Origin of the sequence: Nocardia sp. NPDC057227 (genome assembly GCF_042669725.1) — a bacterium.
GTDB lineage: Bacteria > Actinomycetota > Actinomycetes > Mycobacteriales > Mycobacteriaceae > Nocardia > Nocardia asteroides_A.
The window spans coordinates 112064-168559 of sequence record NZ_JBHUXA010000009.1 but is presented as its reverse complement, the minus strand read 5'-3'; the positions used below and the strand labels follow the sequence as shown (position 1 = coordinate 168559).

Genomic DNA, 56496 nt, shown 5'->3' with positions numbered 1-56496 from the left:
GCGCACCGCCACCGGCTACCTGCCCGACGCGTCCGTCGTGCGCGCGAACGCCACCGGCGAAGCACCGGACGGCCGTGCCCGCGGCGTCCCCCTGACCATCGACGAACTCGTCGCGCTCGTGACCGACCCCGCCCTGCGCGTCAGCACGCCGGTTCCGCCGGGAACGGCGAACCCGCCCGAGTCCTGCATGCGCTACTTGCCACTCGAACCGGTGATCGATCAGGCGCAGGCTCGTCGATGGGATGCGGTGCTGGCGCGGATTCCGCTCGACGGTGTCACCCTGGACCGGCCACTGGGGGCGCTGCTGCCGGGAGAGCGGGGCGGCGTGTGCCAGACGGTTCGCGTGACCACGCCCGGCCTGCAATCGCGATTGATCGTCGAGATCAGCATCGGGAAACCCCTGCCGCAGGAGGCCGATGCGTCCCCGTACGACCGCGCGACACGGCGATTGCCGGACGGGGCGGTGGTCGAGTCCACGGCGGAGCGAACCGCGCCGTTCCGCACCGTCACCGTCACCCGCCCGTCCGGCGTGCAGGTCCGGGTCAGCTCCGCCGACGCCTCCGATGAGCCGCTGCCGTTCGCGATGCTGGAGGAGATCGCCCTCGATCCGGAATTCGAGGTGTCGCGCTGAGGACGATCCCGGGTTACGCGGGCTCGTAATCACGGGCGCCGAATAGCAGAACCCACCGACCGCCGAATACGGCACCGACCGAGCCGTCTTGTCCGGCGGTCCCGGACGAGCAGCGCGGGAAATCCCGGCGCGCCGCCCGGCATTGCTCCCACCATGACCACCACCACCCGCCGCCGAGCTCCGCGACGCCCGGACTGCCGCGGAGAAGCGCTACACCTTGCTGGCGGAGACAAGGGCGATGGTCCCGAAGCCCTGCCGCAGGATCGGCCACTGAAGGCTCGCGCCGACCAGATTGCGATGGGCCTCCGGTGCACGCCAACCCGCCGCGGTGATGAACCGGGACGGGCCCCGGAAGATGCGGGCCGCGCGGTGTAAGCGACGGGCGGAGCGGAGCGCGTGTTCGCGGATATCGCGGATGGAAATGTTCTGGAACCCGACGGATTCGGCCGCGGTATCGAATTCGTCGAATGTATCGAGATCCGGAAATGCCCAGGCGTCGGCCCATTCCATGATCAGGCCTTCCGCATCCTCGGGTAAGTCACGGGAAGTACGGAAGCCGTCCTCGACGGCAATCCGGCCACCGGGTCGCAGAAGTCGGTGAGATTCGCGCAGGAAATCCGCCTTGTTCCGGGCGTAGCAGACGCTTTCCTGGGCCCATACGAAGTCGAACGAATCGGGGGCGAAGCCGGTATCGCAGAAGTCGGAGACCTCGAAGGTGAGCAGATCCGACAGTCCCCGCTCTGCCGCGTATCGGCGAGCCTTGTCTACCTGGAAGGAGCAGAGCGTAATGCCAACCACCTGTGCGCCGAAGGTCTCGGCCAACCAAATAGAAGATCCACCGACACCACATCCGGCGTCGAGAATGCGTGCGCCCTCGGTAATTTGCGCGTGCGCCGCCAATTCCTGATTCATCCGCAGCAGCGAATCGCTGTGGTCGCGGGTTCGCGCATCCCAGAATCCGTAGTGCATCGCGCGGTTTCGCTTATCCATCCAGACGCCGCGATAGTCGTACCAGGACTTCTCGTAGTACTTGACAATGCGATCGTGCTCGAATCTCGTGGTGGTCATGGAATCTCGGCCTCCATTGCTGTTGTCAGCCGTCGGGGTGAGCGACGGCCGGGGAAGAGTTGGGTATCAGTCGGCGGCGACAGCGGCGAGGATGTCGACGCGGGTCGCGCGTATTGCCGGGGGCACCGCGCCCAGCAGGCACAGTGCGATGGCGACGATCGTCGACCACACAGTGGCCGGGGCGAATCGGTAGGTCACATCGATGCCGGTCAGTACCCGCAGCACGGCATCGCCCAGCAGGTGCGCGGCTTCGCCGGCGGCGACGCCGGCCGCACCTCCCACGGCCCCGATCGCGACCGCCTCGACCGCCACCGAGCGGAAGATGAGGCGTCGGGTCGCCCCCATGGCGCGCAGGACACCGATTTCGTTGTACCGCTGCGCGACTGCCAGGACGAGTGTGTTCATGACGGCGAATGCCGCCAGCAGAGCCACGATCCATTGCAGGCCGAGGGCGAACACGCTCGCCTGGGCGATATTCACGACGGCCTTGTCGTAAGCGGCGGGGCCTCGGAACAGACTCGCCTCCGCGCCGAGGTTGTCGCGCAGGCGCTGCCGCAGCGCGTCGGGGTCCGCATCGCTGGCGACATCGACCGTCAGGTACGTCGCGCCGGAACGGTCGAACCGCGCGCGCATAGTGTCGAGATTCATCACGAGAATCCCGGCGTCCGTCGAGAGATAGCCGATGTCGTCGACGATGCGGGCGCGGTAGATGCCGGTGGGCGTGCCGACCGCGATCTCGTCGCCGCGGGCGAGCCCCAGTCGGTCGGCGAGCAGCCGGGAGATCACCACGCCGCGCCCGTCGAGTACGGCGGCCCGGGTATCCGCCGTCAGTAGTGGGGCGACGTTGGCGTTATTGCCCGATTCGATTCCCGCGACTTGGACGCGCAGGCCATCGATGGTCACATAGGCCCACTGTCCTGCGGCGACGCTCGCAACTCCGGGTGTGGCGCGTACCCGTTCGGTCCAGTCCGATGGCAGTGTCACAGCGGGGAATCCGTCGGATCCACTGGCTGTGACGAGCAGGTCCGTATCACGGAGGGGGCGCAGCGTCTCGCCTGCGGAGCGCGTCATATCGCCGAGTGCGCCATGGATCGCGACACCGACCGCGACCGCGACCATCACCGTCATAGCGATAGCCCAGGTTCGGCGCGGTGAGCGCGGTACGGCCGCGGCGGCCAGTCGACCCGCCGAGCCGAACCCGCGGCACAGCCACGCGGCGGCGGCCACCATCGACCGGGCCAGCGCGAGTCCGAGCAGCAGCACGCCGCACAGCAGGACTCCCGCGGCGGCCACCACGAGCGTGCCGTGCACGCGCGCGACGAGATACGGCGCCGCCGCCAGCGTGATGACCGCCAAGGCGGCCGCAGTGACGGCCGAACGTCGTCCGAGCGGTTCGCCCGGGGTCAGCACGGCGGATCGCAGCGCCTCGGTCGGCTGGATCCGATATGCCTGGTGGGCGGCCACGGCGGCGGCCGTGACCGAGATGGCCACGCACAGCCCTACGGCGGCCGGACAGGTGAAGGCCGGTACGTGGAATTCCAGTCGGGCAGAGACGATTCGGAGCAAGAATGGCGGTGTGCGCGCTACCACCCAGCGGCCGGCCAAGAGGCCGAGGGGTATGCCGAGGGTGGCGGCCACTGCGCCGGTCAGGGCGGCCTCGGCCAGCAGATCGCCGACGACCGACCTCCGCCGAGCACCGAGTGCTCGAAGTATGGCGAGTACCGGCCGCCGTTTCGCCACCGCCATACTCGTGGCATTGAACATCAGAAAGGCCGCGATCACGAAGGCCGCCGCGGCCACGAGTGCGGTAATACTGCGTGTCAGCAGCAACGCATTCCGCACCTGCTCGGCCCGGAGCCGGCCGTTCGCCACCACAGCTCGGTGATCCACGGCGTCCGTGATCCGTGCGCGCAGGCCGGCGAGATCGGTGTCGGGTTCCGCGACGACCATGATGGTGTCGATCCGGTCGGCACGGTCGGCCAGCCGCTGCGCCAACGGAAGCGGCGCGGCCAGAAAGTATCCGCCGTTGACCTGTTCGGCGAGATCCGCCGGTGCGACCGCGGCGACAGTGAGGGGCCGCCCCGCGAATTCAACCGTCTGCCCGCGGCTGTACCCCAATTGCGCTCCGGCGATTACCTCGTCGGATCCCGCGAGGAGGCCCGGGTTGTCGCGCAGCTGAGCCAGAAGGGCATCCCGGAGCGGCGAATCCAATTGCAGCACAGATGTATCGACGCCCAGCAGGGTGACCTGCTCAGGCGCTGCGCGAGTGTACTCGAGCATTGGGACGGCGGCACGTACCCCGGGGACGCCGGCCACGACCCCGGTCAGCGACTGGTCGAAACCGGTGTCGGTGAAACCGAGTACCGACAGTTCGGCACTGCCGGTGAGACCGTGCGCGAGTCGGTCGGCCGATCCGGTGAGCGAGCCGTACACCGTGATGACGGTGACCAGCAGTGCGGCGGCGATGGCGAGCATGCCGAGGAGCGCGATGCTGCGCGCGGCGTTGGCGGTGGTGTCGCGCCATCCGAGTACGCGCAGTCGACCGAGCGTCGCGCCGATCATGACCCCGCCGACCTCATGTCCCGGCCCGCGACGTCGCCGACGGGCCCTGCGGCCTCAGGTGACGGTGCCACAGGTTCGGGCGCCCGCGCCGAGGACCGTGTGGTGGGTTCGAGGGAGTCGACGAATTCGCACAGAACATCGACAAGCAGTTCTGGATGGGAGTACGGGGCCCAGTGCCCGGTCGCGATCACCCGCATGGACAGCCGAGGGGCGATGCGACCCACATCCTCGAGCGCTGCCCGGCGAATGAGCAGATCTCGGCGCGGGATGATCAGCCGCACGGGTACCGCGGTGGGTCGACGGCGGGCCCGGAACAGCCGCACTGGGAGGGCATTCGCGCGATAGAGCCGGATCCCGTTGGCTGCGTCCATGCCGAAGTCCGGCGCGAGCGTGACCCGATCGGTGGCAATCCCGTCGGACACCCGTAGCAGCAGCCGATACAGCGGGGCACTGACACCCAGCCGACCCAACTGTCGCACCAGCCATGGAATACCTGGGAGCGCGAAGACAGGTTGGTAGGCGAAGCAGAGCATCTGAGCCAGCACCTGGACCAGACCGGTGGGTGTCGGGCGGACCAGCCGCGCGCGCACCCACAGCGCCAACTGGTCGATATTGAATCCCGACATGGGCAGGAAGGCGGTGATGCGCTGCTGGGCCTGCGGATCGCACACCACGTCCCAGGCGGTCAGCGCACCCCAGTCGTGGGCCATGAGGTGAACCGGCTTGTCCGGGCTGACGGCATCGATGACCGCGAGCAGGTCGGCGGCATAGTCGGCGACCCGATACGCGCCGTACGCGGTCGGTTTCGAGCTGCCACCGTGACCGCGGCAGTCGTAGGTCACCACATGGAAGCGGATGGCGAGCCGCTCGGCCACGGCATCCCACAGCTGATGGGCGTCGGGCCAGCCGTGCACCAGCACCACGGTGTCGCGGTTCGAGGTCCCGGACTCGTACACCGCGAGATCGACAGCGCCGTTGCGCACCATTCGTTCGACGGGGGCGGCCTGGTCGGCGGTCAAGATCGTCCCTCCGTCGCGGCGGAGAACTCCGCCGGTTGCCTGCACCCGTACTGTCGGGAGGCTGCCGAGTACAGTCCGCGCAGCTGTGGGCTCACCCGGCCGCCGCCGTGGTACCGATGCCCGAATCGCTGCCGATATTGTTCGAACCAAATCGGGTCTTCGTGCAGAAAAAGAAGGTCGTGCAACGCCATCGGCCGGACGGCGAATAGTGGATAAGGCGCCCGGTTCACCGGGAACAGCGCATTGTGGACGGCGGGTTCGGTGCACGCCGGATGGAATTGCCCGAGCATGTAGCCGCGCGCCGCCACTCTGGTTTTGGCGCGACGGTGTCCGTCGTCGATCAGCCACCACGCCGACCCCGGTAGTCCGATGACAGGAACCACCAGGGTGTGCAGATCGCCGGGGCGCGCATCGGGCACGCTCGCGTGGAAGTGGTCGAGAATGGCGTCGATCAGCCCGGCCATACGGGAGATGTCCGGTTGTCCCCGCCAACGGTGCTGTCGCACCGACAGCGAGCCTGCCTTGAGGGCCGGGATGACGAAGGGGCACACCGGCCCATCGCGGCCGAGCAGCGGATGGGGTCGACCCACATAGTCGACAAGCCAGTGTGAAACCGTGTCGGCGACAACGGAATCGGGATCAGACAGTAAGTAGGTCATCCGGCCGCCACGGACTCGATGAGGCAGCTGCCGCCGAATCGGGTCACGGCGATGACCGCCAATCCCGCTGTCGCGTGCAATTTCTCGTATTCGGCGATCGTGCGTTCACGCCCGGAGGTGACGGTCGCCATATACAGGCCCATAATTGCGGCCATGCGGTCGTCGTCCGACACCGGTGGCTGCTCACCGCGATAGTGTTCGACGACGGCCAATCGCGCGCCGGTTGTCATGGCGGACCGGCAATTCGACAGTATGCGCACACATACCTCGTCACTCCAGTCGTGACAGATGTGCCGCATGATCATAAGGTCGTCGGCGCGAGGCTCGAGGTCTAGTGCGGTCGTGAAATCGCCGACTGCGCAGACGCATCGACCGGACAGGCCAGCCGCACTCATCCGGGCGCGGGCTCGTCCGACCGCGACAGGACGGTCGATGACGACACCGGTGTGCCGGGGTAGCAGGGTCAGCAACTCGGCCACCAGATAGCCATCACCGCCGCCGATATCCACAATGCGCCCGCAGTCCCGGCTTCGGACAACCGCGGTGATCGCTGCCAGATCCAGATCCAGCCCGCGTGCCTGCGAGTCGTCGAAGATAGCCCGCATACTCGGATTTCGATCGATCTCGTCGAAGAACGAGCGTCCATCGGCGCTGTCGAAGGCGGGTGCTCCGGTGCGCAGCGTCGATTCCAGACCGTCCCACGCGTGGCCGACCACGCCGCGCACAAGTAGCGCGGTGGGCAGTGCCGAGCCGGGCCGGTCGGCGCGTAGATACTCGCCCCGCTCGGTGAGCCGCACCGTTCCGTCATCGACGGTGCGAACCAGCCCGAAGGCGGCGAGCAGTCGCAGCAGATCATCGAGGCGATCCGGGACGGTGCCGGTTTGTTCGCTCAGTGCACCTGCCGTGCATCCGGAATCGCCGATCAGTTCCGGGCAGCCCAAATCGGCGAAGGTGCAGATCGCTTCGGAGACCAGCCGCCCGTAGATGAGGAACCGGACGGCCGTCGCATCGTCGAAATCGGAAACCATAGGCTCGCCTCACTATTCATGGCACGGGGTGAACCGCACCGGCAGACCGCCCGCGATCATCGGCGCCAGCCCCGGGGTCTCGGTCGGCATCCAGCCCGGCGGCAGCTCGAGTCGATAGCGGCGGGTGATCACAGACAAGAGATATTGCGCCTGCAGATAGGCCAATTGGGTGCCCAGACACCGGTGTGGACCGGATCCGAAGGTCAGATAGGCCAGCATGGGCCGCTCGCCCCGCGGCGCGGGTTCGTAGAAGCGAAGGGGTTGAAAGTCCTCGGGATCCGGCCACCAGCGCGGGTCGCGATGGATGGTCGACAGCGGGAAGGCCAGCGGGGTGCCCCTCGGTATGTCGAATCCGGCGGTGGTCGAGTCGGCCGCGGCGATTCGCAGCAGCGGGGGCGAGCTCTGTAGGCGCAGGGACTCCTCGAAACACGCTCTGGCCCAGCGTAATCGGCGAACAGATTCGACTGCGTGGTCGCCTGTGTCGCAGTCGACGATTTCCGCACGGAGCCGGTCCAGGGCCGCCGGATGCATTAGTACCCGAGCGAAGGTTTGTGACAGTGCGGCCGTCATCGATCCGTACGAGGCGGAGAGCAGCATGACCAGTTCATTGGTGATGGCCGCATCGTCGAGACCCTGGTCCGCGCGTGATCGGACCGCCAGGAGCGCGCCGAGCACATCGTCGCGGGGCTCGGTGCGGGCGCGGCGGGCCTGTACCCGCGCGCCGATCACTCGGTACAACTGCACCAGTGCGGTCGCGGGCAACCGGTTCGGGCCGCGCAGGATATTCGGCGGACCGGCCATGAGCCGGAGGAAGCCGAATGCGCCGGTGCCCAGTCGAACTCCCTGATCGACGGTTCTAACCTCGGCTGGGGTAAGCGGTTCGGTGAATACCGCCCCGATCATTCCCAGGAGCAGCAGCCGGTGCAGGACCCGCTGGAGATCGACGGTGCCGTCGACCCCACGAGCCTGGTCGATCTCGGTATCCAGCCGGGTGTCGTAGACCTCGGCGACAGCGGCGAATGTGCGCGCGAGTCTTCCCCCGCCGAACATCGAGACCAGGGCCGAGCGTTTCTCTCGAAATGCCTCACCCTCCTGAAAAGACAAGCCGCCGAGACGGTTCCGAAACGGGACCTGGTAGCCGAGCTTCTGGTACCGGCCGTCGGTGTCGTTGAGATACCGGGCCGCGTCGTCGGGGTGTCCGAATACCACCACATCGCGGAGGGGGAACCGCAGGCGACAGACATCGCCGTGTGTGCGGATCGTCTCTCGTACAAAGGTTTCGCGATCTCGGCTGAAGGCGCGCAGCGTGCCCAGCGGGCCGTGTTCCGACGGACCCGGGATATGGTCGAGCCGCCTCATCTGACCGAGTCCTGCTTGGTGCGAGTATCCAATCGCAGCGCGTCGGCGATCGCGATGAGTGCCATGCCGACCAGCACGACCGTTACGTTCGCGGCGGTGCAGTCCAGCAGCAGTATCAGCGAGGCCAGGAATCCCGCGGATACCAGCATGTCGGTGCGCAGCACATTGTTTCCCGCCGTCATGGTGTCGGCGCGGATCAGCCGGATGCCCTGCCAGATCACGATCGGCAGCCACAGCAGTGTGAACAGCGCGCGGGGCGGAAATGCCTCGAGTGCCACCGGTACGGCAATGCCCGCGTAGGCGATGATCGAGGCCACCGCCGCGGTGCGCGCGGCGCGGTCGCGCGATCCGGTGACCGTCGCCGAGGTGGACAGCCGGGCGCCGGCATCACCCTCGAAGTCGGGCACGTTCTTCACCAGACCCTTGGCGCAGAACCACAGCAGCAGGTAGAGGCTGGCGAACAGCAGCGCCGAATCCAGCGCCCGGACGCCGATATCGGGTGCCAGCGCGGCAATGCCGGCGAATGGGTAGGCGATGACGGTGGCGAACATCAGGATTCCCAGGACGGGACGCTCCTTGAGTCGCAATGGCCGACACGAGTACTGGTGGGCGCCGATGAGCGCGACGATCGAGGTGAGCAGGAAGGCGGGGCTGACGCAGGCGGCTGCGGCCACCACGAGCGCGCACAGCACGTAGGTGTCGCGCAGCAGCCGTTTCCGGCCGTACCGGCTCAGGTGGAAGACCCGCGCCGGCATATTGGCGCTGTCCTCTTCGATATCGGTATAGATATTGAACAGGTTCGCGATCGCGCCGACGACGAAGAAGACTGCCAATCCGATCGCGGTACGCCAGGTTTGCTCGATCCCCGTGAACTCCGCCCCGAGTTGAAAGGCGAAGATCATGGGAACGCAGGTGCGCGGGCGGGAGAACGCGACATAGAGCCGAGCTCGCAGCGGCCACGACAGCCGTTGCTCACCCGTCGACTCGCGAACCAGCGTAACTCGTTGTGCGACCGGCATGGCCAGAAAGTCGGCGAAGGTGGTCATAGCAATTCCTCCGACGTACAGCTTGTGCGATGCTCGAGTGCGTGCGATATCGCGGCCACATCCGATGCGCTGGTGGCGGTGATGCGGATGCCATCGGCGGGAAACTCGCGTACCGCGATGCCGTGTGCGGCGAGGGTGGTGACCAAGCGGTGTGGCGACGGCGTGGGTAGCCAGACAAAATTGCCGTATGAGGCCGGTACCGGGTAACCGTGTTGGCGCCCCAGGGTAATGAGTGCGTAGCGCGCCCGCTGAACGTCGGCAACGCGCCGGCTCAGCTGTTCGGGTAGCCGCAGTGATGTGATCGCCGCCGTAGCGGCCAGCCTGCCGACCTCGTACGGGAGTGCGGTGGCGTGCAGCCGGCCGATGAGCGCCCGATCGCCCACCGCATAGCCGACCCGCAGTCCAGCGAGCCCGTGCGCCTTCGAAAATGTCCGGGTCACCACCAGATTGGGATATCCGGCGAGCAGTGCCAGGGTGTCGGCGTCGCGATGATATTCGTCGAAATCGATATACGCCTCGTCCAGCACCACCAGGATGGTGGCCGGAATGCGATCGATGAAATCGGCCACGGCGGCGGCGCGCACCGTCTCACCGCTCGGATTGTGGGGTGAGGTCAGCAGTACCGCACAGGTATCCGGCCCGACCGCGGTGGCCAGGGTGTCGAGCGGCTGCCACGCGCCGGAATGGCCCGGTACCGGTCGCGGCGACGCACCGGCCGCCCGGACCAGAACCTGGTACCCGGTGAAACCAGGTGCCGCGTACACCACGTGAGACCAGGGCCGGGCGACGAGACGCAGGATGGCCTCCAGGACGGCTGAGCTCCCGTGACCGGCGAATACCCGATCCGTTGAGATGTCGAGTCGTGCGGCAATTTCCGCGCACAGCCGCTCCGCCATGGGGTCCGGATAGCGGGCGATTCGATCAAGTTCGGCGACGACCGCGTCGCGTACCCCGGGCAGTGGGCCGTGGGACAGTTCGTTATTGGCGAGATCCAGGGTTCGGAGTTCGCTGGTGGTGTCCATGTGAGCCTTCGGATTCGGTTGTCGCTCAGCCGACGTCACGCAGGACGGGGTCGACCACCGCACCCGATATCGGGTCGGGACCGTCGCTGTACCCACGCAGCGTGTCGCGTCCGTAGGCTGCGCGAACGGCCAGCCGGCGAATCGGTGCGTGGTCGAGCGCTCTCACCACCAGGCCGATCCGCGGTGGATTACCAATGGCGCGAAAAGCATTGCGCGCTAACCCGTACTGCAGGCCCCAGCGGCGGCGTAGCGCGCGCTGATACGCCGACAGATCGTGCGGGCCGCCCGCGATCAATGCCGCGACAGCACAATCACCCGCCTCCAGTCCGGATTGCACGGCTTTCGAGATGCCCGCCCCATTGGTTGGTTTGATCGCGCCCATGGCATCACCGGCGAGTAGCAATCCCGGACGCCACGGCGGCCAGGCGTTGAAGCCCATCGGCAGTCGCCATGCCTGTACGGCGCGAGCCTTGCGCAATTCGGCGACCTCCGGCAGCTGCCATTCCGGCGGGAGGCTCTTCATGAAGTCCGCGAGCATCCCGACCAGATTGATGTCGCGCCACTGACGGAAGGTCGTGAGGTAGCCCGCACCGACATTGATCCGCCCGTCCCCGAGCGGGAATACCCAGCCGTAGCCGGGTATGTAACGCTTGCCGAAACGCAGCGGCATATGGATCTCGAAGGACGGGTCGTGTGGGCGCATCGACGACATTTCCGCACGCACCGCGACGCCGACCGGACCAGAGATTCGGCTTTCCAGTCCCATCGCCTTCTTCATAGGTGAGTACGCACCGTCGGCCACGATGACAATATCGGCCCGGATGCGCTCAGTGGACGACCGCGCGGTGCGGACCTCGACGCCGGTTACGAGATCGCCGGTGCGGATCGGCGCGATGGCCTCGCAGGACTGCCGCACCTCGGCGCCGACATTCGCCGCGTGGGTGAGCAGCAGCTCATCGAGTTCGAGCCGACGGGCCACCCGCCCGAAATTCGGTAGACCTGGGCGATCCGGCCAGCGCACCTGCCAACTGCTGTGCCCGCGAATCTTGAGATATTCGACGGTCGGGAACCGCTCCAGCTCCGCGCCAAGGCCCATACCCTCCAGCACGCTCAGCGCGCGCGGTGTCAGACCGTCGCCACAGGGTTTGTCGCGGGGGAAACGTGCCTTGTCCACACAGAGCACCGAGGCTCCCGCGGCGGCCGCCTGCCAGGCCGCCGCCGAACCGGCGGGGCCGCCGCCGACCACGACGATGTCGTACTTCTTCATCTGTTCACCATTTTCGAGCAATAATCTCTTGATCCGCTACCTGACCATCAGTTGCTTACGGTTGGCGGCGGCATGAACGCGTGATAATTCCGCGCCCAGTTCCTCAGGCTGAAGAGTCCGAGGCGTCGCTGGTTTCAGTAGAAGCAGGGCCCATCGGGCAATCGGTGTAGACGCCGATGGCTATCCATAATGACGACACCCGCCTCGGCCGAGGCGACGGCGGTGCCTGCGGTCAGCTGCGGCCGTGACCGCTCCGAGCTGGACATAGCGACGCATAGGTGAACCTCCGCGGCATCGACGTGCGGCACAATCGGGTGACCGCGCACACGCCTGTCAGTTGCCTTGAAAGTTAGTAGTCCGTCGAATTTCCGCAAAGACCCTAATGTCGTTGGCAACACGACGTGGCCGAGGGCAGCCTGACATCTTCAGCTGAGTTTTCGTGGGTCGAAGGTCGCGCTCGGCCTGGTCATTTGTGAACCCAACCTGCAGTGCGCTGACCACCTTCATCAGGGTGAACCAAGTCGGGTAGGTCGTCCGAGGTCAGGCGGACAGCGCAATCGAGACGGGCGGCCGGGCCGGATGTGCTGCGAACAGACTCAGGGGGTAGCCACACCGGGTGCGCGGCACGGGAAGGCGCGGGCTGCCCCCCGGCGTTGCTCCCACCATGACCACCAGCCGCCGCGCCGAACTCCGCGACTTCCTGCGCAGCCGCCGTGCCCGGCTCACCCCCGCCGACGTCGACCTGCCCGCGGTGGGGCGGCGGCGCACCCCCGGATTGCGCCGCGAGGAGGTCGCCGCGCTGGCCGGCGTCGGGGTCTCCTGGTACACCTGGCTCGAGCAGGGCCGCCCGGTCAACGCCTCCCCCGCCGTGCTGGACGCGATCGGCACGGCGCTGCGGCTCGACGCCCCGGAGCGCGCACACCTGTACCTGCTGTCCGGCGCCAATCCCCCGGTGCCCGCGCCGGTCACCCCCGAGGTGCGCCCCGAACTCCGCCGCCTGGTCGAGGGCTGGTCACCGCGCCCGGCCATCCTGCGCGACCGCTACTGGAATCTGCTCGCCGTGAACGACGCCGGCCACGCCGCCTTCGGCTACGACGAGAGCGCCCGCAACTGCCTGCTCGCCTTCTTCACCCACGCCCGCTACCGGCTGGCGCACGAGGCATGGGCGAGCGCCGCGCCCGGCGTGGTCGCGGCGTTCCGGGCCGATGCCGCGCACGCGGCCGACGATCCCGGATTCCACACCGTCATCACCGAACTCGGCGCCCGCAGCGCGGAGTTCGCCGAGCTCTGGGCACGGCACGATGTGGCGGCGCCGGTGCAGGCGGTGAAGGAGGTTCGCCATCCGGAGCTGGGCGCGCTCACCTTCGACACCACCACCCTTGCCGTCGTCGACCGGCCCGGCCAGTTCCTCGAGCTCTACGATCCGCGGCCGGGCACCCCGACCGCACAGCGCATGGCGATCCTGACCGCCGGTCACAGCGTGGTGGTGGCGGACCCATGATCAGTGCGCTCTGGCACCGACGCCGCGCACCGGCCAGCCTGGATCCCATGACGCACAACGCCTCTCGATTCCCCGGATCCGTCGCGCTGGTGACCGGCGGCACCAGCGGCATCGGCTTCGCCATCGCCCGCCGCCTGCTCGACGAGGGCGCGCGGGTGGTGATCACCGGCCGCGACGAGCACCGGCTCGCCGCCGCCGCGGCCGAGCTCGGCGAGCGCGCACTCCCCGTGCGCGCCGACGTCGCCGAGCTCGGCGACCTGAACGCGCTCACCGAGCGGATCCAAGCCCGCTTCGGGCGGCTCGACGTCCTGGTGGCCAATGCCGGAATCGCCGCCTTCCGGCCGGTCACCGAGGTCACCCCCACCGAGTTCGACACCTTCGTCGCCACCAACCTGCGCGGCGTGTACTTCACCGTGCAGCAGACGATCCCGCTGCTCGCGGCGGGCGGCGCGGTGGTCGTCAACGCCTCATGGACGCGGCTGCGCGGGCTGGCGGGCGGCTCACTGTACAGCGCGACGAAGGCGGCGGCGCACAACCTGGTGCAGACGCTCGGGGCCGAGCTGGCACCGCGCGGCATCCGGGTGAACGCGGTCAGCCCCGGTTACATCGCGACGCCGATGTACCACGCCAACGTCACCCCGGCGGCGGCCGCCGTCGTCGCAGCGGAGGTCCCGCTCGGGCGCCCCGGCACGGCTGATGAGGTCGCTGCGGCGGTCGCCTTCCTCGCCTCCTCCGACGCCGCCTACATCACCGGCCAGGACCTCGTGATCGACGGTGGCCTGGTCGCAGCCGCACCCCGTGCGCTCGGCTGAGCGCTACCCCGCCTTCCATGAGCTGCGAGAACCATTTCCGCCATGGTGCCGCAACAGGGCGTGCCGAACCGGCGGAAGGGCGACGAACGACATATCCGAGCCGCTTTCGCCGGCATCGAGAAATCGATTCACCGGTGCGCCGTGCCCAACCGAGGTCATCCGATCAGCCGACAGCGCAGGGCCGAGCGCGCTGCGATGCTTACCGAGCCGGATGTCATTCCGCCCGAAAACAATGGTCCGAGTTCGGCATGCGATGTAGAGCCACCGACGAAAGGGAAACTCGATGAAGTCGTTCCTCCGCGCAATCTTCGCAGCAACCGCACTTCTTTTTCTGTTGACGTTGACCAGTCCGGGCGTTGCCAGCGCGAACACCTACAGCGAGAAGAACTCGGGTAGCGACTACATCACGACATCGACCACACTGAAATTCGGAAACCCGCACGGCAACTTCCGGCTCCGCGTGTGGGTGTCGAAGAACGCGGGCACCGCGAACGGGACCATCAACGACAAATACTCCATCAAGCTGTACGACAACAGCAACCGCTTGCTCTGGAGCGCCGGGAACCAGGGAGACCGGACCTACGATATCGGAGGCAATGTGACGAGGATCGAACTCGTCCGCAACGCCGCGCAGGGGGCGAGCACCAACTGGCAACGCCAGTAGTCGATCGTCGCTCGGGCGAATATCGCCGACTCGCACGATCCCGATGGGCCGAGGTGCGCTGGGGACCGGCTACCCCGAGTTCCGCAGCGCCGTCGCCAGTCCGTTCATCGTGAGCAGGATCCCGCGCTTGACCAGTTCCTGATCGTCCCCCGCACGCAACCGGCGCAGCAGCTCGACCTGCATCTGGTTCAGCGGCTCCAGGTACGGGAAGCGGTTGTGGATGGACTCCGCCAGCGAGGCGTTGTCGTCCAGCAGGAAATCGTTGCCGGTGACGGCGGCGTGCATGCGGATGGTGCGGGCGTGCTCGTCCCGGATCATGCCGAAGATACGGTCGCGTAGTGCCGCATCCTCGACCAGCTCCGCGTACCGCTCGGCGATGGCGAGATCGCTCTTGGCGAGCACCTGGGCGAGGTTGGAGAGCACGGTGCGGAAGAACGGCCAGCGGCGGTAGAGGTCGGTCAACACCGCGAGCCGGTCCGGGTCACCGGCCACCCACTCCTCGAGCGCGGTGCCGGTGCCGTACCAGCCGGGCAGCATGACCCTGGCCTGGCTCCAGGCCATCACCCACGGGATGGCGCGCAGGTCGGAGACCGAGCTGGTGGGTTTGCGCGAGGCCGGGCGGCTGCCGATGTTCAGGTCGCCGACCTCGGCGACGGGGGTGGACTGCCGGAAGTACTCCACGAACCCGGGCTCGTCGTGTACCAGCGCGGCGTAGGCGGCGCGGGCGCGGGCGGCCAGCTCGTCCATGAGCTCGTAGGAGGGTTCGGCGGCGGGGCCGAGGCCCTCGACGTCGAGCAGCGTCGACTCCAGCGTGCCCGCGATGAGCGACTCCAGATTGCGGTGCGCGGCACTCGGTTCCGCGTACTTGGCGGCGATCACCTCGCCCTGCTCGGTGAGGCGGAGCGCGCCGCGCACGGCGCCCGCGGGCTGGGCGAGGATGGCGTCGTAGCTGCGGCCGCCGCCGCGGCCCACGGTGCCGCCGCGGCCGTGGAAGAGCCGCAGCTTGATCCCGGTTTTGCGGGCCACCTCGACCAGTTCCAGCTCGGCCCGGTAGAGCGCCCAGTTGGCGGCGAGGTAGCCGCCGTCCTTGTTGGAGTCGGAGTAGCCGAGCATGACCTCCTGGCGCAGCCCGGCGCTCGCCACCAGCTCCCGGTACACGGGGACCTCCAGTGCCGCGGCCAGGGTCGTGGCGCCCGCGGCCAGGTCCTCGATGGTCTCGAAGAGCGGAACGATGCCGACCGGCGAGGATGCCGGGCTGCCCGGATCGAGGATGCCGGCCTCCTTGAGCAGCAGCGCCGTCTCCAGCATGTCGCTGACCGAGGTGCACATGCTGATGACGTAGTTCGGCACCGCCTCCGCGCCGAAGGTGGCGATCACCTCGGCGGCCGCGCACACGATGCCGAGCTCCTGGGTGGTCTTCTCGCTCAGCGCCGCGTGCGGTCCGAGCAAGGGCCTGCGGGTGCGGAGTTCGGCGGCGAGCAGCGCGACCCGCTCGTCCTCCGGCAGGCTCGCGTAGTCGGCGTGCACGCCTGCCCAGGCCAGGATCTCGGCCACCACCTGCTCGTGCACCTCGGAGTTCTGCCGCATGTCCAGGCTCTGCAGGTGGAAGCCGAAGGTCTCCAGGGCGAAGCGGAGCGCGGCGAGCCGGTCGTCGGCGAGCAGGCCGTCGCCGGCGGCGCGCATGGATTCATCGACCGCGTCGAGATCGTCCAGCGCCTGCTGCGGGGTGTCGTACGGCTCGGCGCCCGCATCCGAGCCGTGCACCGGCGCGGCGCCGAGCGCGCGCACCGCGGTGGCGGTCAGCCGGTTCCGGATGGCGTGCAGCGCACGGCGGTACGGCTCGTCGGCGTGCGTCTCCTGCTCCGGGTAGCCTGCCGCGGCCAGCCCGGCCACCCGCTCGGAGACCGGGACCAGCCGGGCCGACTGGGCCAGTACTTTCTCCAGCTCGGCCAGCTCGCGCAGGTACCGCTCGAAGGCGACGCTCGCGGCCTGCCCGGCCGCGGTGCGCACCACGTCGGCGGTGACGAACGGATTGCCGTCGCGGTCGCCGCCGATCCAGGAGCCGGGGCGCAGGATCGGCCGCGGGAGCAGCTCGACGCCGGGCCACCGGGTCCGCAGCGCGGCCCTGACCTCGGCATTGATCGCCGGGATGACGTCGAAGAGGGTGAGTTCGTAGTAGCGCAGCCCGACCGCGATCTCGTCCTGGATCCGCAGCCGCGCCAGCCGGATCAGCGCGGTGCGCCACAGCGCGAGCACCTGCCGCCGGATATCGAGTTCCAGCGCGGCGCGCTCCCGCTCGCCCTCGGCGAAGCGGCCGCGCTGCCGCATCAGCTCGGTGATCCTGGCCTGGCCGTCGAAGACGGTGCGCCGCCTGGTCTCGGTCGGGTGCGCGGTGATCACCGGGGCGACGAGGGCGTCGGCGAGCAGGTCGGCGACGGTCCGGCCGTCCAGCGCGGCGGCGTCCAGCTTGCGATAGGTGGCCGCCAGCGAGGAGTCCTGCGGCGGCTCGCCCGCGCCGATGTGCACGGCGCGGCGGCGGTCGCGCTGCAGATCCTCGGCCAGGTTGGCGAGCAGCACGAAGTAGCTGAAGGCGCGGATCAGCGGGATCGCCACCGCCACGTCGACCCCGCGCAGCATCTCCGCGACGGCGCTGCGGTCCACCTCCTCGCGGCGGATCCGGAACGCCTCCTTGCGCACCCGCTCGATGAGGTCGAAGACCTCCGGCCCCTCGTGGTCCCGGATCGTGTCGCCGAGCACCTCGCCGAGGAAGCGGATGTCGTCGCGCAGCGGCCGGATGGCCTCGGGTTCGGTCTCGATCCTCGGGTCGCTCATACGCCGAGACTATTGCGGCGACGGCCGCCCCGATATGCGACGCGGCGCACATCGGGGGGAATTCACACGCTGGTCACGCCGATCAGCGCATGGGCCAGGCCCACGGTGGCTCATCCAGCAAACCCTGGCCCGCCAGGTAGGTGCGGCCGTCGTCCTTGCGCAGCTCCAGCACCGAGGCCCGCTCCTCCCGCGCGAAGGCGGTGAGCAGCGCGGGGGCGTGCGTCACCACGATCACCTGGGTGTGCGCCGACGCGGTGACGATGAGATCGGCGAGCGCGCTCATGAGCTCGGGGTGCAGGCTGGTCTCCGGCTCGTCCAGCACCAGCAGCTCCGGCGGGCGCGGGGTGAGCAGCGCGGCCACCACCAGCAGGTAGCGCAGGGTGCCGTCGGAGAGCTCGGCGGCCTCCAGCGGGCGGCGCAGCCCGGCCTGGTGCAGCCGCACGGTGAACCGGCCCGCGTGCGCGGCCACCTCGACCCGGCTGCCGGGGAATGCCTTGTCGACGGCGGCGTCCAGCTCGACCGCGTCGCCGATCTCCCTGATGGTCTGCAGCGCGGCGGCCAGGTCGGCGCCGTCGTGGCCGAGCCGGACCGTGCGGGTGCCGATCTGCGGGGCCCGCGCGGGGGCGCCCGCGTCGGTGCGCAGCCGGTCGTAGAAGCGCCAGCCGCGCACCCGGTCGCGGACGCTGAGCAGGTCGGGGGCGCGGCTCGGGTCGGAGAGCTCGCCGAGCATGCTGTCGAAGGAGCGCAGTGTGTGCGGCACGGTGTTCCAGCGCCTGCCCGTGCGGACCCGGACCACCGGGCCTGCCCGCTCGGTGAGCACCGTGGCCGGGCGCAGCATCGGCCCCGACCACACCGCCTCCGCCTTGATCTCCGGGTCGCGGTCGAACAGGGAGTCGGCGGGCGCCGGGATGCCGAGGTCGGCGGCGTAGCCGAAGTCGTCCGCGGCGAAGCCGACGCGCAGCGCCACCGGGGTGCCGTCCGCGGGGCGCCCCGGCCCGGCCCACAGCGTGGAGTCCAGCCCGCCCTCCCTGGCCAGCGCCGCCACCGCGCCGTTGCTGGCGAACTCGGCGAGCAGCCGCAGCACCCGGTACAGGCTCGATTTGCCGCTGCCGTTCGCCCCGGTGACCGCGGTGAGCGGGGTCAGCGGCACGATGAGGTGACGCAGGGACCGGTAGTTCTCGACGGCGAGGACGGTGAGCACGTCGGCCACCGTAGCCCGATCCACGGCGGCAGCGGCGCGTAAGTCCCGGCGACACGCCCAGCGGTTCGGAGCGCCGAAAGACTGGAGACCGGGCGGTTTTTCGTGTTCGCGGGGTTCGCCATCGCCGGTTCCCGCCGCGCGGGGCTCCCGGGCTCAGCCTTCGCTTTCTCCGGCAGCGCCGAGAATCGCGAGTACCGGCTCGGACAGAAAGAACGGCTCCAGCCGCTCGCGGATGAGCCCGGCGAGCACCCCGTCCGCCTTGGCCCGCTCGATCACCGCGGGGCCGTAGCGCAGGATCTCGGTGCGCAGGTCGTCGCCGGTGAGCCCGAGCTCGGGCAGCAGCGCGGCGAGCGTGAACTCGCCGTACTTGCCGAGGAAGACGTCGACGCACTCGTCCAGCAGCAGCCCGAAGTACGGCTTCTCCCTTGTGGTCACCGCGATCTCGTAGCTGAGCAGCACCAGGTCGCGCAGGTCCTGCTCGGTCAGGTACTCGCGCAGCCCGTTGACCGGCTCCCCGGCGTGCAGGTCCCAGAACTCCATGGCGGCGCTGTGCACCGGGGCGTCGCGCAGCACCTCGCGGATGGCGTTGTTGGTGCGCTCCAGGGCGAAGCGCGCGCCCTTGTCCGCCATGTCGCTGAGGAAGGCGTTGTCGGCGGCGGCCTTCCGCGCCCGGTTGGCGGCCGACTGGCCGAGCGAGACCAGCGAGCCGACGCCGGGGATCTTCTCCGCGCGCTGCCGGTTGGCCTGCATGAAGTCGTCGATCAGCTTGTCCACGAACTTCGAGGCGACGGTGGCGACCAGCGGGCTCTCGGTGAGCCTGCTCAGGATCCGCTCCTGCGCCTGGTGCATGCCGAGGATCTTCTCCAGCAGCGCCTCGACCGGCTGCCGCTCGACCACCTCGCCGAGCGTGTATTCGTCGTTCTCCGCGATGTGGGTGTAGATCGAGTCGGCGAAGACGCCGGACATGTCGGCGAAGACGGGGCTGCCGCCGATCAGGTCGACCACGGTCGCGACGGTCTGCTTGGCCTGCTCCGGGGCGACGACATCGCGGACCAGGATGGTCTCGGCGACGCCGAGCACGGACCCGACATCGCGGGCGACGACCTCGGCGAAGCGGTCGCCGGTCACCTCCGCGAGCAGGAAGTCGACCTGGGCGTCGAGGAGTCGTTCGGCGATCTCGCGCGGCTCGGGCATGTTCTCCACTCTCGTGTCGCCGAGCCGGCGGATGTCACGGCCCGGTGGATTCGTCGCGCATCGACTTCCGGATCTTGTCGAGGCGGTCGCGGGCCGCATCCTCGCGCGCCTGCCACTGTTCTTCGACGCTGCGCCCGGCGATGGTCTCGCGTTCGAGCTCCTCCCGGCCCTGGGCGGTGCCGAAGCGCTGCTCGACCTTATCGCGAACGGAGTCGAATGTCGGCACGCCGGAGGCGGTATAGCCGCCGGTCGGCGGCGTACCGGACATACCCTGCGGCGGTACCGGTACCGGCGGTACCGCAAACCCGCCGCCGACCTGCTGCGATCCGGGCGCCTGCTGCGGGACGGTACCGGTACCCGGGTGCGGGGTGTCCGGAATCACAACCGCGTCGAGCGGCGCGCCGGAGGTGGCCTGCTCGGCGAGCGCGGCGTGCACCCGCGCGAAGGTCGGCCGCTGCGCGGTGGCGGCACGGAGCACGGCGAGCAGTTCGTCGTCCGGGAGCGCGGCGAGCAGCGCACCGATTCCGGCTGAGTCGGTCATGCCACCAGGCTACGGAGTCCGGCCGAGACCGCACTCCGCGCGCGCCCACTCGGCGATCAGCCCGACCCAGCGGCGGCCCGCGCCCATGATCAGGTCGTTGTGGCCGCAGCCGGGGAAGATCTCCAGGCGCTTGGGGTCGGGGGCGGCGGTGTAGAGCCTGCGGGAGTGCTCGACGGGGAGCAGTTCGTCCCGGTCGCCGTGCATGAGCAGCAGCGGGACGCGTAGGTCGCCGATGCGGCGCAGGGTCGGGTAGGCGTCCGGCACCAGCGGGGCGGGGATGACCGGGAAGACCGAGCGGGCCGCGTCGCGCAGCCCGGTGAAGGTGGACATGAGCACCGCCCCGGCGGGCGGGTGCGCCGCCGCGAGCTCGGTGACCACCGCCCCGCCGAGCGATTTCCCCAGGTAGATGACGCGCTCCGGATCGACCTCCGGCCGGGCGAGCAGCGCCGCGCGGGCGGCGCGGGCGTCCAGGTAGGTGCCGCGCTCACTGGGCCGCCCGGTGCTGCGGCCGTACCCGCGGTAGTCGAAGGAGAGCACGTCGAACCCGGCCGCGGTGAGCAGCGCGAAGATCGGCAGCCGATCACCGATGTTGCCCGCGTTGCCGTGCGCGAAGAGGATGTGCCCGATCGGCTCGCGGGCAGGCAGCCACCAGGCGTGCAGCGTCTCCCCGTCCGCGGTGCGCGGCGCGAGCTCGGCGAAGTCGAGCCCGAGCAGGTCGGGGGTCCAGGCGATCTCCCTGGTCGGGTGGTAGGTGAGCGCGTGCATCACCGCGTTCGCCGGGTGCCGCGCCGCGCGCACCGCGAGCGTCATCCGGTGATCTCGACGCCGCGCCAGAAGGCCACCCGGTCCCTGATCTCCTCGGCCTTCGGCTTCGGGTCCGGGTAGTACCAGGCGGCGTCGGGGTTGCGCGCGCCGTCGACGGTCACCGTGTAGTACGACGCGGTGCCCTTCCACGGGCAGACGCTGTGCTTGTCGCTGTCGCCGAAGTAGGCCCGGTTCAGCGACGACGCCGGGAAGTAGTGGTTGCCCTCCACCACGACGGTGTCGTCGCTCTCGGCCAGGACCGCGCCGTTCCATTCCGCTCGCATGATGCGCCTTTCGCCGGGGACTCCCCCGACGTTACCCGCGCAGTTCCGCGCCGACGGCGCTCGCCGCGGCGGCCACCGCGGCATCGCGGGCGGCACTCGCCTCGTCCTCGGTGAGGGTGCGGTCCGGCGCGCGGAAGCGGAGCGCGTAGGTGAGCGAGCGGCGGTCGGCGCCTGCCTGCGCGCCCTCGTAGACGTCGAAGAGCGCGATCTCCTCCAGCAGCGTGCCGCCGCCGTCGCGCAGCGCCGCCTCGACGGTGGCGGCCGGTACCGAGCGGGCGACCGTCACCGACACGTCCTGCAGCACCGCGGGGAAGGGCGAGACCACGGGCACCGGGCGGGTGTCGCGCAGCGGGATGGCGTCCAGGTCGAGCTCCAGCGCGCAGGTGCGGGCGGGCAGCCCGGCCCGCTCCAGCACCGCGGGGTGCAGCTCGCCCGCGTACCCGACGACGGCGCCGTCGACGACCAGCTCGGCGCAGCGCCCCGGGTGCCAGGGCAGCTGCGCGGCCGGGCGCCGCTCGATCCGGACCCCGGCGGCGTCGCCGACCGCGTCGGCCAGCGCGAAGGCGTCGGCGGCCTCGGCCTGTCGGCCCGGCCCCCACGGCCCGCGCGGCTCACGACGGCCGCTGAGCACCGCGCCGACGTGCACCGGCTGCGCGGGCAGCGAGTCGAGCAGCTCGGCGATCTGCTCGGACGAGGGCCTGCGGTCCACCGGAAGCGCCGCGACCGGACGGACGTTCGGCCCGGGCAGCACCACCTGGGCGATGCCGTAGAGCGCGAGGTCCCGCGCGCCGCGGGAGATATTGCGCGCGGCCACCTCGAGCAGCCCGGGCAGCAGCGTGGTGGCGAGTTCGGGGCGCTCGGCGTCGAGCGGGTTCAGCACCCGGGTGGTGGTACGCCGCGGGTCGTCGTCGTCCAGCCCCCACACGTCGAAGACCCCGGCGGGCAGGAAGACCGGCGGCGGCACCTCGACGCAGCCGGTGAAGGCGAGCGCCCGGCTCACCGCGCGGCGGCGGCGCTGCGCGGGGGTCAGCCCGCGCCCGGCCGGTGCGGTCGGCACGACCGACGGGATCTGCTCGAGCCCCTCCAGGCGCAGCACCTCCTCGACCAGGTCGGCGGGCTGGGCCAGGTCCGGCCGCCAGCTCGGCGGGGTGACCAGCAGCTGGCCGTGCCCGACCGCGCTCACCGCGACCTCGACGGTGCAGCCGATCTGCGCCAGCCTGCGCGCGGCGGTGCCGGTCGGGTAGGTGACGCCAGCGACGCGATCGGGCAGGTCGATGTCCATGGCGATGGCGGGCGCTGGCTCGACCGGCACCCGGATGTCGCTGAGCACGTCCCCGACGGCGCCGCCCGCGATCTCGGCGAGCAGCGCGGCGGCGCGGTCCAGCGCGACCACGTTGAGCTCCGGGTCGACCACCCGCTCGTACCGCTTGCCCGCCTCGGAGACCAGCTTGTGCCTGCGCGCGGTCCGGTAGATGAGCAGCGGGTTCCAGGTGGCGGCCTCCAGCAGCACGTCGGTGGTGCCGTCGTTCACCTCGGTGCTCGCGCCGCCCATGACGCCGGCCAGCGAGACCACGCCGGACTCGTCGGCGATCACCACGTCCTCCGGGTCGAGGGTGCGCTCGACGCCGTCCAGGGTGCGCAGCCGCTCCCCCGGCCGCGCCTGCCGCACCACCAGCTCGCCGCTGACCGCGGCGGCGTCGAAGGCGTGCAGCGGCTGGCCGAGCTCGAGCATGACGTAGTTGGTGACGTCCACCGCGGGCGAGATCGGCCGCACGCCGGAGAGCAGCAGCCTGCGCTGCAGCCACCACGGCGACACGGCCTTCGGGTCGATCCCGGTGACTCGGCGGGCCGCGAAGCGGGTGCACTTCGACTCCGGCTCCAGCGTGATCGGCCACGCGGGCGCGGCCGAATCCGGCAGCGTGCGCACGGCCGGGTCGGCGTACTCCAGGTCGAAGCCGCAGGCCAGCTCGCGGGAGAGGCCGCGCACCGAGAAGCAGTAGCCGCGGTCGGGGGTGATGTTCAGCTCGATGACGGTGTCGTCCAGCCCGAGCAGTTCGTTGGCGTCGGTGCCAGGGGAGGCGGTGCCGGGCTCCAGCACCAGGATGCCGGAGTGGTCCTTGCCGATGCCGAGTTCGGCGACCGAGCAGATCATGCCGTGCGAGGTGTGGCCGTAGGTCTTGCGCGAGCTGATCCGGAACCCGCCGGGCAGCACCGCGCCGGGGAGCACCACGACCACCAGGTCGCCGACGGCGAAATTCCGCGCGCCGCAGATGATCTCCTGCGGCTCCGGGTTGCCGACGTCGACCTTGCAGAACCGGATCGGCTTCTTGAACTCGGTGAGCTCGGTGATCTCCAGCACCCGGCCGACCACCAGCGGGTACTCGATGTCACCGGTCACCCGCTGGAGCCGGTCGACCTCCTCGACCTCCAGCCCCACCCGGACGAATCCCGCGTCGAGCTCCTCCGGCGTCACCGACCACTCCGGGACGGTGCGGGCGATGATCTCGGTCAGCCAGGACTGCGCTACTCGCACGTGACGTGTCGCTCTCTCGTATCGGAAGGGTCAGGACCGGACGCCGAAGGGCAGGGTGAACCGCACGTCGCCCTCGACGATGTCGCGCATGTCGGGAATCCCGTTGCGGAACTGCAGGGTTCGCTCCAGCCCCATGCCGAAGGCGAAGCCGCTGTACTCCTCCGGGTCGATCCCGCTCGCGATCAGCACCTTCGGGTTCACCATGCCGCAGCCGCCCCACTCGACCCAGCCCGCGCCGCCCTTCTTGTCCGGGAACCAGACGTCGACCTCGGCGGAGGGCTCGGTGAAGGGGAAGTAGTTGGGGCGCATGCGGGTGCGCGTCTCCGGGCCGAAGAGCGCGCGGGCGAAGGCGTCCAGGGTGCCGCGCAGGTGGCCCATGGTCAGCCCCCGGTCCACCGCCAGCCCCTCCACCTGGGAGAAGACCGGGGTGTGCGTGGCGTCCAGCTCGTCGGTGCGGAAGGTGCGGCCCGGGCAGACCACGTAGATCGGCAGCTCGCGCTCCAGCAGCGAGCGCACCTGCACCGGCGAGGTGTGCGTGCGCAGCACCTGGCGCGACCCCTCCGGCGCGATGTGGAAGGTGTCCTGCATGGTGCGCGCGGGGTGGTCGGGCAGGAAGTTGAGCGCGTCGAAGTTGAAGTGCTCGGTCTCCACCTCCGGCCCCTCGGCGACCTCCCAGCCCATGGCGACGAAGACGTCGGCGATCTGCTCGGAGATCACGGTGATCGGGTGCCTGGCGCCCGCGGCCGCGCGCCGGGCGGGCAGCGTGACGTCGATGGCCTCGGCGACCAGCACGGCGGCATCGCGCTCGGCGAGCAGCGCGGCGCGGCGGGCGTCGAAGGCGTCGGAGACCCGGGTGCGGGCGGCGTTGACCCGCTTGCCCGCGTCCTTCTTCTCCGCCTTGGGGATGGTGCCGAGCGCGCGCTGGGCCAGCGCCAGCGGCGCCTTGCCACCGAGGTGCTCGGTCTTGGCGACGGCCAGAGCGTCCAGATCCGCCGCGGCGGCGAACGCCTTCTCGGCGGCAGCCGCGGCCGCGGCCAGTGCCTCCTCGGTCAGCGCGGTGCCCTGCTCGGCGGCGGTGTCGTCGGCCACGGTAGCTCGTCTCTCCCTGCGGTCGGGTGCGGAATTGTCCCGGTCGAATCGTATTCGATGGGCCGTGCGGGCTTCACCCGCATTACCCGGCGTGCCTGACCCGCGAGCTCGCGTACAGGCAGATCGCCGCGGCGGCGGCCAGGTTCAGGCTCTCGGCGCGGCCGAGGATCGGGATGCGCACCCGGTGGTCGGCGCGCTCGGCGAGCTCCGGCGCCAGCCCGTGCGCCTCGTTGCCGAAGAGCCAGGCGACCGGGCCCGCCAGCACCGGGTCGGCGTCGTCCAGGTCGAGTTCGCCGCGCGCGGTGGTGGCGAGCAGGGTGACGCCAGCGGCGCTCAGCGCGTCCAGCGCGGCGGCGGCGTCACGCTCCCGGGCCACCGGGACGTGGAAAAGGCTGCCCGCGCTGGCCCGCACGCACTTGCCGTTGTGCGGATCGACGGTGTCGCCTGCGAGCACGACGCCGTCCACCCCGACCGCGTCGGCCACCCGGATCAGCGTGCCCGCGTTGCCCGGCTCGGCGATCTCGACCGGCACCGCGAACAGCGCGGGCGGGAGCCGGGGGGCGCCCGGCCTCCGGGCGATGCGGGCCAGCAGCTCGCGCAGCGGTACGTCCAGCAGGTCGCAGACCGCGACCAGTCCGGGCGCGGTGACGGTTTCACCGAGGTGCTGCGCGGCGCGCTCGCTGACCAGCGTGGTGCGCACGCCGGAGGCGGCGGCACCGGCGACCAGCTCGTGCTCGCGCGCGGCGGCGCCCGCCGAGTAGAACAGCTCGCGCACCCGCCCGGTCGCCAGCGCGGCGGTCACCGCGTTCGCCCCCTCGGCGAGGAATGCGCCGGTCCTGCGGCGCTGCGCCGAGCGGTGCAGCTTCGCGGCCGCGACGACGCGCGGGTTCCGCGGCTCCAGCGGCTCAACCACGGGCGCCGCCCGACGCGGAAACGACCCGCGGGATGCGTCCCGCGGGTCGTTCCGGAAGTCCGTGATTCAACGCGTGCCGTCAGGCGGCGGGGGCGTTGACATCCTCGGGCAGCGCCGCCTTAGCGAGCACGACCAGGCCGGCGAACGCCTCGGCGTCCGACACCGCGAGCTCGGCCAGGATCTTGCGGTCCACCTCGATACCGGCGGCCTTCAGGCCCTGGATGAACCGGTTGTAGGTGATGTCGTTGAGCCGGGCGGCGGCATTGATGCGCGCGATCCACAGCTTGCGGAAATCACCCTTGCGCGCCCGGCGGTCCCGGTAGGCGTAGGTGAGCGAGTGCAGCTGCTGTTCCTTGGCCTTGCGGTACAGCCGGGACCGCTGGCCCCGGTAGCCCTTGGAGGCCTCGAGGATGGAACGGCGCTTCTTCTGAGCGTTGACGGCCCTCTTGACGCGTGCCACTGATCGATTCCTGTTCGAGGTTCGTGGGCGCGGCGAGGCACCCTGGTTCGATAGATTCTGGCGTCCGGGTCAGCGGACGCGGGGTCGCGCGGGCTCGCACCCGCGCCGGAGCACGTCAGATACCGAGCAGCCGCTTGACGCGGGGGACGTCGGCCACGGAGACGGACTCGACACCATCCAGACGACGAGTCCGGCGGCTCGACTTGTGCTCGAGCAGGTGGCGACGGTTCGCCTGCTGGCGCAGCAGCTTGCCCCGGCCGGACACCTTGAATCGCTTCGAGGCGCCGCTGTGGCTCTTCATCTTCGGCATGAGTGACCTCAATCTGTGTGCCGGCGGCCCGTGGGCCGCCGAGTGCTTGTTCGTCCTACTGCGGCGCGGTCGTTTCGGCCGACGCCGGCGCGGGGGCCGGTTCCGGTGCGGGGCCGGACCGGGGGCGCGGCGCCGCGTCCTGCTGCGCCTTCACCCGGGTCTTCGCACCCTTGTGCGGGGCGAGAACCATCGTCATGTTGCGGCCGTCCTGCTTGGCCGAGGTCTCCACGAAACCCAGCTCGGCGACGTCGGATCCGAGCCGCTGCAGCAACCGGAAGCCGAGTTCGGGCCTGGACTGCTCGCGGCCGCGGAACATGATCGTCACCTTGACCTTGGACCCGGCCTCGAGGAAGCGAACAACGTTGCGCTTCTTGGTCTCGTAGTCGTGGTCGTCGATCTTGGGGCGGAGCTTCTGCTCCTTGATGACGGTCTGGACCTGGTTCTTCCGGGACTCGCGCGCCTTCTGCGCCGTCTCGTACTTGAACTTGCCGTAGTCCATGATCTTGCAGACCGGCGGACGGGCATCCGGGGCCACCTCGACCAGGTCGAGATCGGCTTCGAGAGCGACGCGTAGCGCATCTTCAACACGCACGATCCCAACCTGCTCGCCGCTGGGCCCGATGAGCCGGACTTCGGGAACACGGATGCGATCGTTGATGCGGGTCTCAGTGCTGATGGGGCCTCCTAGGTCAAGCGGTGTCGTCGACGACCGCGTGCAGGTAACCCCGATATCAACGCGAAAGCCCCGGTCCGGTATTTCACCGGCCGAGGCCCGAGTCGACCGATCACCACGGAACCCGGGTGCCATTGAGCACACAGGAATCCGGCCCTGGAGGGCGGGTGACCGGACCGCGTACCGGACACGAGGTCGGCGGCGGTGGGAGTCGGGCTCCACTTGCGACCCCGGACGGAGAGTGAGCATGCGGATGGCATGCTTACCACCGACCAGGGCGGTCGTCCCGAACAACTCTAGCAGTTATGCGCCCCGGCTCCCAATCGCTCCCTTATTCGCTTGCGGGCGACGGCTCCGCGCTGGGACCGTTCCGGCCGTGACCGACCTGCTGCGCTGGCAATTCGACCTCACCTGGTCGCTCGCCACCATCCACCTCGACGATCTCACCGCCGACGACGCGCTGTGGGAGCCGGGCCCGCTGGTCTGGACCGTGCGCCCGGACGCCGACGGCGCCTGGCGCCCGGACTGGGCGGAGACCGAGCCGTCCCCGATCCCGGTGCCGACCATCGGCTGGCTCACCTGGCACATCGACTGGTGGTGGTCGGGCGCGCTTGCCACCGCACTCGGTACGGCGGCACCGGGGCACGACGACGTCCCGTGGGCGGGCAGCACCGCCGCCGCGGTGGCCCGGCTGCGCACCCTGCGCACCGAGTGGCTCGCCGCGCTGGAGCGGCTCGGCCCGGACGAGCTGGCCGAACCCGCCGGCGCGTGGCCGTCGGTGGCCCACCTGGTGGCCTGGGTGAACGCCGAACTCATGAAGAACGTCGCGGAGCTCGGGCAGCTCCGGCTGCTCCGGCGGGGATCGCTAGCCTGAACGCCATGACCGACCAGCCCGAATTCGCCGCCGCCACCGAGACCGCCGCGCACACCGAACCGGATGTACGCGAGCTGGCCGATATTCCGGCGGTGGAGGTGATCAGCCGGGCCGCCGTGATGCTGATGAGCTCGGCCGCGGAGAAGCTGGGGCTGGCCGACGAGGATCCCGATGCCAGCCCGCGGCGCGATCTGGACGAGGCGCGGCGGGTGATCACCGCGCTGGCCGGGCTGGTCACGGCCTCGATCGAGTACCTGGGGCCGCACGCGGGGCCGATCAGGGACGGGCTGCAGTCGCTGCAGCGGGCCTTCCGGGAGAGTTCGGCGCACCCGGACGCGCCGGGCACCGGGCCGGGCGAGAAGTACACCGGGCCGGTGCACTGAGCACCGCGGGCAGCGCACTGAGCACCGCGGGCAGTGCGCGACCGGGCGGAGCGGCCGGTGGGCGGCTCCGCCCGGTGCCGTTCACAGCCCCGGCGGGGTTACCGAGATGGACGAGCCCGTGGCGATGACCTGGGCGAGGGCAGCGAAGATGCCCGCGATCCCGGCACTTCCGGTATCCATGTATTCGTATTCCTTTCGACGGACGCGCTCAGGCGCCGGTGCCGGGGTTGTAGTTGAGCGAAGAGCCGGTGCTCAGGGCCGCTAGCACCGCAGCGACCAGCGCCGCGATATCGACGCCTTCCATGTGAATTCCTCTCTGGCGGAACCTGTTCCGAGTCGTGCCGCCGCCGCGCCGGCGATCGGGAACGACTCGGATCGAACGAGTGCCGCTGCTGTCCGGGACACGTTCCGGACGCGGCGCCGCCGATCTTACATACGGACGTTTCAGATCGGGCCGGAATCTGGACGTTCGACCGAATAGCGCCGACAACGGCACGAAAAGCGGGCCGCCCGAGTTCGGACGGCCCGCTTTTCCGGCTCGTTCAGCGCAGGGCGGACGCCTTGCGGGAGAGCCGCTTGGCGGTGGCCGCCGCCCGCTGCGCCGGCTCGGCTTCCGCCGCCGCCTTCTTGGCTGGCGCCTTGCGCGCCCGCGGCTTGCGCGCGGGCGCCGCGGCGGCACCGCGCCGCTCGGCGGCGGCCAGCGCCTCCCGCAGGAACCCGCCGGTGTAACTGCCCTCGACCCCGGCCACCTCCTCCGGCGTGCCCTCGGCGACGACCGAGCCACCCCCGGAGCCACCCTCCGGCCCCATGTCGATGATCCAGTCGGCGGTCTTGACCACATCCAGGTTGTGCTCGATCACGATGACCGTGTTTCCCTTGTCCACCAGCCCGTTGATCACGATGAGCAGCTTGCGGATGTCCTCGAAGTGCAGCCCGGTGGTCGGCTCGTCGAGGATGTAGGCGGTGCGCCCGTTCGAGCGCTTCTGCAGCTCGGCGGCGAGCTTGACGCGCTGCGCCTCGCCGCCGGAGAGCGTCGGCGCGCTCTGCCCCAGCCGGACGTACCCGAGCCCGACGTCGACCAGCGTCTTCAGGTACCGGTGGATCGAGGTGACCGGCTCGAAGAACTCGGCCGCGACCTCGATCGGCATGTCCAGCACCTCGGCGATGGTCTTGCCCTTGTAGTGCACCTCCAGCGTCTCCCGGTTGTACCGGGCGCCGTGGCACACCTCGCACGGGACGTAGACGTCGGGCAGGAAGTTCATCTCGATCTTGAGCGTGCCGTCGCCGGAGCAGGCCTCGCAGCGCCCGCCCTTGACGTTGAAGGAGAACCGCCCCGGCTGGTAGCCGCGCACCTTCGCCTCGGTGGTGGCCGCGAAGAGCGTGCGGATCTTGTCGAAGACGCCGGTGTAGGTGGCCGGGTTGGAGCGCGGGGTGCGGCCGATCGGCGACTGGTCGACCTGCACCAGCTTGTCCAGGTGGTCCAGCCCGGTGATCCTGGTGTGCCTGCCCGGCACCTGGCGCGCGCCGTTCAGCTTGTTCTGCAGCACGGTGGCCAGGATGTCGTTCACCAGGGTGGACTTGCCGGAGCCGGAGACGCCGGTGACGGCGGTGAGCACGCCGAGCGGGAAGTGCACGTCGATCCCGCGCAGGTTGTGCTCGGTCGCGCCGACCACGGTGAGCCTGCGCTTGCGGTCGATCGGCCTGCGTACCAGCGGCAGCGCGATGCTCTCCCGGCCGGCGAGGTAGGCGCCGGTCAGGGAGGTCTCGTTGGTCAGCAGCTCCTTGTACGTGCCGCTGTGCACCACCCGGCCGCCGTGCTCGCCCGCCATCGGGCCGATGTCGACCACCCAGTCCGAGGCCCGGATGGTGTCCTCGTCGTGCTCGACCACGATCAGGGTGTTGCCGAGGTCGCGCAGCCGGGTGAGCGTCTCGATCAGCTTGCGGTTGTCCCGCTGGTGCAGCCCGATCGACGGCTCGTCCAGCACGTACAGCACGCCGACCAGGCCGGAGCCGATCTGGGTGGCGAGCCGGATGCGCTGCGCCTCGCCACCGGAGAGCGTGGCCGCGGCGCGCGAGAGCGACAGGTACTCCAGCCCGACGTCGAGCAGGAATCCGAGCCTGGCCTGCACCTCCTTGACGATCTGCCCGGCGATGGCTGCCTGCCGCTCGCCGAGCGTGAGCCCGTTCAGGAAGGCCGCGCAGTCGCCGATCGACAGGTCGCTGACCTCGGCGATCGAGCGCCGCTCCGATCCGGAGGCGATGGTCACCGCGAGGATCTCCGGGCGCAGCCTGCTGCCGCGGCAGACCGGGCACGGGACGTCCCGCATGTACCCCTCGTAGTGCTCCTTCATCTGCTCGGACTCGGTGTTCTCCATGCGCCGCTGCAGGAAGGGCATGACGCCCTCGAAGTCGGCGTAGTAGGAGCGCTTGCGGCCGTAGCGGTTGGTGTAGGAGACGTGCACCTGGTCGGTGCTGCCCTCGAGCACGGCCTTGCGCGCCTTCGCGGGCAGGTTCTTCCACGGTGTGTCGATGGAGAAGCCGTTGGCCTCCGCGAGGCCGGACAGCAGCCGGGTGAAGTACTCCGCCGACTGCCCGCGCGACCACGGCGCGATGGCGCCCGCCGACAGGCTCAGCTCCGGGTCGGGGACCACCAGCTCCGGGTCGACCTCCTTGCGGATGCCGAGGCCGGTGCAGTCCGGGCAGGCGCCGTACGGCGAGTTGAAGGAGAAGGAGCGCGGCTCCAGGTCCTCGATGTCGAGCGGGTGGCCGTTCGGGCAGGCCAGCCGCTCGGAGAAGCGGCGCTCGCGGTCGTGCGCGTGCTCGTCGCGGTCCACGAAGTCGAGCACGACGATGCCGTCGGCGAGCCGCAGCGCGGTCTCGATCGAATCGGTGAGCCGCTGCTTGGCGTTGCCCTTGACGGCGAGCCGGTCGATCACCACCTCGACGTCGTGCTTCTCCTGCTTCTTCAGCTTCGGCGGGTCGGTGAGCGGATACACGACGCCGTCCACCCGGACGCGCGAGTAGCCCTGGCTGTTCAGCTGGTCGAAGAGGTCGACGAACTCGCCCTTGCGGGTGCGCACCACCGGGGCCAGCACCTGGAAGCGCAGCCCCTCGTCCATGGCGAGCACCTGGTCCACGATCTGCTGCGGGGACTGCTTGGCGATCAGCTCGTGGCAGACCGGGCAGTGCGGGGTGCCCGCCCGCGCGTAGAGCAGCCGCAGGTAGTCGTAGACCTCGGTGATGGTGCCGACGGTCGAGCGGGGGTTGCGGTTCGTCGACTTCTGATCGATCGACACCGCGGGTGAGAGCCCCTCGATGAAGTCCACGTCCGGCTTGTCCATCTGGCCGAGGAACTGCCGCGCGTACGCCGACAGCGACTCCACGTAGCGCCGCTGACCCTCGGCGAAGATGGTGTCGAAGGCGAGGCTGGACTTGCCGGAGCCGGAGAGCCCGGTGAACACGATCAAGCTGTCCCTGGGCAGATCGAGGTCGACCCCCTTCAGGTTGTGCTCCCGAGCTCCGCGAACGGTGAGGCGTTCCGCCACCAGAAGTCCCTTCTCGATCGTGTTCCGACGTGCACAGCTGTCCCCGGCGGCGATGCTAGAGGCGACCACCGACAAGTAGCGGCCGCGAGGTCGGGGCGGGGGCTAAGGTGGGGTCGCAGAACACGACGACCGCGGCCGCCGGGGTGCAGGCGCCGCACGTATTCGTCGTCCAGCATACGGACGCGGCGCCGCGTCGGCGGCGGGCGGAGCGGAGGGCGGGATGCTCGGGGTGTTCCTGGTCGACGACCACGAGATCGTCCGGCGGGGGCTGGTGGATCTGTTGCAGAGCGATCCGGAGCTGACCGTCGTCGGTCAGGCCGGTACCGTCGCGGCCGCGCTGGCCGGGGTGCGCGCGGTGCGCCCCGACGTCGCGGTGCTGGATGTGCGGCTGCCGGACGGCAACGGCATCGAGCTCTGCCGCGACCTGCTCGCCGAGCACGACGGGCTGCGCTGCCTCATCCTCACCTCGTTCAGCGACGAGCACGCCATGCTGGACGCGGTGCTGGCCGGGGCGGGCGGGTATGTGGTGAAGAACATCAAGGGGATGGAGCTGGCCGAGGCGATCAAGCAGGTCGGCGCCGGGCGCTCGCTGCTCGGCGGGCGCTCGGCGGCGACGCTGGAGGCGCGGCTGCGGCACGCCAGCGGGGCCGCCACCCTGGAGCGCCTCACCGAGCAGGAGCGGCGGTTGCTCGCGCTGCTCGGCGAGGGGCTCACGAACCGGCAGATCGCCGCGCGCATGTTCCTCGCCGAGAAGACGGTGAAGAACTACGTCTCCCGGCTGCTCGCCAAGCTCGGCATGGAGCGCCGCACCCAGGCGGCGGTGCTCGCCAGCAAGCTGGACTCCGGCGCCTGAGCCACGTCCCGCGTGGCCGGGCGGCGCGGCGACGCCACCCGGCCAGCGGACCGGCCATCGAACCCGGCGCGATCAGCCCGCGGTGGCGGGCGTGACCAGCGTCAGGTCACCGTCGTAGCGGCGGTAGAGCAGGGCGCCGCGGCCGGTGGCGGTGTCGGTGAAGAACAGGAACGGCAGGCCGGCGCGGCAGAGCCGATGCGCGGCGGCGGCCTTGGCCAGCACCGGCGCCGGCTCGGTGCTCGTGCGCACCGTGAGCGCCCCGACCTGCAGCGGCCCGGTCATCGGGGACGGCGCGGGCCGCGTGGAGCGCTGCCGGATGAGCCCGGCCCCGACCCCGTCCACCCAGTGCACGACCGCGTCCTCCCCGGTCTCGGCGTCCACGAAGAGATACGCCTCGTAATCCATGGCGTCCAGGACGGCGGCCGCCTCGGCGACGGTGCCGTCCAGCAGCAGGCACTGCTTGCCGCGCACGATCGGCCGCACCGCGGTGACCGCGGTGAGCGGCGGCCGGGCCGGGTCGGGCCAGGCCCGCGCCTCCCCGGAGGCGGCACGGGCCAACCTGCGGTCCAGCCGCTCGGCGGCGAAGGTCACCGCGAAGCCGCGCGGGCCGGTGACCTGCACCCGGGTCGGCAGGTCGCGCAGGCACAGGTTGGCCTGCACCAGCGTCGGCTCGCCCGGCCGGGCGGGCGCCGTCACCCTGACCCTGGTGGTGGCGTCCAGCCGGTGCCTGCGCAGCACCCGCCCGATGGCGCGCACCGCCCTGGTCACCTCGGCGGGCTCCACCGCACCCGATGTGGTCACCGCGAGCACCGGATCACCCGCGGTCGTCCACTGCTGTACGGCCCGCTCCGGCGCGGGCGTGCTGCGGATCCGGCCCGCCGCCACCGGACGGCGGCGCATCGCCACCGACCGCGGCGCGGACGACCGGCCCACTCGTTTCGACGAATCCATCTGCCACACCCCACTTCCGATTCGTTCCCGCTGACCATGGAACAGCCGCCCACCGCACCGGACCAGGGTCGAAAGTCCTCTGTCACCGGCCCGGGCGTGCGACACGGCCCCGCGCGCGGCCTGCGCACCACCCCGGCGTTCTAAACTGGACCCGCGCGGCCGGTGCCGCGCGCCAGGGGTTTTCGAGTTCGGGCGCCGACGCCCGGCAGCAGGGGAATGCGCGGATGACCGACGAGAACGGCAGCGATCCCTACTCGGTGCGCGACACCCTCTCCCAGCTGCGGTTGCGCGAGCTGCTCGGCGAGGTGAAGGAGCGGGTCGAGCTCATCATCGACTCCAGGGACCGGATGGACGGCCTGGTCGAGGCGATGCTCACGGTCACCAGGGGGCTGGACCTGGACGACACGCTCCGGGCCATCGTGCGCGCCGCCACCCAGCTGGTCGACGCGCGCTATGGCGCGCTCGCGGTGCGCGGCCACGACGAGCAGGTGGTGCAGTTCCTGGACGAGGGCATCGACGACGCCACCAGGGCGAAGATCGCGGCCCAGCCCGCCGGGCACGGGGTGCTCGGCACGGTCTTCGGGCACACCCGCCCGGTGCGGCTGGACGACCTCACCGCGCACCCGGACTCGGTCGGCTTCCCGCCCGGCCATCCGCCCATGCGCACCTTCCTCGGGGTCGCGGTGCGGATCAGGGAGGAGGTATTCGGCAGCCTCTACCTCACCGAGAAGGCGGGCGGCCAGCCCTTCACCGAGGACGACGACGTGCTGGTGCAGGCGCTGGCCGCGGCCGCTGGCACCGCGGTGGACAACGCCAGGCTCTACGAGTCGGCGCGGACCAGGCAGGCCTGGATCGAGGCCACCCGCGACATCGCCACCGAGTTCCTCGCGGGCACCGACTCGGACCGGGTGCTGGCGCACGTGGTCGACCACGCCCGCACGCTGAGCGGCTCGCACCAGGCCTTCCTGGCCAGCGCCCCGATGCGGGTCGCGGGCGGCACCCCGGTGCGGGAGCTGGTGGTGACGCAGTGGGTCGGGCCGGACGCGGGCGCCGACTGGCAGCCGGTGCGGGTGGCGGGCACCGCGCTCGGCGAGGCCTTCACCCGGCGCACCCCGCTGCGCTGGGACGAGCTCGGCGACGCCGACCTCGGGGTGCCGCTGCGCAACGCGGGGCCGGTGCTGGTGCTTCCGCTCTGCACCCCGGACAGCACGCTCGGCGTCCTCGTCACCATCCGCCCCGCCGGGTTCGCGCCGTTCGACGACGAGCTGGTCGAGCTGACCGCCGCCTTCGCCGACCAGGCCGCGCTGGCCATGCAGCTCGCCGACGCCCAGCAGCGGGTGCGCGAACTGGACCTGGTCGCCGACCGCGACCGGATCGCCCGCGACCTGCACGACCACGTCATCCAGCGGCTCTTCGCCATCGGCCTCTCGCTGCAGAGCACGCTGCCGCAGGTGCGCGGGCCCGAGGTGCGGGAGCGGCTCGGCGCCACCATCGACGACCTGCACGAGGTGGTGCAGGAGATCCGGACCTCGATCTTCGACCTGCACGGCGGGGTCGGGCTGCCGCAGCGGCTGGCCGACGCGGTGCGCCAGCAGACCGCGGAGACCGCGCTCCACGCCGACCTGCGGATCAGCGGCCCGGTGGACGGGCTCGCGCCGGAGCTGGCCGACCACACCGAGGCGGTGGTGCGCGAAGCGGTCAGCAATGCCGTGCGGCACTCCGGCGCCGACACCGTGCTGGTCGAGGTGGCCGCGGGCAGCGCGCTCACCGTGGTGGTCACCGACAACGGCTGGGGCATGCCGCACCACGTCGCCCGCTCCGGGCTGCGCAATCTGGAGCAGCGCGCCGAGTCGGCGGGCGGTTCGCTCGCGGTGGTGACCGCGGGGCCGGACGCCGATCCGCGCACCTTCCCCGGCACCAGGCTGCGCTGGTCGGTGCCGCTCTGATCGAGCCGGTGCGTACTGTGCGGTAACGGGAACGGTGCGCGCGATCGACATATGATCGAGTACTGCTCTGGACGGCTTCTGCGGCACCGGGCAATATCTGTGCTCCTCCGCCGGCTCCCCGGCGGGCGAACCGGTTACCCCCGTGGCCAGGGTGCGGGTGGCTGCCGTTCCGGGTATGGCGCGGGACGAGCGATCGGGGAGCGACGTGGGTGAGGACGGCACCGTCGATGCTGCCGGCACACCGGCCGGTGACGCGCGCGTCGCCGGCGCCGAGCTGGTCGCCCAGCGCTACCGCTCGCTGGTCGAGCACATCCCGGACGGCGTCTGCGTGCACGAGCGCGGCACCGTCGTCTACGTGAACCCCGCCGCCGTCCGGCTGGTCGGCGCCGCGTCGGCCGCCGAGGTGGTCGGCAGGCCGCTCACCGACTTCGTGCACCCCCGCTTCGTGCCCGCCATGCTGAACCGGATCGCCGCGCTCACCGAGGAGGGCTCGGCCTCGCCGCCCGCCGCGATGACGCTGCTCCGGGTGGACGGCGGCACCGTCGACGTGCGGACCGTCGCCGTGCTCACCCCCTGGCACGGCCGCCTCGCCTACCAGGTGGTGCTGCACGATCTCACCGCGCAGCGCACCGCGGAGGCCGCGCAGCGCCGCGCCGAGCAGCACTTCACCACGGTGGTGACGCAGCTGGAGGAGGGCGTGGTCTGCATCGACCGGGACGGCCGGATCGAGTCCATCAACCCGGCCGCGCGGCGCATCTTCGGCGTGCTCACCGGGCTCGACCCGATCGGCTGCCGGATCGAGGAGCTGCCGCTCACCCTGCTCGACGCCGCCGCACGCCCGCTGGCCCCGGCCAGGCACCAGGTGGCGCGCACGCTGGCCACCGGCGAGACCATCACCGGCTACGTCTTCGGGGTGGACCGGCACGACGGGCAGCGCCGCTGGCTCTCCGGCAGCAGCAGGCTGCTGAACCCGGACGACCCGGACTCCTCCGCGGTCTCCTCGTTCTCCGACATCACCGAGGTCCGCGCCAGCCGCAGGCAGCTGGAGTACCAGGCGACGCACGACTCGCTGACCGGGCTGGCCAACCGGTCGCTGGTGCTGGCCCGGCTGGCCGAGGCGCTGGCCGCCGGTGACGAGCAGCCGGTCTCGCTGGTGCTCTTCATCGACCTGGACGGCTTCAAGGCGATCAACGACACGCTCGGGCACGCCATCGGCGACACCGTGCTGCAGATCGTGGCGCAGCGGCTGCAGCGGGCGCTGCGCGCCGACGACGTGGTCGGCAGGCTCGGCGGCGACGAGTTCCTGGTCCTGGTCGCCGGGCGCACCCGCGCCGCCGACCGGGAGGCGCTGGCGCATCGGCTGCGCACCGCCATGGCGGAGCCGATCATCGCGCGCGGGCACCGGATCGAGGTGGACGCCTCGGTCGGCGCCACCGATCTGCTGCCCGGCGACGACCGCACCCCGGAGGCGGTGCTGCACGACGCCGACGTGGCGATGTACCAGGCCAAGTCCGGCGGTGACCGTGGCCACCCGACCAGCACGCACGCCTCCTGACCGGCACCGGCCGGAGTAGACTCGATCGTTCCGTTCTCCGGCTGCGCGCGCCGCGCGCAGCGGACTCCCACCCGGCCGAGAAGGAGTTCAGTGTGCCCGAAGGCCGCGACGACGACCTGGTAACCGAGCAGGAGTACCTGACCGCGCTGTACGAGCGCCTGGACGCCATGCGCGAGTACGCGCGTACCCGGCTGCGCACCGTCCTGCTGGAGGCGGGCGGCACCCCGCAGGCGCGCAGCGAGCGGGAATCGTTCACCCAGCTCTACAGCGAGGACCTGGCCAAGTACGACGCCGCCGAGCACGGGCTCTGCTTCGGCCGGATCGACCTCGACCCGGAGCAGTCCGAGGACGCCAGGCGCTACGTCGGCAGGCTCGGCATCCTGGACGAGGAGCACGACTACGACCCGCTGCTGCTGGACTGGCGCGCTCCCCTGGCCCGGCCGTTCTACCTGGCCACCACCGCCATGCCGGAGGGGGTGCGGCGGCGCAGGCACATCCGCTCGCGCAACCGCCGGGTGACCGCGCTGAACGACGAGTACCTCGCGGTCGAGGCGCTGGAGGCGGCGGGCGCCGCGCAGCCGGACGAGGGGGTCGGCGGCGAGAGCGCGCTGCTCGCCGCGCTGAACGCCGCCCGCACCGGGCACATGAACGACATCGTCGAGACCATCCAGACCGAGCAGGACGCGATCATCCGCTCCGAGCACAAGAGCGTGCTCGTGGTGCAGGGCGGGCCGGGCACCGGCAAGACCGCGGTGGCGCTGCACCGCGCCGCCTACCTGCTCTACACCTACCGGCAGCAGCTGGCCAAGAGCGGCGTGCTGATCATCGGCCCGAACGCGACCTTCTTGGACTACATCGGGCAGGTGCTCCCCTCGCTCGGCGAGACCGGCGTGCTGCTCTCCACCATCGGCGACCTCTACCCCGGGGTGAAGGCCACCAGGGAGGACAGTCTGCGCGCCGGCGAGCTCAAGGGCTCGCTCGCCGTCCTCGACGTGCTCAAGCAGGCCGTGCGGGACCGGCAGGAGGTGCCTGCACAGCCGATCCGGCTGCGCTTCGACGGCTACCCGGTGACGCTGGACCGCGGCATCGCGACGAAGGCGCGCGGCCGCGCCCGCTCCTCCCGGCGCCCGCACAACCTGGCGCGGCCGATCTTCGCCGCCTCGGTGATCGACGCGCTCACCGAACAGCTCGCCGCCACCATGGGCGCCAACCTGGTCGGCGCGGAGAGCCTGCTCGCCCCCGCCGAGCTGAACGACATCAGGGACGAGATGCGCTCCGACCCCGAGGTGCAGGCCGCCATCACCCGGCTCTGGCCGATCCTCTCGCCGCAGGAGGTGCTCGCCGACCTGCTGGCCCAGCCGGAGCGGCTGGCCCGGGTGGCGCGGACCATGCCCGCGGCCGACCGGGCCGAGCTGCACCGGCGGGCCACCGGCGAGTTCAGCGCCGCCGACGCCCCGCTGCTCGACGAGCTGGCCGAGCTGCTCGGCGTGGACGACGCCGAGGAGCGGGAGCGCTCGCGGCGGCGCTACCGGGCCAGGCTGGAGGAGGCGCAGGACGCGCTGGACATCCTCACCGGCTCGGCGCCGCAGGATCTGGAGGACGAGCTCGATCCGGAGATCCTCATGGCCTACGACCTGATCGACGCCGGGCAGCTGGCCGAGCGGCAGAACGTGCGCACCAGCCAGACCACCGCCGAGCGCGCCGCGGGCGACCGCACCTGGACCTACGGCCACGTCATCGTGGACGAGGCGCAGGAGCTCTCGGCCATGGCCTGGCGCATGGTCATGCGGCGGATCCCGAACCGCTGGATCACCGCGGTCGGCGACGTGGCGCAGACCGGCGACCCGGCGGGCGCCTCGTCCTGGCAGGAGATCCTGGAGCCGTACGTGGCGCGGCGCTGGAAGCTGGCCGAGCTGACCGTCAACTACCGGACGCCCGCCGAGATCATGGCGGTGGCGGCGGGGGTGCTCGCGGCGATCGATCCGGCGGCCGAGGTGCCGCGTTCGATCCGGGCCACCGGGGTGGCGCCGAAGGCGGTGCGGGTCGCGTCCGGCGAGCTGGCCGACGCGGTCGGCAAGGCGGTGGCGGCGGAGAACGGGCCGGGGACCACGGCGGTGATCGTGCCGCACGCGCTGGCGGCCGCGCTGCCCGAGCCGCCGAGCGAGTCGGTGCGGGTGCTCACCGTCGCCGAGGTGAAGGGGCTGGAGTTCGACGCGGTGATCCTGGTCGAGCCGGCCGCGATCCTCGACGAGTCACCGCGCGGGCGGAACGACCTGTACGTCGCGCTCACCCGCGCCACCCAGCGGCTCACCGTGCTGCACAGCACCGACCTCCCGGCCGAACTCGGCACGCTCGCAACCTGAGGCTCGCGCCCTCGCCTGCCGCACTCCCGCGCGTGCCCGAGCCGCCGCGCCGGCCGGTCCGCGCCCGGACGCAGCACGGCCCCGCCCGATTCGAATCGGGCGGGGCCGCGGTGCGGAACAGCGCGTCAGCGCACGGTGTGCACGATCAGCACATCCGAGCGGGACTTGCGCGCGACATCCGACGGCACCGAGCCGAGCAACCGCCCGGCCAGGGTGTTCAGCCCCCGGTTGCCGACGACGAGCAGATCGGCGTCGACCTCGCGCACCAGGTTCAGCAGCGAGTCGACCGGCTCGCCGACGACGGGCCGCTCGATGATGTTCTTGGCGCCCGCGGCCGTGGCCTTGTCCCGCGCGACGCGCAGGATCTCGTTGGTCGGCGCGGAGCCGCGCACCTGGTAGGCCTCGTCCTTGAGCACGTCCGCCGCGGCGGCGACATCACGATCGTCCGTCGGGTAGAACGCGCAGGCCACGATCAGGGCGGCGTCGGAAACGCCTGCCAGCGCCGCGGCCTTCTCCACGGCCACGTACGACGAGTCCGATCCATCGGTACCGACGACAATGGTCCGGTAGGCGGTCATCTCTCCTCCAACGACTCAGGGCGGGTGCCGGTCCGGTGCCTGGCTGAGACACGCACCGGGCGGTGACTGCGACCGACCATAGCGGCAAAACCCCGCAGAATTTAAGAAATCGCAACACATCACATCCGCGTCCCCGTCACATTCCGGTGATCCGCCGCACCGCGAGTTCGCTGACCGGCCCGCGACAACCTGCGCCGACGCGGTACGGGCGGGGGCCGATCTGTGAAGTGTCACAGGCGAATCGAAGCGCCTTGCCGCGGTAAGACATTCGTCACAGCACCGATACCCCGCCGGTTTCCGGCCGGAAATGCGTACCGCGCCGTGCTCAGTTCAGGTGGAAGAGCGGCCCGGTGATCGTCAGCCCGAGCTCGGGCGTGTGCGCGAAGAAGGCGAAGAGCGCCAGCGCGGCGCCGCCGAGGGCGACGTCCTTGTTGAAGCCGATCAGCTCCAGCTGCTTGGTCTCCGCGTCGGTCTCCTTCCAGAACGGGTGCATGAGCACCGCGGTCGGCAGCAGGAACAGCACGAGCAGCAGCGATCCGAGGTCGGCCCAGACGCCGAGCAGCACGCTCAGCGCACCCACCAGGATGAGCACCCCCGAGCCGAGCACGGCGAGCTTCGGCGCCGGTATCCCCCGGCTCGCCGCGTACCCGGCCATCCCGTCCGCCTGGGTCAGGTGACCCGCGGCCGAGCCGAGGAACAGCAGCGCGAACAAGATCCGCCCGATCAGCACAACGACATCCATGACCCGCTCCTTCGAGACATCGGAATCCGACCGGGACAATTGTCCCGCCGCGGCCGCCGGATATCCCCTATCGACCCGAAGAATCGGCCGAATCGTGTCCGGGGATCGGGCTGCGGGCGGAATTGCGCGCGTATTCCAGCGGCGGCATCCCGATTTCGGCGGTGAATTCCCGGCAGAAATGCGCCTGGTCGAAATAGCCGAGCTCGAGCGCGAGCGCGGCCAGGTCGGCGGTGCGGCCGCAGGCGAGCAGGTGCGCGCCGTCCTGCAGCCGGTAGCGGCGCAGCACCCACTTCGGCCCGCCGCCGACATAGCGGCGGAACAGCCGCTGCAGGGTGCGCACCGGAATGTCGAACCGCTCGGTGACCTGGTCGACCCGGGTGAGCTCGCGCTCCCGCTCCATGGCGGCGACGACGGTGAGTACCAGGTCGTACTGCGGGTCGGCGGCGGCGACCCGGCCGGTGAAGTACTCCTCGACCAGTGCGGCGCGCGCCTCGTCGTCGGCCGCGGCCAGCACCGGGCCGGTCAGCCGGTCGGCGCCGGGCAGCACCTCGCCGAGCGGCAGCCGCCGGTCGCGCAGCGCGCCGACGTCGAGCCCGGTGAAGGCGCCGAAGCCACCGGGGTGGAAGCGCAGCCCGAAGGTGTGGCCGCGGCCGGTGAGCTCGCGCTCGAAGCGGGTGGTGCAGACGCCGTTGACGAAGCCGCCGCGGTCCTGCTCGCCCGCCTCGAAGGTGACGTTCACGCAGGGGTACGAGAGCACCTCGGCCCGGTACGGCTCGCGCAGGTCCCAGTGCACCGCCCAGTACCAGGCCACGTAGCGGCGCAGTGCCGGGCCGACCGGCAGCCGGCTCAGCGAGCGGTGCCTGGCCTGCTCACCGGGGTGCAGGATGCCCTTCAGGCTCTCCCCGGCGCTGACCCCGCCGCGAATGGGCGCGGCGCGCTCGTCAGCCACCGTGTCGCTTTCTTCCAAGATCGGCGCGCACGGGCGGGGCAGGGTGGTTCCCATGACGAACACCGTGAATCCCATCCCGGCCGGCTACCACTCGCTCACCTGTTTCCTCGCGGTGCCGGACGGCAACGCCGCGCTGGATTTCTACACGACGGTCCTCGGCGCCGAGGTCGTCAGCCGCAACGACCTGCCGGACGGCCAGCCCGCGCACGCCGAGGTCAAGGTCGGCGATTCGACCTTCCAGGTCGGGCTGCCCATGCCGGAGAACGGCCTGCGCGCGCCCGAGCAGGGCTGGGTGCACACCTCGATCGTGCATTACTGCCCGGACGTGGACGGCGTGGTGGAGCGGGCCGCCGCGCACGGCGCGACGGTGCTGGAGCAGCCGGCCACCTTCGTCACCGGCGACCGCTTCGGCGTCTTCATCGACCCGTTCGGGCACCGCTGGGTGACCATGACCCGGGTCGAGGACGTCTCCCCCGCCGAGGCCGAGCGCCGGGTGAACGAATGGATGGCCCAGCAGGGCTGAGCCGCTCGCGGGAGCGCACGGGACCGGGGCGCGGGAGCGGGTCCGCTCACGAGAGCCCTGCCGCGTCCATGCCGCGCAGCTCCTTCTTCAGGTCGGAGATCTCGTCCCTGAGCCGCCCCGCGAGCTCGAACTGCAGCTCGCGGGCGGCGTTCATCATCTGCGCGGTGAGCTCGGCGACCAGGTCGGCGAGCTCGGCGCGCGGCATGGACGAGGTGTCGCGGCCCTCGTACACCCCCGCGCTCACCGCGCGGCCCGGCTCGCCCTGGGCCCGCCTGCCGCGGCTGGCATTGCGGCCGGAGCCGCCGACCTGCACCGTGTCCTCGGCCTCCTGGTACACCTGATCCAGGATGTCGGCGATCTTCTTGCGCAGCGGCATCGGGTCGATGCCCTTCTCGGTGTTGTAGGCCACCTGCTTGGCCCGGCGCCGATCGGTCTCCTCGATGGCGTGCCGCATGGAGTCGGTGACCTTGTCCGCGTACATGTGCACCTGCCCGGAGACGTTGCGGGCGGCGCGGCCGATGGTCTGGATCAGGCTGGTGCTGCTGCGCAGGAAGCCCTCCTTGTCGGCGTCCAGGATCGCCACCAGGGAGACCTCGGGCAGATCGAGCCCCTCGCGCAGCAGGTTGATGCCGACCAGCACGTCGTACTCGCCGAGCCGGAGCTGGCGCAGCAGCTCGACCCGGCGCAGCGTGTCGATCTCCGAGTGCAGGTAGCGCACCCGGATCCCGAGGCCGAGCAGGTAGTCGGTGAGATCCTCCGACATCTTCTTGGTCAGCGTGGTGACCAGCACCCGCTCGTCCTTCTCGGTGCGCAGCCGGATCTCGTGCACCAGGTCGTCGATCTGGCCCTTGGTCGGCTTGACCACCACCTCGGGATCGACCAGCCCGGTCGGGCGGATGACCTGCTCGACCACCTCGCCGCCGGTCTGCCCCAGCTCGTACGGGCCCGGCGTGGCCGAGAGGTACACCGCCTGGCCGATCCGCTCGGCGAACTCCTCCCAGGTGAGCGGGCGGTTGTCCACCGCGGACGGCAGCCGGAAGCCGAACTCCACCAGGTTCCGCTTGCGCGACATGTCGCCCTCGTACATGCCGCCGATCTGCGGCACGGTGACGTGCGATTCGTCGATCACCAGGAGGAAGTCCTCCGGGAAGTAGTCGATCAGGGTGGCCGGGGCCGAGCCCGCCGGCCTGCCGTCGATGTGCCGCGAGTAGTTCTCGATGCCGGAGCAGAAGCCGACCTGGCGGATCATCTCCAGGTCGTACTGGGTGCGCATGCGCAGCCGCTGCGCCTCCAGCAGCTTGCCCTGCCGCTCCAGCTCGGCCAGCCGCCCCTCCAGCTCGGCCTCGATGTCGCCGACCGCGCGCTCCATCCGCTCCGGCCCCGCGACATAGTGCGTGGCCGGGAAGATGCGCACGGTGTCGACCTTGCGCACCACGTCGCCGGTGAGCGGGTGCAGGTAGTACAGCGCCTCGATCTCGTCACCGAAGAACTCGATGCGGATCGCGAGCTCCTCGTAGGACGGGATGATCTCCACGGTGTCGCCGCGCACCCGGAACGAGCCGCGGGTGAAGGACATGTCGTTGCGGGTGTACTGCACGTCGACCAGCAGCCGGAGCAGCGCGTCCCGGTCGACCTGGCCGCCGATCTCCAGCTGCACCGAGCGGTCCAGGTAGGACTGCGGGGTGCCGAGGCCGTAGATGCAGGAGACCGAGGCGACCACGATCACGTCGCGCCGGGAGAGCAGGCTCGAGGTCGCCGAGTGGCGCAGCCGCTCCACGTCGTCGTTGATCGAGCTGTCCTTCTCGATGTAGGTGTCGGTCTGCGCGATGTACGCCTCGGGCTGGTAGTAGTCGTAGTACGAGACGAAGTACTCGACGGCGTTGTGCGGGAACATCTCCCGCAGCTCGTTCGCCAGCTGGGCGGCGAGCGTCTTGTTCGGGGCCATCACCAGCGTCGGCCGCTGCAGCTTCTCGATCAGCCACGCCGTCGTCGCCGACTTGCCGGTGCCGGTGGCGCCGAGCAGCACGACATCGCGCTCCCCCGCGCGCACCCTGCGCTCCAGCTCGGCGATCGCGGCGGGCTGGTCACCAGCGGGTACGTGGTCGCTGACGACCCGGAACTCGCCCTCGGCACGCTCGATCTCGCCCACCGGACGGAACTCCGAGTGGGCCAGCGGCGTCCCCTCGGGGATCTCGGTTGCGAATGCCATGCTCACCAGGGTAGGCGGAGCCACCGACACACTCCGGCGCGGTGACCGGAGCCCGGTACATTTCCGGGCATGACAGACGCGCAGGGGGTATCGGTGCATCGGCCCAAGGTCGAGCACTTCGATCTGGCGGCGCGCACCAACACCGACAACAAGGGGTTCGTGCGGCCGGTGGAGGTGTACCGGGAGGAGCCGTGGGGGCTGTACATGTCGCGCACCGCCGACCACCCCCGGTTCGAGCACATGGAGTCCTGGCTGCTCCCCGACCTCGGCGTGCGCGCGACGATCTTCCACTTCCGGGCGGGCGAGCTCCGCGACCAGGACGTCTACCTGGACATCGGGGTGTTCCGCCCGGTCGGCCCGCTGCGCTGGCGCGCGCTCGACCACTATCTCGACATCGCGGTGCAGAACGGCAGGGAGGCCGAGCTGCTCGACACCGACGAGCTGCTCGCCGCGCTGGAGGCCGGGCTGATCGACGCCGCCGCCGCCGAGGCCGCCGTGCTGAACGCGACCTACGCCATCGAGGGGCTGGCCGCGCACGGCTACTCGGTTGACGCCTGGGCCGGTTCGCTCGGCATGCCGCTCAGCTGGCGCTGAGCCGCGCGTACACCTCGTCGAACCAGGGCTCCTTCACGGCCAGGTAGGCGTCCATCGCCGCGCGGCCGGTCAGCCCCTCCGCCTCGGCCTCGGCTTTACGCTTGACCGCCAGGTACTCGGCGCGCAGTTCGGGATCGGCGCGCAGCGCGTCCCGGAAGGCGATGACGAAGCGGGCGCCGGGCGAATCGGCCACCCGCAGGTGGATATTGGCCGGGCGGCCCGGGTCGGCGCTGTTGTGCAGCCGCTTCTCCCAGCGGGCCGGGTCGTCGTCGGCGGGCTTGGGGTTGTCGAAGCGGTGCTCGGCGACCGGGAACCCGGCGGCGGTGAGCCCGTCGCGCAGCCCGTCCGCGACCTCGAGGCTCGGCACCGTGATCTGGATGTCGAGCACGTCCTTGGCCGGGAAGTCCGGCACCGAGGTGGAGCCGGTGTGCTCGATGGCTGTCGCCGCGCCGCCGCAGGCCAGCCGGAACCGGGCGATCAGCCGCTGCGCCTGGGCGGGCCACTCCGGGTCCGGCTCGGCCAGCCGGACGGTCTCCGGTTTGGCCGCGGTGCCCGTGCGCAGGTTGCGCTCGAAGGGCAGCAGCCGCTCGGACCAGAGCGCGCGCACCACCGGCTCGAGTGCCTCCGGCTCGCCGCTGTTGTCCAGCCAGACGTCGGCGGCGGCGCGGCGCTGCTCGTCGGTGGCCTGGCTGGCGATCCGCGCCCGCGCGTCGGCCTCGTCCACGCCGCGGAACTCGACCAGCCGGCGGAGCCGCAGCTCGGCGGGGGCGTGCACGACGAGCACCAGGTTCGTCATGGGCGCGATGTTGTTCTCCACCAGCAGCGGCACGTCCTGCACCACGACGGCGTCGGCGGGCGCGGCGGCGAAGAGCTCCGCGGTGCGCTTGCCGACCAGCGGGTGCACGATGCCGTTCAGCGCGGTCCGGGATTCGTCGCTCGCGAAGGCGATGCCGGCCAGCGCGGGGCGGTCCAGGCTGCCGTCGGCGGCCAGGATGCCCTCGCCGAACCGCTCGACCAGGGCGGCCAGTCCCTCGGTGCCGGGGGCGACCACCTCGCGGGCGATGGCGTCGGAGTCGATGAGGACGCCGCCGAGCTCGGTCAGGATCCGCGCCACCGTCGACTTGCCCGCTCCCATGCCTCCGGTGAGGCCGATCCGCAACATGGGAGACAGTCTCGCACGAGGTGCCGATCAGTCTTGGTACCCATCGGGCACACCGAATTCACCTGAATTCCGGCCGCTGCCCGATCCGTGACGATGCCGAGATCATTTCGCAACAATTTCCGTGCGACCCGGTTCGGCGACGATAACTTTCCGACACGCGACGGCGTTTTCCAGGATGAAGTACTGGGCCGATCGGAAGATTTCCGATACTGTTCGGCCTGGCGAATTCCGGCCGCTCCCGCATCGAGGCAAAGGACGTTCATTGCGCACCGAACTCAACCGAGCGGGTCGCCACCGCCTCGGTATGCCGGGGGGAGTGCACTGTGTCCGCTACCCCGCCGTGGCGGCGGCGATCGCCGAATTCCGCAGGCCGTGGCTGACCGCGCTGCTCAGCCCGTCGCGGCACAGCTTCGTGTCGGCGCGCAGACGCCCGCTGTTCGCGGTCGCCCGCTGGATTCCGGCCACCGCCAACTGAACTCGCGCGAGCTGTGGCCCGGCCCCCGCGGCCGGGCCTTTGTCGTCCCGGTGTCCCGAAATGCCACCGCGGGAATCGGCCGGCACCGCCCGCCCCCGGTTACCGTCGCGGCATGACCCGGCTGACCTCGTACACCAACGACGGGCTCGTCTTCGACGTGACGGACTCCGGGCCCGCGGACGGCACCCCGGTCGTCCTGCTGCACGGCTTCCCGCAGAACGCGCGGCAGTGGGACCGGCTCGCCCCCTTCCTGCACGAGCGCGGGTATCGCACGATCGCCCCCGACCAGCGCGGTTACGCGCCGGGGGCGCGGCCGCGCGGCCGGTACGCCTACCGGGTGCGCGCGCTGGTCGGCGACACCGCCGCCCTGATCGAGACGCTCGGGTGCGGTCCGGTACACCTGGTCGGTCACGACTGGGGTTCGATCGTGGCCTGGTCGGCCGCGGCCGCTCGCCCGGATCTGGTGCGCACCCTCACCTCGGTCTCGGCGCCACACCCGATGGCGTTCCTGCGCTCGCTCGGGAGCAGCACGCAGGCGCTGCGCACCGGGTACATGCTGCTGTTCCAGCTGCCGGTGCTGCCGGAGTTCGTGCTGGCCCGCGCGTTCCGGGCGGCCGCGGCGCCGCGGCTGCGGCACTACGCGACCAGGCTCTCCGGCCTGGACGGCGAGCAGTGGGACCGGCTGCTGCGCGAGGTGGTCGACGGCGGCGCGCTGCACTACGGGCTGCAGTGGTACCGGGCCATGCCGATCGTTGACCCGCGGCAGGCGCGGCGCCCGGTCGCGGTGCCGACCACGCACGTGCGCGGCAGCCGTGACGTGTTCATGTCGCGCCGCTGCGCGGAGCTGACCGCGCGCTACGCGACCGGCCCGTTCCGCGCCGAGACCCTGGACGCCGCGCACTGGATTCCCGAGGAGCGCCCCGCCGAGCTGGCCGCGATCATCGCGGCCCGCGCCGCGGGCTGACCCCGGAAAGCCCGAAGGCCCCGATCCGCGCGGATCGGGGCCTTCGGTGTACTGCTGAGCGGATCAGGCGTTGCCCGACAGCTTCTCGCGCAGCGCGGCGAGCTGCGCGTCGCTGGCGAGCGAGCCACCCGACGACTCCGGCGCGGAGCTGGACGAGGACTGCGAACCGCCGCCGGACTCCGACGAGTAGTTCGACGAGCCGCCACCGTTCGCGGCCTCGGCCGCAGCGTCGGCCGCCATCTTCTCGATCTGCGCGGTGTGCATCTTGTGGCGACGCTCCGCCTCGGCGTAGCGGCCCTCCCACTCCTCGCGCTGCTTCTCGAAACCGTCGAGCCATTCGTTGGTCTCGGAGTCGAAGCCCTCGGGGAAGATGTAGTTGCCCTGCTCGTCGTAGCTGTCGGCCATGCCGTACTTCGACGGGTCGAACTCGGAGTTGTAGTCCTCGTTCGCCTGCTTCAGCGACAGCGAGATCCGGCGCCGCTCCAGGTCGATGTCGATGACCTTGACCATGGCGTCGTCGCCGACCGCCACGACCTGGTCCGGCACCTCGACGTGGCGCTCGGCCAGCTCGGAGATGTGCACCAGGCCCTCGATGCCCTCCTCGACCCGGACGAAGGCGCCGAAGGGAACCAGCTTGGTGACCTTGCCCGGCACGATCTGGCCGATCGCGTGGGTCCGGGCGAACTGCCGCCACGGATCCTCCTGGGTCGCCTTCAGCGACAGCGAGACGCGCTCGCGATCCAGATCGACGTCGAGCACCTCGACGGTGACCTCGTTGCCGACCTCGACGACCTCGGACGGGTGGTCGATGTGCTTCCAGGACAGCTCGGAGACGTGCACCAGGCCGTCGACACCGCCGAGATCGACGAACGCGCCGAAGTTGACGATGGAGGAGACCACACCCTTGCGGACCTGGCCCTTCTGCAGCTGGTGCAGGAACTCGCTGCGCACCTCGGACTGGGTCTGCTCCAGCCAGGCGCGGCGGGACAGCACCACGTTGTTGCGGTTCTTGTCCAGCTCGATGATCTTGGCCTCGATCTCCTTGCCGACGTACGGCTGCAGATCGCGGACCCGGCGCATCTCGACCAGCGAGGCCGGGAGGAAGCCACGGAGCCCGATATCGAGGATCAGGCCGCCCTTGACGACCTCGATGACGGTGCCCTTGACGGCCTCGTCCTTCTCCTTGAGCTCCTCGATGGTGCCCCACGCACGCTCGTACTGCGCCCGCTTCTTCGACAGGATCAGGCGGCCTTCCTTGTCCTCCTTGGTGAGGACCAGGGCTTCCACCTCATCGCCAACGGAAACGACCTCGTTCGGGTCGACATCGTGTTTGATGGAGAGCTCACGGGAAGGAATGACGCCTTCGGTCTTGTAACCGATGTCGAGCAGGACCTCGTCGCGATCGACCTTGACGATGGTTCCTTCGACGATGTCGCCGTCGTTGAAGTACTTGATCGTGGCGTCGATGGCGGCGAGGAAGTCCTCGGCGGAGCCGATGTCGTTGACGGCTACCTGCGGCGAGGTGACGGTGGTGGGCATGTGTCGGTGTGCTCCGGACGGATTGTGGTCGGTTGCGGACATTGGAACTTTCGGTACGCTGCGAAATCACCGCGACGATGCGACGACGGACACAATGAACGTACCGCACGCATCGCCTGACGAAACCCGGCGTGGCCGCCGGATATTCCGAGCGCGGAGTGTTTCGGGAGGCGCGCCGAGTGTACCCGGCCCGATACCCTGTGCTATGACCGGCTCACCCCGGAAACCCCGCATTCGAGAACCCCGGTGATCGGTACGCCAGTACAGTCGTCACTCGCGAATCAGCCTACGGCACCCGATCACGCCCGGGCAAACCGGGCCGGAAGCGCCGAAATCCGCAGCAAGACTAGGCTCACCCGGGTGTCCGACCACCGCCACGCGACCGCAGAGGCCGACCTCGGGGTGACCGCCGTCGCCCGTGTCCCGGCCGGCTCGGCCGCCAGCAGCACGGCCAATCGGCGCTGGTGGGACGCCGATGCCGCCGACTACCACCGCGAGCACGCGAACTTCCTCGGCGTCGACACCCCCGGCGGTGAGTTCGTCTGGTGCCCGGAGGGGCTGCACGAGGGCGACTGGCACCTGCTCGGCCCGGTCGCCGGGCGGGACGTGCTGGAGATCGGCTGCGGCTCGGCGCCCTGCGCGCGCTGGCTGGCGAGCAACGGCGCGCGCCCGGTCGGGCTGGACATCTCGGCGGGCATGCTGCGCCGCGGCGTCGCGGTGATGGCGCGCGGCGGGCCGGTGGTGCCGCTGGTGCAGGCCGACGCCGAGGCACTGCCGTTCCCGGACTCCAGCTTCGACCTGGCCTGCTCGGCCTTCGGCGCGGTGCCCTTCGTGGCCGACTCGGCGGCGGTCATGCGCGAGGTGGCCAGGGTGCTGCGGCCGGGCGGGCGCTGGGTGTTCGCGGTGAACCACCCGATGCGCTGGATCTTCCCGGACGATCCCGGCCCGGCGGGGCTGGTCGCACAGCAGTCCTACTTCGACCGCAGCCCGTACGTCGAGACCGGCGCCGACGGCACCCCGGTCTACGTGGAGCACCACCGCACGGTCGGCGACCGGGTGCGCGAGATCGTCGGGGCCGGGCTGCTGCTGGACGACATCGTCGAGCCGGACTGGCCGGAGTGGCTGGATCGGGAGTGGGGGCAGTGGAGCCCGCTGCGCGGCGAGATCTTCCCCGGCACCGCCATCTTTGTGACCCGCAAGCCCTGAGGGCTCAACCCGGGTACGGCTCCAGCGCGGCGAACTCCGGGTCGACCTCGACCGTCGGCACGGTCCGCACCACCCAGCGCCTGGCCCGGCTGAGCGGGTGGTCGGGGAAGCTCTCGTCCCAGCGCACGTCGTCCGCGGAGGTGAAGGGGAGCCTGCCCTGCAGCCCCGGCGCGTACGGGTGCCCGCGCCTGCGGTTCCTGGTCTCGGCCTGCTGGGTGACCACCACCTCGCGGGCGATCGGATCCCCCACCTCGGGGCAGATGATCTGCAGCACGGCGCTGCACCGCGCCCGCGGCACCAGGATCGAGGCGGAATAGGCCAACTTGCCCGGCGCGAAGGGCATCGGCACCTTCTCCACCCGGAGCAGCGCGGGCAGCGAGTCCACCCAGATGACGAGCGCCTCGATCAGGCAGCCGGAGGCGGCGTGGTGCTCGGCGAGCCTGCGCCGCAGCGTCTCGGCGTCGTCCAGCCCGGCGGGCAGCTCCGGCGCGATGTCGAAGTAGTGCACGGCGACCACGTCGCGGGTGACCGGATCCCCCCAGGTGCTGTCGTCCAGCGCCTGCATTCCGGTGAGGTCGAAGGAGAGCGGCACGCGGACACGGTAGCGGAGCGGGTGCCGATGGCACGCGCTCCACTACCGCGACCCGTCAGGACTCCGAGTCGTCCGCGGTGGCCGAATCCCGTCCGACCCGACCGCTTTTCGGATTCCGGCCCGCCTGGTCGAGCGCGAGCCGGAGCGCGAATTCGATCTGGGAGTTCACACTGCGCAGGTCGTCGGCGGCCCACCTGGCGATCGCGTCGTACACCGCCGGGTCGAGGCGGAGCAGGAGTTTCTTGCGTTCGGCCATCCGGGCCCCGCTCAGTTGTAGAGCGAGCCCGCGTTGACCACGGGCTGCGTCGCCCGGTCGCCGCAGAGCACCACCAGCAGGTTGGAGACCATCGCGGCGCGGCGCTCCTCGTCCAGCTCGACCACGCCCTGCTCGCTGAGCCGGTCCAGCGCGAGCCCGACCATGCCGACCGCGCCCTCCACGATCCGGGTGCGCGCCGCGACGATCTGCGCGGCCTGCTGCCGCACCAGCATCGCCTGGGCGATCTCCGGCGCGTAGGCGAGGTGGGTGATCCTGGCCTCCAGCACCTCGATGCCCGCCAGTTCGGTGCGCTCGCCCAGCTCGACGGTCAGCTCCTGGGCGACCTCGGCGCCGTCCCGCAGGCTGGTGCCCGCCTCGTGCGCGTCGTACGGGTGCGTGGTGGCCAGGTGCCGGACCGCCGCCTCGGACTGGGTCGCCACGTACTCCTCGTAGTCGTCCACCGCGAAGGCCGCCTTGAAGCTGTCCACCACCCGGTAGACCACGACCGCGGCGATCTCGACCGGGCTGCCGTCGGCGTCGTTGACCTTCAACTTCTGCGTCTCGAAGTTGCGCACCCGCAGCGAGATGCTCTTGCGGTCGGTGAGCGGGAGCACCGCGAAGAACCCGGGCTCGCTGACCGAGCCGATGTACCGGCCGAAGAACTGGACGATCTTGGCCTCGTTCGGGTTCACCACGATCAGGCCGCTGGCCAGGATCAGCACCACGACCGCCAGGACGACCGCGGCGATGGCCGCGACCAGCGCCGGGGCGCTGCCGTCGCGGCTCGCGACCACGAAGCCGTAGACCGCCGCCGCGCCGAACCCGAGTGTGAGCACGAACCACGCCACCAGGACCGCGAACCCGTTGACGTGCCATGCGGGTCGAAACTTCATGACATCCTCCCAGTATCAAAGTGATATCACCACGATAGCAGGGAGGACGGTTCAGTGCGCGGGCACGATGGCGCGGGTGGCGCGGAAGCGGGCGGCGGGGTCGTACTCGGCCTTGAGCGCGGCCAGCCCGCGGTAGGTCTCCGGGGTGAAAGCGGCCCTGGTCTGCGCCTCGTCGGCGATATCGCCCGCGCCGTAGAGGAAGCCGAGCTGGTGGCCGAGGGTCACCGGCTCCAGGGCGGTGCGCACCGCGTCGAGCGCGGGGACCGAGCCGGGGCCGTCGGCTGCCGTGACCACCCGGACCAGGAACTCCGCCTCCCGGAAGTCGATGGCCGCGCCGGACCTGCCCGGCTCGCGCAGCGCGCCACCGAGTTGCCTGATGTCGACCACGGTCTCCGGGCCGGTGGCGGCGAGCAATGCGCGCTGAGCGGCGGCGTCGAAGTGGGCGAGGAGGGCATTGGTGGCGGCGTAGCCGTGCGGCTCCGGCGGCTCGCGATGGATGCTGCCCGACTCCGCGTACGGCATGATCCGCAGGTCGTCGGTGATCGGCTCGCCGACCGCGCGCAGCGGCGCGACCAGCCGCTCCCCCTCGGCCGCGCTGCCGTCGACGGCGATCCGCAGGCTCACCACCGAGCGGCCGCGCAGGAACGGCGGCAGCTGTTCGAGGTCGGGGTAGGTGAGCAGCCCGGCGGAGGTGGTCACGGTATCCGGCGCGGTCGCGGCCCAGGCGCGCCAGGCGTCGAGCAGCGGCTCGGTGAGTTCGGCATCGAAGACGAGCTGGCCGCCGTAGATCTCGGCCACCGGGAGCAGCTCCAGCTCGACGGCGGTGACCACGCCGAAGTTGCCGACGGTGCCGAATACCGCGCCGAACAGCGCGTCGCCCGGCTCCAGCCGGTGCCGCTCGCCGTCGGCGGTGACCAGCTCCAGCGCGCGCACCCGGTCGGCGGCGTAGCCGTAGGTCCTGGCGAGCAGCCCGAGGCCGCTGCCGAGCAGGTAGCCGACGACGCTCACCGATGGCGAGGAGCCGGAGAGCGGGGCGAGGCCGTGCTCGGCGGCGGCCTCGAGCAGCGCGCCGGCGCGGACGCCCGCCTCGACCCGGGCGATCCGGGTCTCCGGGTCGATCCGCAGGCCGTCCAGCCGGGCGGTGCTGATCAGGACGCCGCCGTCCAGCGGAACGGAGAGGCCGTGGCCGGTGGCCTGCACACCGATCGGCAGGTCCCGCTCGGCGGCGTGCCGGACGGCGGCGGCGACCTCGTCGGCGCTGCGCGGTTCGACGGTCAGGTCGGGGTTGTGGGCGTAAGCGGTCTGGAAACTGTCCATGGCCCCACCCTTGCGCGCGGTAGGCTAGAAGTGAAACAGATAGTTCTGATGGATCGGATAAGTGTCGGTTATGGAACTGCGGCACCTGCGCTACTTCGTCGCGATCGCCGAGGCGGGCGGCTTCACCCGGGCCGCCGAGCGGCTGCACATCACCCAGCCGGGGCTCAGCGCGCAGATCGCGCAGCTGGAGAAGGAGCTCGGGCTGCCGCTGCTGCACCGGGGCGGCAGGCGGGTCACGCTCACCGAGGCGGGGGCGGCGGTGCTGCCGCACGCCAGGGCGGCGCTTGCCGCGGCGGAGCGGGCCGGGCAGGTGGCGGACGAGTTCACCGGGCTGCTGCGCGGGCAGGTGCGGATCGGGCTCATCTCCGGCGCCACCGCGGACGAGTTCGACGTCGCCGGTGCGCTCGCCGGGTTCCACGCCGCGCACCCGGGGATCTCGATCGGCCTCACCGAGGACATCTCCGCCGAGATGCTGGCGGCGGTGCTGCGCGGGGAGCTGGACGCGGCACTGGTCTCGCTCACCAGCGACCCGCCCGACCCCCGGCTCGGGTTGCAGATCATCCTGGACACCCCGGTGGTCGCGGCGGTCGCCGCCGATGCCGAGGGGTACGGGCCGACGCTGCGGGTGCGCGCGCTGCGCGACCGGCCGCTGATCTGCCTGCCGACCGGCACCGGGGTCAGGGCCGAGCTGGAGACGGCGTGCGCGGCGGCGGGGTTCCGCGCCGAGGTGGCGTTCGAGGCGGCGGCTCCCCCGCTGCTGCTCCGGCTCGCGGCGCGCGGGTTCGGGATCGCCATCGTTCCCGGGCTCGGACCCGAGGAGGCGGAAGCATTCGGCGTCCGCGCCATCCCGCTCGTCCCCGAGATCCGCGGCCGCCTCGCCCTGGCCTGGAACGCCGAGCAATCCCGCGGCCCCGCCGCCACGGCCCTGGTCACCGCACTCCGCTCGGCCTTCGCTCCGGCCTGACTCCCCACCCGGCCCCTGCTGACCGGTGCTGCGCGCCGATCCGCGACAACACGCTCCGCCACCGGGCGCGCGAACGCCGGGCAGCGCCGCCGACGGCCCTACAGCAGCCGGGACAGGAATGCCTGCGTGCGCTCCTGTTTCGGCGCCGCGAGCACCTCCTTCGGCTTCCCCGACTCCACCACGACCCCGCCGTCCATGAACACCAGCTGGTCGGCGACCTCGCGGGCGAACCCCATCTCGTGCGTCACCACCACCATGGTCATCCCGGAGGCGGCCAGCTCGCGCATGACGGTGAGCACCTCGCCGACCAGCTCCGGGTCGAGCGCTGAGGTGGGCTCGTCGAAGAGCATGAGCTTGGGATCCATGGCCAGCGCCCTGGCGATGGCGACCCGCTGCTGCTGCCCGCCGGAGAGCTGCGCGGGGTAGGCGTTCGCCTTCTCCACCATGCCGACCCGGTCCAGCAGCTCCTTGGCCCGCGTCACCGCGTCCGCCTTGCGAATCCCCTTCACCTGGGTCGGCGCCTCGATCAGGTTCTCCAGCGCGGTGCGGTGCGGGAACAGGTTGAAGTGCTGGAACACCATGCCGATCTCGCGCCGCTGCCTGGCCGCGACCCGCGGGTGCAGCTCGTAGAGCTTGCCGTTCTTCTCCCGGTAGCCGACCAGCTCGCCGTCCACGTAGAGCCTGCCCGCGTTCACCACCTCCAGGTGGTTGATGCAGCGCAGGAAGGTGGACTTGCCGGAGCCGGACGGCCCGATCAGGCAGAGCACCTCGCCGTGCGACACCTCCAGCGAGATCCCGCGCAGCACCCGGAGCGCACCGAAGCTCTTGCACACCCGGTCCGCCCGGATCATCGGTTCGGTCACCGCGGCTCCACCACCTTCTGCGCCTCGGCCAGCTCCCGCAGCTGCTTGGCGGTGAGCTGGCGGGAGGCCCCGCGCGAGTAGTACCGCTCCAGGTAGTACTGCCCGACCATGAGCACGCTGGTGATGGCCAGGTACCAGGTCGCGGTGACCAGGAGCAGCGGGATCGGCTGGAAGTTCACGCCGTAGATGTCGCGGGCCCGGCCGTAGAGGTCGGTGCTGAGCGGGATCGCGGTCACCAGCGACGTGGTCTTGAGCATGCCGATCAGCTCGTTGCCGGTGGGCGGGATGATCACCCGCATGGCCTGCGGCAGCACCGTGCGGCGCATGGTCTGGCTCCAGGACATGCCGAGCGCCACCGACGCCTCGCGCTGCCCCTCGCCCACCGAGTTGATCCCGGCGCGCACGATCTCGGCCATGTACGCGGCCTCGTTCAGCCCGAGCCCGATCACCGCGAAGGTGAACGCGGCCTGCAGCCCCTGCACGTCCAGTTCGAAGAAGCTCGGCCCGAACGGCACCCCGAGCTGGATCTGCCGGTACAGCGAGGGGAAGAGCCCCCAGAACACCAGCTGCACGAAGACCGGGGTGCCGCGGAAGATCCACAGGTACACCCAGGCGCTCGCGCGCAGCACCGGGTTCGGCGAGAGCCGCATGACCGCGAGGACCGTGCCGAGCAGTACCGCGATCACCATGGCCAGCACGGTGAGCTCGAGGGTCACCACCGCGCCCGC

51 protein-coding genes (2 of these 51 only partly in view) are annotated in these 56496 nt (G+C 70.9%); 16 read left to right on the top strand and 35 right to left on the bottom strand.

Annotated features, from left to right (window positions below; translation table 11 throughout):
* Positions 1-631, top strand: partial view of a hypothetical protein gene (locus ACFUJ1_RS15450; protein ID WP_378646109.1) — the 3' portion only. The gene continues 611 nt to the left of window position 1, outside the view; the window shows 631 of its 1242 coding nt (coding positions 612-1242); its start codon lies off the left edge, out of view; the stop codon is at positions 629-631.
* A 210-nt stretch (positions 632-841) separates the two neighbouring features.
* Here the strand turns inward: ACFUJ1_RS15450 and ACFUJ1_RS15445 are convergent, their stop codons facing one another.
* The 9 genes from ACFUJ1_RS15445 to ACFUJ1_RS15405 form a co-directional block, all read right to left on the bottom strand.
* Positions 842-1699: a methyltransferase domain-containing protein gene (locus tag ACFUJ1_RS15445; RefSeq protein WP_378645958.1), complete on the bottom strand. Its 858-nt coding sequence runs from the start codon at positions 1697-1699 to the stop codon at positions 842-844.
* 66 nt (positions 1700-1765) lie between these two features.
* Positions 1766-4261, bottom strand: coding sequence for an ABC transporter permease (locus ACFUJ1_RS15440; RefSeq protein ID WP_378645956.1), 2496 nt, complete (start codon positions 4259-4261; stop codon positions 1766-1768).
* Complete coding sequence (locus ACFUJ1_RS15435; RefSeq protein WP_378645954.1) at positions 4258-5280, bottom strand: alpha/beta fold hydrolase; 1023 nt, start codon at positions 5278-5280, stop codon at positions 4258-4260. The genes ACFUJ1_RS15440 and ACFUJ1_RS15435 overlap by 4 nt, the downstream gene beginning before the upstream one ends.
* Positions 5277-5939: a DUF6875 domain-containing protein gene (locus tag ACFUJ1_RS15430; RefSeq protein ID WP_378645952.1), complete on the bottom strand. Its 663-nt coding sequence runs from the start codon at positions 5937-5939 to the stop codon at positions 5277-5279. The genes ACFUJ1_RS15435 and ACFUJ1_RS15430 overlap by 4 nt, the downstream gene beginning before the upstream one ends.
* Complete coding sequence (locus ACFUJ1_RS15425; RefSeq protein WP_378645950.1) at positions 5936-6967, bottom strand: methyltransferase; 1032 nt, start codon at positions 6965-6967, stop codon at positions 5936-5938. Before ACFUJ1_RS15425 ends, ACFUJ1_RS15430 begins: the two co-directional genes overlap by 4 nt.
* A 12-nt stretch (positions 6968-6979) precedes the next feature.
* Positions 6980-8326 carry a cytochrome P450 gene (locus tag ACFUJ1_RS15420; RefSeq protein WP_378645948.1) on the bottom strand — a complete coding sequence of 449 codons (1347 nt, stop codon included), beginning with the start codon at positions 8324-8326 and terminating at the stop codon, positions 6980-6982.
* Positions 8323-9372 carry a UbiA family prenyltransferase gene (locus tag ACFUJ1_RS15415; protein ID WP_378645946.1) on the bottom strand — a complete coding sequence of 350 codons (1050 nt, stop codon included), beginning with the start codon at positions 9370-9372 and terminating at the stop codon, positions 8323-8325. Before ACFUJ1_RS15415 ends, ACFUJ1_RS15420 begins: the two co-directional genes overlap by 4 nt.
* Complete coding sequence (locus ACFUJ1_RS15410; RefSeq protein ID WP_378645944.1) at positions 9369-10394, bottom strand: pyridoxal phosphate-dependent aminotransferase; 1026 nt, start codon at positions 10392-10394, stop codon at positions 9369-9371. Before ACFUJ1_RS15410 ends, ACFUJ1_RS15415 begins: the two co-directional genes overlap by 4 nt.
* 25 nt (positions 10395-10419) lie before the next feature.
* Positions 10420-11661, bottom strand: a complete 1242-nt coding sequence (locus ACFUJ1_RS15405) for an NAD(P)/FAD-dependent oxidoreductase (protein WP_378645942.1) — start codon at positions 11659-11661, stop codon at positions 10420-10422.
* Positions 11662-12325: 664 nt separating this feature from the next.
* On the opposite strand from ACFUJ1_RS15405, the gene ACFUJ1_RS15400 reads away from it, so the two are divergent.
* The 3 genes from ACFUJ1_RS15400 (at position 12326) to ACFUJ1_RS15390 (ending at position 14638) form a co-directional block, all read left to right on the top strand.
* Positions 12326-13162, top strand: a complete 837-nt coding sequence (locus tag ACFUJ1_RS15400; RefSeq protein ID WP_378645940.1) for a helix-turn-helix transcriptional regulator — start codon at positions 12326-12328, stop codon at positions 13160-13162.
* Positions 13163-13209: 47 nt separating this feature from the next.
* Positions 13210-13974, top strand: coding sequence for an SDR family NAD(P)-dependent oxidoreductase (locus ACFUJ1_RS15395; RefSeq protein WP_378645938.1), 765 nt, complete (start codon positions 13210-13212; stop codon positions 13972-13974).
* A gap of 283 nt (positions 13975-14257) precedes the next feature.
* Positions 14258-14638 (top strand): hypothetical protein, encoded by a 381-nt coding sequence (locus tag ACFUJ1_RS15390; RefSeq protein WP_378645936.1) that lies wholly within the window; start codon positions 14258-14260, stop codon positions 14636-14638.
* A 69-nt stretch (positions 14639-14707) separates the two neighbouring features.
* Here the strand turns inward: ACFUJ1_RS15390 and ppc are convergent, their stop codons facing one another.
* The 12 genes from ppc to infC form a co-directional block, all read right to left on the bottom strand.
* Positions 14708-17470, bottom strand: coding sequence for a phosphoenolpyruvate carboxylase (gene ppc, locus ACFUJ1_RS15385; protein WP_378645934.1), 2763 nt, complete (start codon positions 17468-17470; stop codon positions 14708-14710).
* An 82-nt stretch (positions 17471-17552) separates the two neighbouring features.
* Positions 17553-18671, bottom strand: coding sequence for an AAA family ATPase (locus tag ACFUJ1_RS15380; RefSeq protein ID WP_378646107.1), 1119 nt, complete (start codon positions 18669-18671; stop codon positions 17553-17555).
* Positions 18672-18824: 153 nt separating this feature from the next.
* The gene (locus tag ACFUJ1_RS15375) at positions 18825-19865 is read right to left on the bottom strand and encodes a hypothetical protein (protein WP_378645932.1); all 1041 of its coding nucleotides are present in this window, start codon (positions 19863-19865) and stop codon (positions 18825-18827) included.
* A gap of 34 nt (positions 19866-19899) precedes the next feature.
* Positions 19900-20406 (bottom strand): hypothetical protein, encoded by a 507-nt coding sequence (locus ACFUJ1_RS15370; RefSeq protein ID WP_378645930.1) that lies wholly within the window; start codon positions 20404-20406, stop codon positions 19900-19902.
* Positions 20407-20415: 9 nt separating this feature from the next.
* Positions 20416-21216 carry an alpha/beta hydrolase gene (locus ACFUJ1_RS15365; protein WP_378645928.1) on the bottom strand — a complete coding sequence of 267 codons (801 nt, stop codon included), beginning with the start codon at positions 21214-21216 and terminating at the stop codon, positions 20416-20418.
* Entirely contained in the window at positions 21213-21494 is a 282-nt protein-coding gene (locus ACFUJ1_RS15360; RefSeq protein WP_378645926.1) for a DUF427 domain-containing protein, read from the bottom strand. Before ACFUJ1_RS15360 ends, ACFUJ1_RS15365 begins: the two co-directional genes overlap by 4 nt.
* 31 nt (positions 21495-21525) lie before the next feature.
* A complete protein-coding gene (gene pheT, locus ACFUJ1_RS15355) occupies positions 21526-24027 on the bottom strand; it encodes a phenylalanine--tRNA ligase subunit beta (RefSeq protein WP_378645924.1) in 2502 nt (833 codons plus the stop codon).
* Between the two features lie 30 nt (positions 24028-24057).
* A complete protein-coding gene (pheS, locus tag ACFUJ1_RS15350) occupies positions 24058-25116 on the bottom strand; it encodes a phenylalanine--tRNA ligase subunit alpha (RefSeq protein WP_378645923.1) in 1059 nt (352 codons plus the stop codon).
* An 82-nt stretch (positions 25117-25198) separates the two neighbouring features.
* Positions 25199-26029, bottom strand: a complete 831-nt coding sequence (locus ACFUJ1_RS15345; RefSeq protein ID WP_378645921.1) for a TrmH family RNA methyltransferase — start codon at positions 26027-26029, stop codon at positions 25199-25201.
* A 79-nt stretch (positions 26030-26108) separates the two neighbouring features.
* Positions 26109-26489: a 50S ribosomal protein L20 gene (gene rplT, locus ACFUJ1_RS15340; protein WP_378616046.1), complete on the bottom strand. Its 381-nt coding sequence runs from the start codon at positions 26487-26489 to the stop codon at positions 26109-26111.
* 115 nt (positions 26490-26604) lie between these two features.
* Positions 26605-26799: a 50S ribosomal protein L35 gene (gene rpmI, locus ACFUJ1_RS15335; protein WP_233016897.1), complete on the bottom strand. Its 195-nt coding sequence runs from the start codon at positions 26797-26799 to the stop codon at positions 26605-26607.
* Between the two features lie 55 nt (positions 26800-26854).
* A complete protein-coding gene (gene infC / locus ACFUJ1_RS15330) occupies positions 26855-27529 on the bottom strand; it encodes a translation initiation factor IF-3 (RefSeq protein WP_233021226.1) in 675 nt (224 codons plus the stop codon).
* Between the two features lie 319 nt (positions 27530-27848).
* Between infC and ACFUJ1_RS15325 the strand changes: the two genes are divergently transcribed.
* Together ACFUJ1_RS15325 and ACFUJ1_RS15320 are read left to right on the top strand one after the other, a co-directional pair.
* Positions 27849-28346: a DinB family protein gene (locus ACFUJ1_RS15325; protein WP_378645919.1), complete on the top strand. Its 498-nt coding sequence runs from the start codon at positions 27849-27851 to the stop codon at positions 28344-28346.
* A 5-nt stretch (positions 28347-28351) separates the two neighbouring features.
* The gene (locus ACFUJ1_RS15320; RefSeq protein WP_378645917.1) at positions 28352-28729 is read left to right on the top strand and encodes a DUF1844 domain-containing protein; all 378 of its coding nucleotides are present in this window, start codon (positions 28352-28354) and stop codon (positions 28727-28729) included.
* Between the two features lie 542 nt (positions 28730-29271).
* Here the strand turns inward: ACFUJ1_RS15320 and uvrA are convergent.
* Positions 29272-32274 (bottom strand): excinuclease ABC subunit UvrA, encoded by a 3003-nt coding sequence (uvrA, locus tag ACFUJ1_RS15315; protein ID WP_378645915.1) that lies wholly within the window; start codon positions 32272-32274, stop codon positions 29272-29274.
* 220 nt (positions 32275-32494) lie between these two features.
* Between uvrA and ACFUJ1_RS15310 the strand changes: the two genes are divergently transcribed.
* On the top strand, positions 32495-33127 hold the full coding sequence (locus ACFUJ1_RS15310; protein ID WP_378645913.1) for a response regulator: 633 nt from the start codon (positions 32495-32497) through the stop codon (positions 33125-33127).
* A 72-nt stretch (positions 33128-33199) separates the two neighbouring features.
* On the opposite strand, the gene ACFUJ1_RS15305 is transcribed toward ACFUJ1_RS15310, so the two are convergent.
* The gene (locus tag ACFUJ1_RS15305) at positions 33200-34027 is read right to left on the bottom strand and encodes a sigma 54 modulation/S30EA ribosomal C-terminal domain-containing protein (RefSeq protein WP_378645911.1); all 828 of its coding nucleotides are present in this window, start codon (positions 34025-34027) and stop codon (positions 33200-33202) included.
* 275 nt (positions 34028-34302) lie between these two features.
* On the opposite strand from ACFUJ1_RS15305, the gene ACFUJ1_RS15300 reads away from it, so the two are divergent.
* From ACFUJ1_RS15300 to ACFUJ1_RS15290, 3 genes are all read left to right on the top strand, one after another.
* Positions 34303-36024, top strand: a complete 1722-nt coding sequence (locus tag ACFUJ1_RS15300; protein WP_378645909.1) for a GAF domain-containing sensor histidine kinase — start codon at positions 34303-34305, stop codon at positions 36022-36024.
* A gap of 205 nt (positions 36025-36229) precedes the next feature.
* Positions 36230-37579 (top strand): diguanylate cyclase domain-containing protein, encoded by a 1350-nt coding sequence (locus tag ACFUJ1_RS15295; RefSeq protein ID WP_378645907.1) that lies wholly within the window; start codon positions 36230-36232, stop codon positions 37577-37579.
* A gap of 92 nt (positions 37580-37671) precedes the next feature.
* Positions 37672-39942 carry a HelD family protein gene (locus tag ACFUJ1_RS15290; protein WP_378645906.1) on the top strand — a complete coding sequence of 757 codons (2271 nt, stop codon included), beginning with the start codon at positions 37672-37674 and terminating at the stop codon, positions 39940-39942.
* Positions 39943-40067: 125 nt separating this feature from the next.
* Here the strand turns inward: ACFUJ1_RS15290 and ACFUJ1_RS15285 are convergent, their stop codons facing one another.
* The 3 genes from ACFUJ1_RS15285 to ACFUJ1_RS15275 all read right to left on the bottom strand — a co-directional run bounded on the left by ACFUJ1_RS15285 (position 40068) and on the right by ACFUJ1_RS15275 (position 42211).
* Positions 40068-40520 carry a universal stress protein gene (locus tag ACFUJ1_RS15285; protein WP_378645904.1) on the bottom strand — a complete coding sequence of 151 codons (453 nt, stop codon included), beginning with the start codon at positions 40518-40520 and terminating at the stop codon, positions 40068-40070.
* A 325-nt stretch (positions 40521-40845) separates the two neighbouring features.
* Entirely contained in the window at positions 40846-41262 is a 417-nt protein-coding gene (locus tag ACFUJ1_RS15280) for a DoxX family protein (protein WP_378645903.1), read from the bottom strand.
* A gap of 67 nt (positions 41263-41329) precedes the next feature.
* Positions 41330-42211, bottom strand: a complete 882-nt coding sequence (locus tag ACFUJ1_RS15275; RefSeq protein WP_378645902.1) for a DUF6597 domain-containing transcriptional factor — start codon at positions 42209-42211, stop codon at positions 41330-41332.
* Positions 42212-42263: 52 nt separating this feature from the next.
* Here ACFUJ1_RS15275 and ACFUJ1_RS15270 point away from each other — a divergent pair, with 52 nt between their 5' ends.
* On the top strand, positions 42264-42734 hold the full coding sequence (locus tag ACFUJ1_RS15270) for a VOC family protein (protein WP_378645901.1): 471 nt from the start codon (positions 42264-42266) through the stop codon (positions 42732-42734).
* 46 nt (positions 42735-42780) lie between these two features.
* Here the strand turns inward: ACFUJ1_RS15270 and uvrB are convergent, their stop codons facing one another.
* Complete coding sequence (uvrB, locus tag ACFUJ1_RS15265) at positions 42781-44943, bottom strand: excinuclease ABC subunit UvrB (RefSeq protein WP_378645900.1); 2163 nt, start codon at positions 44941-44943, stop codon at positions 42781-42783.
* 69 nt (positions 44944-45012) lie between these two features.
* Between uvrB and ACFUJ1_RS15260 the strand changes: the two genes are divergently transcribed.
* Complete coding sequence (locus ACFUJ1_RS15260) at positions 45013-45537, top strand: DUF402 domain-containing protein (RefSeq protein WP_378645898.1); 525 nt, start codon at positions 45013-45015, stop codon at positions 45535-45537.
* Here the strand turns inward: ACFUJ1_RS15260 and coaE are convergent.
* Complete coding sequence (coaE, locus tag ACFUJ1_RS15255) at positions 45524-46699, bottom strand: dephospho-CoA kinase (protein WP_378645896.1); 1176 nt, start codon at positions 46697-46699, stop codon at positions 45524-45526. The genes ACFUJ1_RS15260 and coaE overlap by 14 nt on opposite strands.
* Positions 46700-47015: 316 nt before the next feature.
* Here coaE and ACFUJ1_RS15250 point away from each other — a divergent pair, with 316 nt between their 5' ends.
* Together ACFUJ1_RS15250 and ACFUJ1_RS15245 are read left to right on the top strand one after the other, a co-directional pair.
* A complete protein-coding gene (locus tag ACFUJ1_RS15250) occupies positions 47016-47174 on the top strand; it encodes a hypothetical protein (RefSeq protein WP_378645895.1) in 159 nt (52 codons plus the stop codon).
* 112 nt (positions 47175-47286) lie between these two features.
* On the top strand, positions 47287-48138 hold the full coding sequence (locus ACFUJ1_RS15245; RefSeq protein ID WP_378645893.1) for an alpha/beta fold hydrolase: 852 nt from the start codon (positions 47287-47289) through the stop codon (positions 48136-48138).
* A 63-nt stretch (positions 48139-48201) separates the two neighbouring features.
* On the opposite strand, the gene rpsA is transcribed toward ACFUJ1_RS15245, so the two are convergent.
* A complete protein-coding gene (rpsA, locus tag ACFUJ1_RS15240) occupies positions 48202-49677 on the bottom strand; it encodes a 30S ribosomal protein S1 (protein WP_378645892.1) in 1476 nt (491 codons plus the stop codon).
* Between the two features lie 360 nt (positions 49678-50037).
* Here rpsA and ACFUJ1_RS15235 point away from each other — a divergent pair, with 360 nt between their 5' ends.
* Complete coding sequence (locus tag ACFUJ1_RS15235) at positions 50038-50883, top strand: class I SAM-dependent methyltransferase (protein ID WP_378645890.1); 846 nt, start codon at positions 50038-50040, stop codon at positions 50881-50883.
* A gap of 4 nt (positions 50884-50887) precedes the next feature.
* Here ACFUJ1_RS15235 and ACFUJ1_RS15230 read toward each other — a convergent pair whose 3' ends face one another.
* The 4 genes from ACFUJ1_RS15230 to ACFUJ1_RS15215 are packed head-to-tail and all read right to left on the bottom strand — an operon-like array spanning position 50888 to position 53941.
* Entirely contained in the window at positions 50888-51475 is a 588-nt protein-coding gene (locus ACFUJ1_RS15230; RefSeq protein WP_378645889.1) for a hypothetical protein, read from the bottom strand.
* Positions 51476-51530: 55 nt separating this feature from the next.
* Positions 51531-51731 carry a hypothetical protein gene (locus ACFUJ1_RS15225; RefSeq protein WP_378645887.1) on the bottom strand — a complete coding sequence of 67 codons (201 nt, stop codon included), beginning with the start codon at positions 51729-51731 and terminating at the stop codon, positions 51531-51533.
* An 11-nt stretch (positions 51732-51742) separates the two neighbouring features.
* Positions 51743-52624 carry an SPFH domain-containing protein gene (locus ACFUJ1_RS15220; RefSeq protein ID WP_378645886.1) on the bottom strand — a complete coding sequence of 294 codons (882 nt, stop codon included), beginning with the start codon at positions 52622-52624 and terminating at the stop codon, positions 51743-51745.
* 51 nt (positions 52625-52675) lie between these two features.
* On the bottom strand, positions 52676-53941 hold the full coding sequence (locus ACFUJ1_RS15215; RefSeq protein WP_378645884.1) for an FAD-binding oxidoreductase: 1266 nt from the start codon (positions 53939-53941) through the stop codon (positions 52676-52678).
* A gap of 70 nt (positions 53942-54011) precedes the next feature.
* Between ACFUJ1_RS15215 and ACFUJ1_RS15210 the strand changes: the two genes are divergently transcribed.
* Positions 54012-54905, top strand: a complete 894-nt coding sequence (locus tag ACFUJ1_RS15210) for a LysR family transcriptional regulator (RefSeq protein WP_378646105.1) — start codon at positions 54012-54014, stop codon at positions 54903-54905.
* A 98-nt stretch (positions 54906-55003) separates the two neighbouring features.
* Here ACFUJ1_RS15210 and ACFUJ1_RS15205 read toward each other — a convergent pair whose 3' ends face one another.
* On the bottom strand, positions 55004-55756 hold the full coding sequence (locus tag ACFUJ1_RS15205) for an amino acid ABC transporter ATP-binding protein (RefSeq protein ID WP_378646103.1): 753 nt from the start codon (positions 55754-55756) through the stop codon (positions 55004-55006).
* Between the two features lie 8 nt (positions 55757-55764).
* Positions 55765-56496, bottom strand: the 3' portion of a protein-coding gene (locus ACFUJ1_RS15200) for an amino acid ABC transporter permease (protein ID WP_378645883.1). Its footprint extends 195 nt past the window's final position; 732 of the gene's 927 nt are visible here — the last part of the coding sequence; its start codon lies beyond the right edge, outside the window; the stop codon is at positions 55765-55767.

Excerpts from the sequence above, each read along its gene's own strand:
- ACFUJ1_RS15370 (WP_378645930.1), bottom strand. The coding sequence starts at position 20,406 with ATGACCGACTCAGCCGGAATCGGTGCGCTGCTCGCCGCGCTCCCGGAC.
- ACFUJ1_RS15205 (WP_378646103.1), bottom strand. The coding sequence starts at position 55,756 with ATGATCCGGGCGGACCGGGTGTGCAAGAGCTTCGGTGCGCTCCGGGTG.
- ACFUJ1_RS15430 (WP_378645952.1), bottom strand. The coding sequence starts at position 5,939 with ATGACCTACTTACTGTCTGATCCCGATTCCGTTGTCGCCGACACGGTT.
- ACFUJ1_RS15300 (WP_378645909.1), top strand. The coding sequence starts at position 34,303 with ATGACCGACGAGAACGGCAGCGATCCCTACTCGGTGCGCGACACCCTC.
- ACFUJ1_RS15310 (WP_378645913.1), top strand. The coding sequence starts at position 32,495 with ATGCTCGGGGTGTTCCTGGTCGACGACCACGAGATCGTCCGGCGGGGG.
- ACFUJ1_RS15365 (WP_378645928.1), bottom strand. The coding sequence starts at position 21,216 with ATGACGCTCGCGGTGCGCGCGGCGCGGCACCCGGCGAACGCGGTGATG.
- rpmI (WP_233016897.1), bottom strand. The coding sequence starts at position 26,799 with ATGCCGAAGATGAAGAGCCACAGCGGCGCCTCGAAGCGATTCAAGGTG.
- ACFUJ1_RS15225 (WP_378645887.1), bottom strand. The coding sequence starts at position 51,731 with ATGGCCGAACGCAAGAAACTCCTGCTCCGCCTCGACCCGGCGGTGTAC.
- ACFUJ1_RS15405 (WP_378645942.1), bottom strand. The coding sequence starts at position 11,661 with ATGAAGAAGTACGACATCGTCGTGGTCGGCGGCGGCCCCGCCGGTTCG.
- ppc (WP_378645934.1), bottom strand. The coding sequence starts at position 17,470 with ATGAGCGACCCGAGGATCGAGACCGAACCCGAGGCCATCCGGCCGCTG.
- ACFUJ1_RS15305 (WP_378645911.1), bottom strand. The coding sequence starts at position 34,027 with ATGCGCCGCCGTCCGGTGGCGGCGGGCCGGATCCGCAGCACGCCCGCG.
- ACFUJ1_RS15390 (WP_378645936.1), top strand. The coding sequence starts at position 14,258 with ATGAAGTCGTTCCTCCGCGCAATCTTCGCAGCAACCGCACTTCTTTTT.
- ACFUJ1_RS15415 (WP_378645946.1), bottom strand. The coding sequence starts at position 9,372 with ATGACCACCTTCGCCGACTTTCTGGCCATGCCGGTCGCACAACGAGTT.
- coaE (WP_378645896.1), bottom strand. The coding sequence starts at position 46,699 with ATGTTGCGGATCGGCCTCACCGGAGGCATGGGAGCGGGCAAGTCGACG.
- ACFUJ1_RS15280 (WP_378645903.1), bottom strand. The coding sequence starts at position 41,262 with ATGGATGTCGTTGTGCTGATCGGGCGGATCTTGTTCGCGCTGCTGTTC.
- ACFUJ1_RS15210 (WP_378646105.1), top strand. The coding sequence starts at position 54,012 with ATGGAACTGCGGCACCTGCGCTACTTCGTCGCGATCGCCGAGGCGGGC.
- rpsA (WP_378645892.1), bottom strand. The coding sequence starts at position 49,677 with ATGCCCACCACCGTCACCTCGCCGCAGGTAGCCGTCAACGACATCGGC.
- ACFUJ1_RS15260 (WP_378645898.1), top strand. The coding sequence starts at position 45,013 with ATGACAGACGCGCAGGGGGTATCGGTGCATCGGCCCAAGGTCGAGCAC.
- ACFUJ1_RS15395 (WP_378645938.1), top strand. The coding sequence starts at position 13,210 with ATGACGCACAACGCCTCTCGATTCCCCGGATCCGTCGCGCTGGTGACC.
- ACFUJ1_RS15410 (WP_378645944.1), bottom strand. The coding sequence starts at position 10,394 with ATGGACACCACCAGCGAACTCCGAACCCTGGATCTCGCCAATAACGAA.
- ACFUJ1_RS15360 (WP_378645926.1), bottom strand. The coding sequence starts at position 21,494 with ATGCGAGCGGAATGGAACGGCGCGGTCCTGGCCGAGAGCGACGACACC.
- ACFUJ1_RS15400 (WP_378645940.1), top strand. The coding sequence starts at position 12,326 with ATGACCACCAGCCGCCGCGCCGAACTCCGCGACTTCCTGCGCAGCCGC.
- ACFUJ1_RS15425 (WP_378645950.1), bottom strand. The coding sequence starts at position 6,967 with ATGGTTTCCGATTTCGACGATGCGACGGCCGTCCGGTTCCTCATCTAC.
- ACFUJ1_RS15320 (WP_378645917.1), top strand. The coding sequence starts at position 28,352 with ATGACCGACCAGCCCGAATTCGCCGCCGCCACCGAGACCGCCGCGCAC.
- ACFUJ1_RS15270 (WP_378645901.1), top strand. The coding sequence starts at position 42,264 with ATGACGAACACCGTGAATCCCATCCCGGCCGGCTACCACTCGCTCACC.
- ACFUJ1_RS15245 (WP_378645893.1), top strand. The coding sequence starts at position 47,287 with ATGACCCGGCTGACCTCGTACACCAACGACGGGCTCGTCTTCGACGTG.
- ACFUJ1_RS15445 (WP_378645958.1), bottom strand. The coding sequence starts at position 1,699 with ATGACCACCACGAGATTCGAGCACGATCGCATTGTCAAGTACTACGAG.
- ACFUJ1_RS15215 (WP_378645884.1), bottom strand. The coding sequence starts at position 53,941 with ATGGACAGTTTCCAGACCGCTTACGCCCACAACCCCGACCTGACCGTC.
- ACFUJ1_RS15420 (WP_378645948.1), bottom strand. The coding sequence starts at position 8,326 with ATGAGGCGGCTCGACCATATCCCGGGTCCGTCGGAACACGGCCCGCTG.
- ACFUJ1_RS15375 (WP_378645932.1), bottom strand. The coding sequence starts at position 19,865 with ATGCCCGAGCCGCGCGAGATCGCCGAACGACTCCTCGACGCCCAGGTC.
- ACFUJ1_RS15220 (WP_378645886.1), bottom strand. The coding sequence starts at position 52,624 with ATGAAGTTTCGACCCGCATGGCACGTCAACGGGTTCGCGGTCCTGGTG.
- ACFUJ1_RS15285 (WP_378645904.1), bottom strand. The coding sequence starts at position 40,520 with ATGACCGCCTACCGGACCATTGTCGTCGGTACCGATGGATCGGACTCG.
- uvrB (WP_378645900.1), bottom strand. The coding sequence starts at position 44,943 with ATGGCATTCGCAACCGAGATCCCCGAGGGGACGCCGCTGGCCCACTCG.
- ACFUJ1_RS15440 (WP_378645956.1), bottom strand. The coding sequence starts at position 4,261 with ATGATCGGCGCGACGCTCGGTCGACTGCGCGTACTCGGATGGCGCGAC.